The organism is Deltaproteobacteria bacterium, assembly GCA_021737785.1.
Classification (GTDB): domain Bacteria; phylum Desulfobacterota; class DSM-4660; order Desulfatiglandales; family Desulfatiglandaceae; genus AUK324.
Genome location: JAIPDI010000047.1, coordinates 1 through 42,712 on the forward strand (window position 1 = coordinate 1; position 42,712 = coordinate 42,712).

Annotated in this window: 35 protein-coding genes, 3 pseudogenes and 1 riboswitch; of the genes and pseudogenes, 27 read left to right on the forward strand and 11 right to left on the reverse strand. The window is 53.4% G+C overall.

Annotated elements, in window-relative coordinates; genetic code table 11:
• A partial coding sequence (locus tag K9N21_19055) for a hypothetical protein (protein MCF8146012.1) occupies positions 1–276 on the forward strand: 276 nt, incomplete at its 5' end.
• Between the two features lie 131 nt (positions 277–407).
• Positions 408–1,688: an iron-containing alcohol dehydrogenase gene (locus K9N21_19060; GenBank protein MCF8146013.1), complete on the forward strand. Its 1,281-nt coding sequence runs from the start codon at positions 408–410 to the stop codon at positions 1,686–1,688.
• 150 nt (positions 1,689–1,838) lie between these two features.
• Here K9N21_19060 and hisF read toward each other — a convergent pair whose 3' ends face one another.
• Complete coding sequence (gene hisF, locus K9N21_19065) at positions 1,839–2,603, reverse strand: imidazole glycerol phosphate synthase subunit HisF (GenBank protein ID MCF8146014.1); 765 nt, start codon at positions 2,601–2,603, stop codon at positions 1,839–1,841.
• A 351-nt stretch (positions 2,604–2,954) separates the two neighbouring features.
• On the opposite strand from hisF, the gene K9N21_19070 reads away from it, so the two are divergent.
• Both K9N21_19070 and K9N21_19075 read left to right on the forward strand, forming a co-directional pair.
• On the forward strand, positions 2,955–3,530 hold the full coding sequence (locus tag K9N21_19070) for a hypothetical protein (GenBank protein ID MCF8146015.1): 576 nt from the start codon (positions 2,955–2,957) through the stop codon (positions 3,528–3,530).
• Between the two features lie 185 nt (positions 3,531–3,715).
• Positions 3,716–4,174 carry a hypothetical protein gene (locus K9N21_19075; protein MCF8146016.1) on the forward strand — a complete coding sequence of 153 codons (459 nt, stop codon included), beginning with the start codon at positions 3,716–3,718 and terminating at the stop codon, positions 4,172–4,174.
• Positions 4,175–4,255: 81 nt separating this feature from the next.
• Here K9N21_19075 and K9N21_19080 read toward each other — a convergent pair whose 3' ends face one another.
• The 3 genes from K9N21_19080 to K9N21_19090 all read right to left on the reverse strand — a co-directional run bounded on the left by K9N21_19080 (position 4,256) and on the right by K9N21_19090 (position 8,424).
• The gene (locus tag K9N21_19080) at positions 4,256–5,494 is read right to left on the reverse strand and encodes a response regulator (protein MCF8146017.1); all 1,239 of its coding nucleotides are present in this window, start codon (positions 5,492–5,494) and stop codon (positions 4,256–4,258) included.
• A gap of 199 nt (positions 5,495–5,693) precedes the next feature.
• The gene (locus K9N21_19085) at positions 5,694–7,820 is read right to left on the reverse strand and encodes a SulP family inorganic anion transporter (protein MCF8146018.1); all 2,127 of its coding nucleotides are present in this window, start codon (positions 7,818–7,820) and stop codon (positions 5,694–5,696) included.
• Positions 7,810–8,424, reverse strand: a complete 615-nt coding sequence (locus tag K9N21_19090) for a TetR/AcrR family transcriptional regulator (GenBank protein ID MCF8146019.1) — start codon at positions 8,422–8,424, stop codon at positions 7,810–7,812. Before K9N21_19090 ends, K9N21_19085 begins: the two co-directional genes overlap by 11 nt.
• 386 nt (positions 8,425–8,810) lie before the next feature.
• On the opposite strand from K9N21_19090, the gene K9N21_19095 reads away from it, so the two are divergent.
• A complete protein-coding gene (locus K9N21_19095; protein MCF8146020.1) occupies positions 8,811–11,372 on the forward strand; it encodes a PAS domain S-box protein in 2,562 nt (853 codons plus the stop codon).
• Positions 11,373–11,490: 118 nt separating this feature from the next.
• Here the strand turns inward: K9N21_19095 and K9N21_19100 are convergent, their stop codons facing one another.
• Entirely contained in the window at positions 11,491–13,320 is a 1,830-nt protein-coding gene (locus tag K9N21_19100) for a methyl-accepting chemotaxis protein (protein MCF8146021.1), read from the reverse strand.
• 768 nt (positions 13,321–14,088) lie between these two features.
• Here K9N21_19100 and K9N21_19105 point away from each other — a divergent pair.
• The 3 genes from K9N21_19105 to K9N21_19115 all read left to right on the forward strand — a co-directional run bounded on the left by K9N21_19105 (position 14,089) and on the right by K9N21_19115 (position 17,969).
• Positions 14,089–15,369, forward strand: coding sequence for a lactate racemase domain-containing protein (locus K9N21_19105; protein MCF8146022.1), 1,281 nt, complete (start codon positions 14,089–14,091; stop codon positions 15,367–15,369).
• A 370-nt stretch (positions 15,370–15,739) separates the two neighbouring features.
• A complete protein-coding gene (locus K9N21_19110) occupies positions 15,740–16,864 on the forward strand; it encodes an FAD-binding protein (protein MCF8146023.1) in 1,125 nt (374 codons plus the stop codon).
• Position 16,865: 1 nt separating this feature from the next.
• Positions 16,866–17,969 carry a (Fe-S)-binding protein gene (locus K9N21_19115; protein MCF8146024.1) on the forward strand — a complete coding sequence of 368 codons (1,104 nt, stop codon included), beginning with the start codon at positions 16,866–16,868 and terminating at the stop codon, positions 17,967–17,969.
• Between the two features lie 78 nt (positions 17,970–18,047).
• Here the strand turns inward: K9N21_19115 and tadA are convergent, their stop codons facing one another.
• Both tadA and K9N21_19125 read right to left on the reverse strand, forming a co-directional pair.
• Positions 18,048–20,528: a Flp pilus assembly complex ATPase component TadA gene (gene tadA / locus K9N21_19120; protein MCF8146025.1), complete on the reverse strand. Its 2,481-nt coding sequence runs from the start codon at positions 20,526–20,528 to the stop codon at positions 18,048–18,050.
• Positions 20,525–22,000 carry a diguanylate cyclase gene (locus tag K9N21_19125; GenBank protein ID MCF8146026.1) on the reverse strand — a complete coding sequence of 492 codons (1,476 nt, stop codon included), beginning with the start codon at positions 21,998–22,000 and terminating at the stop codon, positions 20,525–20,527. Before K9N21_19125 ends, tadA begins: the two co-directional genes overlap by 4 nt.
• A gap of 544 nt (positions 22,001–22,544) precedes the next feature.
• Here K9N21_19125 and K9N21_19130 point away from each other — a divergent pair.
• The gene (locus tag K9N21_19130) at positions 22,545–23,795 is read left to right on the forward strand and encodes a hypothetical protein (protein MCF8146027.1); all 1,251 of its coding nucleotides are present in this window, start codon (positions 22,545–22,547) and stop codon (positions 23,793–23,795) included.
• A gap of 83 nt (positions 23,796–23,878) precedes the next feature.
• Here the strand turns inward: K9N21_19130 and cobO are convergent, their stop codons facing one another.
• From cobO to K9N21_19150, 4 genes and pseudogenes are all read right to left on the reverse strand, one after another.
• Complete coding sequence (gene cobO, locus K9N21_19135; protein ID MCF8146028.1) at positions 23,879–24,394, reverse strand: cob(I)yrinic acid a,c-diamide adenosyltransferase; 516 nt, start codon at positions 24,392–24,394, stop codon at positions 23,879–23,881.
• Between the two features lie 71 nt (positions 24,395–24,465).
• The gene (locus tag K9N21_19140) at positions 24,466–24,666 is read right to left on the reverse strand and encodes a hypothetical protein (GenBank protein ID MCF8146029.1); all 201 of its coding nucleotides are present in this window, start codon (positions 24,664–24,666) and stop codon (positions 24,466–24,468) included.
• Between the two features lie 28 nt (positions 24,667–24,694).
• Positions 24,695–26,731, reverse strand: a complete 2,037-nt coding sequence (locus tag K9N21_19145) for a TonB-dependent receptor (GenBank protein MCF8146030.1) — start codon at positions 26,729–26,731, stop codon at positions 24,695–24,697.
• Positions 26,732–26,882: 151 nt separating this feature from the next.
• A riboswitch (cobalamin riboswitch) is annotated at positions 26,883–27,112 on the reverse strand.
• Positions 27,113–27,171: 59 nt separating this feature from the next.
• Positions 27,172–28,321: pseudogene (locus K9N21_19150) on the reverse strand (AAA family ATPase).
• 106 nt (positions 28,322–28,427) lie between these two features.
• Here K9N21_19150 and K9N21_19155 point away from each other — a divergent pair.
• The 18 genes and pseudogenes from K9N21_19155 to K9N21_19240 all read left to right on the forward strand — a co-directional run bounded on the left by K9N21_19155 (position 28,428) and on the right by K9N21_19240 (position 42,278).
• Positions 28,428–28,598 (forward strand): hypothetical protein, encoded by a 171-nt coding sequence (locus K9N21_19155; protein MCF8146031.1) that lies wholly within the window; start codon positions 28,428–28,430, stop codon positions 28,596–28,598.
• Positions 28,599–28,692: 94 nt separating this feature from the next.
• Positions 28,693–28,971 (forward strand): type II toxin-antitoxin system RelE/ParE family toxin, encoded by a 279-nt coding sequence (locus tag K9N21_19160; protein ID MCF8146032.1) that lies wholly within the window; start codon positions 28,693–28,695, stop codon positions 28,969–28,971.
• A gap of 8 nt (positions 28,972–28,979) precedes the next feature.
• Positions 28,980–29,267 (forward strand): HigA family addiction module antidote protein, encoded by a 288-nt coding sequence (locus tag K9N21_19165; protein ID MCF8146033.1) that lies wholly within the window; start codon positions 28,980–28,982, stop codon positions 29,265–29,267.
• 65 nt (positions 29,268–29,332) lie between these two features.
• Entirely contained in the window at positions 29,333–29,638 is a 306-nt protein-coding gene (locus tag K9N21_19170; GenBank protein ID MCF8146034.1) for a hypothetical protein, read from the forward strand.
• Positions 29,622–30,179: a hypothetical protein gene (locus tag K9N21_19175; protein ID MCF8146035.1), complete on the forward strand. Its 558-nt coding sequence runs from the start codon at positions 29,622–29,624 to the stop codon at positions 30,177–30,179. Before K9N21_19170 ends, K9N21_19175 begins: the two co-directional genes overlap by 17 nt.
• Before the next feature lie 825 nt (positions 30,180–31,004).
• Positions 31,005–32,060, forward strand: coding sequence for a winged helix-turn-helix transcriptional regulator (locus K9N21_19180; GenBank protein MCF8146036.1), 1,056 nt, complete (start codon positions 31,005–31,007; stop codon positions 32,058–32,060).
• Positions 32,053–32,907, forward strand: a complete 855-nt coding sequence (locus K9N21_19185) for a hypothetical protein (GenBank protein MCF8146037.1) — start codon at positions 32,053–32,055, stop codon at positions 32,905–32,907. The genes K9N21_19180 and K9N21_19185 overlap by 8 nt, the downstream gene beginning before the upstream one ends.
• A gap of 399 nt (positions 32,908–33,306) precedes the next feature.
• A complete protein-coding gene (locus tag K9N21_19190; protein MCF8146038.1) occupies positions 33,307–34,611 on the forward strand; it encodes a hypothetical protein in 1,305 nt (434 codons plus the stop codon).
• 149 nt (positions 34,612–34,760) lie between these two features.
• On the forward strand, positions 34,761–35,423 hold the full coding sequence (locus K9N21_19195) for a hypothetical protein (GenBank protein ID MCF8146039.1): 663 nt from the start codon (positions 34,761–34,763) through the stop codon (positions 35,421–35,423).
• 1,163 nt (positions 35,424–36,586) lie between these two features.
• Positions 36,587–37,270, forward strand: coding sequence for a hypothetical protein (locus tag K9N21_19200; protein MCF8146040.1), 684 nt, complete (start codon positions 36,587–36,589; stop codon positions 37,268–37,270).
• A 20-nt stretch (positions 37,271–37,290) separates the two neighbouring features.
• The gene (locus K9N21_19205; GenBank protein MCF8146041.1) at positions 37,291–37,881 is read left to right on the forward strand and encodes a hypothetical protein; all 591 of its coding nucleotides are present in this window, start codon (positions 37,291–37,293) and stop codon (positions 37,879–37,881) included.
• Between the two features lie 572 nt (positions 37,882–38,453).
• A complete protein-coding gene (locus K9N21_19210; protein MCF8146042.1) occupies positions 38,454–38,774 on the forward strand; it encodes a hypothetical protein in 321 nt (106 codons plus the stop codon).
• A gap of 20 nt (positions 38,775–38,794) precedes the next feature.
• Positions 38,795–39,724 carry a metallophosphoesterase gene (locus K9N21_19215; GenBank protein MCF8146043.1) on the forward strand — a complete coding sequence of 310 codons (930 nt, stop codon included), beginning with the start codon at positions 38,795–38,797 and terminating at the stop codon, positions 39,722–39,724.
• Positions 39,725–40,260: 536 nt separating this feature from the next.
• A complete protein-coding gene (locus tag K9N21_19220; GenBank protein MCF8146044.1) occupies positions 40,261–40,554 on the forward strand; it encodes a type II toxin-antitoxin system RelE/ParE family toxin in 294 nt (97 codons plus the stop codon).
• Positions 40,520–40,876, forward strand: coding sequence for a HigA family addiction module antidote protein (locus tag K9N21_19225; protein MCF8146045.1), 357 nt, complete (start codon positions 40,520–40,522; stop codon positions 40,874–40,876). Before K9N21_19220 ends, K9N21_19225 begins: the two co-directional genes overlap by 35 nt.
• Positions 40,877–41,424: 548 nt before the next feature.
• A pseudogene (locus K9N21_19230) lies at positions 41,425–41,616 on the forward strand (hypothetical protein).
• A 20-nt stretch (positions 41,617–41,636) separates the two neighbouring features.
• Positions 41,637–41,873: pseudogene (locus tag K9N21_19235) on the forward strand (site-specific DNA-methyltransferase).
• A gap of 36 nt (positions 41,874–41,909) precedes the next feature.
• Positions 41,910–42,278: a nucleotidyltransferase family protein gene (locus K9N21_19240; protein ID MCF8146046.1), complete on the forward strand. Its 369-nt coding sequence runs from the start codon at positions 41,910–41,912 to the stop codon at positions 42,276–42,278.
• Positions 42,279–42,712: the final 434 nt, after the last annotated feature.

The window sequence follows — 42,712 nt, forward strand, 5'->3', positions numbered from 1 at the left end:
TATTTGACGTATGATGCAAAATGGTTTATGAATCGGCTGGAGCAAGAGTATCTGCATCTGGTCAGAGGCTATGTCTTCAGCTCCTCTGGACCATGGGGAAAAGTTGGTGCCTTATCCAGCGCTCGGAAAATTTCCGGGATTTGCACCAATACCTTTTCGGTTGCGGCGATGCCGCGGCAAGAAAGCGCTTCGTGTCTTCGGATGAAACTGTTTTTGGCTATGGATAATCTGGTCTGTATATTCTGCGGCGGCAGAGCGACCATCGTGGGCCGGTGAGTGAACGCCAGGGTGATTTGCATGGACTGCAATAGGGCCACCGGATGTGACGCGTATCAGGATCAGATCGATCAATGGAAGGAGAGCTGCTGCGACCTGGAGTTCAAACCGATCACCAAAGGAGGATAGCAATGGAATACGATTATGCATTTGAAATGGCCACATCCAATCTTCGCTTCGGCCTGGGCGCCAGCCGGGAGGTGGGCATGGACCTGGACGAACTGGGCGTCAAGCGGGCCATGGTCCTTACCGACCCCAGGCTCAGAAACACGTCCGCGGTGGACAAGGTTCTGACATCCCTGAAAGACCAGCACATTGGATTTTCGGTATTTGACCAGGTGAGCGTCGAGCCCACCGACACCTCCATGAAGCAGGCCATCGAGGCTGCACGATCCGAGGCCCCGGATGCGTTCGTGGCTGTGGGCGGCGGCTCCACCATCGATACGGCCAAGGTGGCCAATCTCTATATGAGTTATCCGCCCCAGGATTTTCTTGACTATGTCAACCCGCCCATCGGCAAGGGACTCCCCGTACCGGGACCGGTCAAGCCCCTCTTTGCCATCCCCACCACAGCCGGGACAGGGAGTGAGACCACCGGCGTGGCCATTTTCGATCTGGAGGAGATGCACGCCAAGACCGGGATCGCCCATCGCCGGCTCAAACCCACGCTGGGCATTATCGATCCTGAAAACACGGCCACCCTCCCCCCCCTGGTGGCCGCCTGCACCGGACTGGATGTCCTCACCCATGCGGTGGAGTCTTATACGGCCCTTCCCTTTAACAAGCGGCCGCGGCCCGAGCATCCGATCCTGCGGCCCGCCTATCAGGGATCCAATCCGGTCAGCGATCTCTGGGCCATTCAGGCCATGAGAATGGTGGCCACATATCTGGTCCGGGAGGTTGAACATCCGGAAGACGTGGAGGCCCGGAGCATGATGGCCCTTGCCGCCTCCTTTGCCGGCGTGGGATTCGGCAACGCCGGTGTCACCCTCCCCCACGGGATGTCCTACCCGGTTTCAGGCATGGTTAAAAAATATATCGCCGAGGGCTATCCCCAGGATCACCCTCTGGTCCCCCACGGCATGGCCGTGGTCCTGAACGCCCCGGCCGCCTTCCGCTTCACCGGCCCGGCCTGTCCCGAAAGGCATCTCCAGGCGGCCGAGGCCCTGGGCGCGGACATATCGGGGGCCCGATTGGAGGATGCCGGCATTGTGGTGGCCGATCAGATCATCGAATTCATGAAACGACTCCACATACCCAACGGCCTCGCCGCCATCGGTTACACCGTGGACGATATTCCCGCACTGGTGGAGGGAACCCTCCCTCAGCACCGGGTGATCAAGTTGGCGCCCCTGCCCGTCGGCGCTGAAGACCTGGAAAAGATCTTCAAGGACGCCATGCGCTATTGGTAGCGGGCGAGAGTTCCCGGGTAGAGGGTAAGAACGAGGGTAAGTTGAGTTTCCAGCTCTTGAGTTTTCCCCTTTCTTCGATGGGCCTGCCTGCCGCGCAGCAACCAGAGCCGATAAAAAAAACCAGGCCGTTTGGCCTGGTTTTTTTATCGGTTATAAGTTGACCGGCAATCCTTTGTCCCTCAGGTACGCTTTTACCTCCCCGATGGTAAAGGTGCGAAAGTGAAACACAGAGGCGGCCAGAAGGATCTGCGCACCCCCCGAGACCACCGCCTCATAAAAGTGCGCCAAGGTCCCGGCCCCCCCTGAGGCGACCACCGGCAAATCCACGGCATCGGAAACCGCCTTTGTAAATTCCAGATCATAGCCGGCCTGGGTGCCGTCACCGTCCATGCTGGTGGGGAGGATCACGCCGGCCCCCAGTTCCTGACATCGCCTTGCCCATTCAATGGCGTCTTGCCCCACGGGGAGGGTTCCCCCGGAGACCACCAGTTCAAATCCGGAAGGCATGCCGTTGTTTCTCCTGGCGTCCACCGCCACCGTAATCCGTTCCTTGCCGAACTTATCCGCCGCCTCGGCAATCAGCTCAGGACGCCTCACCGCAGCACTGTTCATGGATACCTTGGCGGCCCCGGCCAGTAGCACGTCCTCGATGTCGCCCAGACTCCCGATCCCGCCGCCTACGGTCAACGGGATCTGTATGACGGACGAAACGTTCTTGACCCACTCCAGCCGCGTTTTCCGGTTCTCGAGGGTCGCAGCAATATCCAGCATGGCCAGTTCATCCGCCCCCTCCTGCTGATAGAATTGCGCATTCTCCACCGGATCTCCCGCGTCCTTCAGGTCCACAAAATGAATCCCCTTCACCACCCGTCCCTCTTTCATATCCAGACAGGGCATGATCTTTATCGTCTCCATTCAACCGCTCCTCCTTGTCAATGTTTTTGAAGCCCCATTGATTACACCAAATCCACATCCTTTTCAACCCAAACCCTTGCCGGACAGAAATTTGCGTTTTCATGCCCTCCGCACAAACCATCCTTGCCTAATATTATCCAATAACTCATTTTTTAATCATTTTGACCAGAATTATTTTGCCAGTTTACTTTGTGCGTTTTCTATGCTAACTTTACCGAACACAGCAGAAGTGCTTCGAATTCAATATTCCGGATCTCAACACAAACCCCGGCTGAACGGCCACGGCGCATCTTTGGTTGGCTCCAATTTTTCTCAACAGGTTGAAAAGCAAGGGCAAAAGGAGATCGGGTGATGACAGAAGAAGAATTGAAGGAAAGCGGAGAAGGCGAGGCCCTGGAAGAGGTCTGGAATGACCATCCGGTATTGAACGAAGAGGTCGACAACATCCTGCCTGAATTGAATCAATGGGATGATATGATAAGAGATCTTCTCCCGAAAGCGGATTCACATCCCAAGGAGAAACCGGTTCGTCAGGATCCGGTAGTGGACCTTGAGGCCGTAAGACCCAAACCAAAACCGCCGGTCGTCGAGATAAGGCCCCCTGATACGGAAAAAGCACGAGCCGCTATGGTTTCTGACAAGCAGTTGCTCATGCTGATACAAAAGTACAAAGAAGCGGACAAGATCTGCGAAGCGGCGCAGATGTCCCTCCAGACGCTCCAGCAGAAAGTCGCCCATCTCAGCTATCGAATCAAAAGATATATCGATGTGGAAGGACTCTACCGGGATACCGGACCCGTTAAAATGGTCCGGGAGGGGATCCTCATCCCCAAAGGCCACCTGATCGATACCGGTTTCAATGAGGGGGATCTGTTCACTGTCAATTTCAAGGACCATTCGATCATCCTCGCCCGTTATCCGAAGTAGCCGAGGCCCCTATGTTGCTGGTTGCTGGCTGCTCGTTACGGGATGTCGGCTCCTCAAGCTTTCAGCGTATCGAAGCCTGCTGTTTCATTGGATGCTGATGCCGGACATTGGGTCTCTTCAGAAGTTTCTGTACAATCCGACCAGCGCTGAAAAGACGGTAGGGAAATTATAAGGAGGGAAACACAATGCCCAAAATTGGAAGGCCTGCCATCTCCGTTTGTGCCCTGAAAAATGGCTTAAAACGGATCATTGTACTTGCCGGTTTGGCCCTCGGCCTGTCTGCCTGCGCCGCCATCCAGAACCAGAATGCCATGGACATGGAACGCCTCCTCGCCGCCTCAGGGTTCCAGATGCGTCTCGCCGACACGCCTGACAAGCTCGATCACTTGAAGACCCTGACCCAGCGAAGGCTCGTCCCCCACCAGCACGAGGGTAAGATCTATTATGTCTACGCAGACGCCGCAGCCTGTCAATGCATCTATGTGGGGAATGAAGGGGCCTATCAGCGCTATCAGAAGCTCGCCCTGCAAAAGGAGATGGCTGATGAACAGCGCATGGCAGCGGAAATGAACGCGAATGCCTCCATGAACTGGGGTCTGTGGGGTCCATGGGGCCCATGGGGGCCGGCCGGCCCGTGGGAATAGACCCCTTTGCCTCAAACTTCTACGCAAGAAGCGAAGATGCTCTGTTGGAGCTGCCCTGAACCGGACCGCCATGGCGCCCCCTTAGAGGGCCGGCCCTCCAAGGGATCTACTCCTGCGCCTGATTTTTTCATTGGCGCTTTTGATGGTTGCGCTCAGTTTATCGATATCCACCGGTTTTTGAAGATATGCGAAGGCCCCCAGGCCCATGCAGGTTTCCTTGTCTGCCTCTGAGCCATGGCCCGTGAGGATGATCACCTCAATCTCGGGGTTCGTCTGCTTCACCCTTCTCAAGACCTCAATACCGTCGATCCCGGGCATCCTGAGGTCCAGGATGATCACCTCCGGCTCGTCCGTCTTGATTAATTCCAGGGCCGATTCCCCGTCATAGGCCACGGCCGAACCCATCTCCCGCATCACCAGGCGATCGGACAAGGTCTCTACGAACTCACGTTCATCATCCACGAGGAGGACCTTTGACGGTATCTCAAAATCATGTTTCCGGTATATATCCGCCTGATAGTACCCTTTCCCCACCTGGGTGGTCACCGCCTTCACCCCAGGGACCTGATCCGCGATCTTGATGAGTTCTTCTTCGAGCCGGCTTAACATGAGAACGTGCTTATTGATCGTCAGGGTGATGTCCCCATCTTTCGCTTCCACGCCCACATTGTGTCCTTCATTGGCCAGGCTCACCTCCACATTGGCGGCCAGGAGAAAATCCTCCATCGCCTTTCTTGATTGCGGGGTGTTTTTCATTACCTCTTTCTTCATGACCTCCCGGACACGGCCGACCATAGCATCCACATCCATCTTGTCCGTGGGCAGGAGCATGTCATAGAGCGCGGCATTCCAAGGGTCATTCTCCTCCAGCAGGGCATGGACCCAGGCGGCGGCGTCTTCGTCGTGTTTCCGGATAAGCCTCGTTGCATCATGTTCGCTCAGGCCGCGATCCTGAAGGGCCCTGTCTATCCTGAAGGGGATACCCGCAATAAGGCAGATTCGAAGCACATGACCCAGCTTTTGGGGGATCAGATGAGAGATGAATCCAACGATCACCAGGTCTTTATCCGAGAGCTTCTGCGCCAGGGCTAGCTTGAGATAGGCGATTGATCGCTCCCTCTCGTGAGTGAACTTATTGAATACCGAGGTCTTCCCCGAAAACGCCCTTCCTATTTTTTGTTGGGACAGGCCTGAAAGTCGGCTCGCTTCGAGAACAATATCCGTGTCCCTGACCAGATCATAACCTGTTTCGGAAACCAGTGCGGCGACCACAGGTTCTTCGCCGCAAAAGATGCCGCTGAATATGCTGATTGCTGTCATTTCAAACCCCTTTTCTTTTCATGGTATATAGAAGCGTTGTCATCATACCCCATTGTGCCCCCAACAGCCAGTCTCCCCGTTGCCCGATGTGGAACTCACCTCGTCTCGATTCAGAAGGTATGCTCCGAACCAGACAGGTTAGTTCCCTTAAGGCGGAAAGGTCGAGGATCCGGCGTTGCCTTAACTCCTTCGATCCGTCTTATGCAGGGCGGCATACCGGAAGAAGGGGACAGAGATCTTCCTCGCCCGGTGGATGCGTCTCCTTATGAACGGCCTCAATAGCCTTTTCCATGGTCGGGTACAGATGGTCCTTCCCTATTTTTGCGGTAAAATAGGTGCGGTCCATGACACTCATGACCGACTCATTCACGCCGCTCATGGAGATATCCAGCCCCGCACTTCTGACCCTGTCCACCAGTAAGGACAATGTCTCTTCCCCTGATGCATCCATATCGTTGATGCCGTTCGCCACGATGATAATATGTTTCAAGTCCTTTTTGTTGCGCATAAATTCCGTAATTTTATCCTCAAGATAGCTGGCATTGGCAAAGAACAGGGGCCCGTCGAACCGGACCATGGAGATGTACGGACATTCCTTCAGCCCATGTGTGGTCACGCAGCGAAGCGCCTCATCCTCGTGCCGCGACAGGGAGGCGACCTTGGGCCGCATGTTCTTGTAGAGGAACACCAGTATGGAGAGCACCACACCGATCTCGATCCCCTTGTCCAGATGGGGCGCAAACGCGAGGGTGGCCACAAAGGTAATAATGGAAATGGCGCCGTCATACCACTGGGCCTTCCAGGCGTGTACAAACCCGGATACATTGATGAGGCCGATGACCGCCATCATGATCACCGCAGCCAGGACCGACTGCGGGAGGTAGTAGAGGAGGGGCGTGAAAAAGAGGAGGACGATGACCACGGTAATGCTCGTAAATACGCTGGAAAGTCCTGAAACAGCGCCGGCCTGAAGATTGACCGCGGATCTCGAAAAAGAGCCGGATGTGGGATAACTCTTGCCGATGGCGCCGCAGATATTGGCCAGCCCCTGGCCGATGAGTTCCTGATTCGGGTCCAACCGCTGACCTGTCTTGGCGGCCATGGCCTTGGCAATGGAGATGGCTTCCATGAACCCTAAGAGGGATATGATGGCCGCATACGGGAAGAGATGCAGGAGGATACCGGAATTGACCTTTGGGATGCTGAAAGACGGCAATCCGCTGGGAATCTCGCCGACCACCGCGCCGCCGCCCATAAGGATCAACTGATCCTCATCCAGCGGCGTGTTCCCTACCTTGAGGCGCCAGACACGGCCATCATGCTCGGCCCCGGCCGGGAGACGGCCCTCCGGATAAAATTTCAGAGACCCGCCCGGTTCCTGAACGCCCCTCAATATCAGACGTCTGATCTGCTCACGGTAGACATGGGCATCTTCCTTGAGGCGTTCCATATGAAACGTAAGGGTGGTTACAGCGTGTTCGGCGTCCAGGACCTGCTGAATATCATGGGCCTTCTTGGATGCTTCAATGGCTTTATTCGCCGCTGCCCGTTCCTCCGCAAGTTCAGGCAGTTTCAAGGTCACCCTGTTGAACTCGCCGATCAACTCCCTTACCTCGGGGGATACGATGCGATCAATGGGAACGGAGATATTGTGCTGATATCCGGTGGCCCAGGAAATCACGGTCGTGACGGCCACTGCGACCAGCACATTGGGAATCTTGGGTGAAATCCATTTCAGCCCGTACATGATGGCGAATGCAAAAGCCCCCATCAAAAACGTCGGCCAATGGGTGTACTGAAAGGCGGCCTCGATAACCCGCATAATGGTCTCATAATGGTGTTCAGCCTTGTCCACATAGACGCCGAACATCTTGGAAAGCTGGGAGGAGGCGATGATGATGGCTGCCGCATTGGTAAAGCCGTTTACCACCGGATGCGATAGAAAATTGACCACGAGACCCAGCCTCAAGAGACCCAGAGTGAACTGGAATACGCCCACCATGAGGGCAAGCACAATGGCGTAGGCGATATAGCCCTCGCTGCCTGCAGTGGCCAGCGGTTCAAGGGAAGCAGCGGTCATCAGGGAAACGACCGCCACAGGACCGGTGGCCAGCTGTCGGCTGGAGCCGAACAGGGATGCGATCATGGGAGGGAGGAATGCGGCATAGAGCCCGAAATAGGCAGGAAGACCGGCCAATTGTGCATAGGCCATGGACTGGGGAATGAGAACCAGCGCCACCGTGAGACCGGAGATGGCGTCGATTCTGAAACTGCTCATGTTGTAATCCTTGAACCATGAAATAAACGGGAAAATTTTAGTCAGCATTCTCATCACCTGTTGTTGAAATTCCTTGATTTCCCACCATTCTTCGGCAGACTGCGATCAACTCCTGGTAAAGCGAGCCTGCATCGTAGAGTTCATAGGTGCTGAACCTTGCCAGACCATCCACCATGGAAAAGATGATCAATGCGGCCTTCCTGGGAGGCATGACTGCCATGGATCCATCTTCCATTCCCTTGCAAATGGCCGTTTCAAAAATGTTTACAAAGCCGTTGTACACGGCCTCCAGATGCCCTTTGCAGGCGGCGTTGTCCCTCGCAAGTTCATAGGCATCATGCCGATGCAAGAGGAGGAAACGCTCTTCCATGGTCTCTGCCAGGGACAGATAACAGGAAATGCATCCTTCCAGCATTTCCATCCCGTTTTGAAAGTTCATCTTGCCCAGATAACGGTCAAACTCCGTGATGACATCTTTCCGGAACTGCTCAAGAACCGCCAGGAAGAGGTCTTCCTTGTTCTTGAAATGGTAAAAAATCGTCCCCTCCGCCGCCCCCGTGATCCGGGAGATTTCCGACATGCGGGTATTCTCGAATCCTCTCTTGGAAAAGAGGAGGGTGGCGGCACGAATAATGGCATCTTTTTTAGACATAAGATATCAACTGATCAAAAATAAACCGACTGAGCACTCAGTCTAAAGGTCTTTAATGAATTCCGGCTTCTGCGTCAAGAAAAAAACATGCCTTGAAGGAAAAAATTTCTGTATGCTTTAGAACAGTGCCGCCCCCGAACGTGAACTAAGGTCGCACAATCTCCGTCCTCCCATCTCTCTTTGGCTTGAATGAGGCAGGATTCTTGCATGGTCAATCCAATGATGATATCGACAACTAAGGTTTTGACACTGCCGGTCCGATATGATAGCAGTCATAGCCCCAGTCTACTCCTCATTAATTCATATAGCGGAACATGCCGTTTGACATCCTTCGGCAACCTTCAAGGATTTGCCACCTGTAGTGACACCAACCAACAGGGAATGAGATGATTTCAGAATATAATGAAGACCATATTGAAAAAATTATAAACGCCCTTTCGCAGGCGGCAAAAGGGGAGTATTCGGCCAGGATCGACTTTGCATCAGAGGACAGCACGCTCGGGTCCGTGGCAAAGGCTGTAAATACATTGCTTGAAAAGACCGACGAAAAACTCTCCTCAATATCCCGATTGGTCGAGGATCTCTCAGCGAACGCCAGGCGTTACCAGGTGATTGCCGAAAGAATGATCGATGTGGCGTGGATGACAGACATGGATCTGCGGACCGTCTATGTCAGCCCGTCCATCCATACGGTGCTTGGATTCAGCCAGGAAGAACGGATGGTTCAAACCATCGATGAACAACTGACCCCTGATTCATTATCCATCGGGTTGGATGCCCTGGCAAGGGAGCTTGCCCTTGAAAAGGAGGGGGCGGATCCGCAGAGGAGTGCGACCCTGGTACTTGAATATTATCATAAGGACGGCTCGACCCGTTTTATGGAGACAGTGATGGGCGGGATTCGAGATGAGCAGGGCCTTTTGACCGGAATATGTGGTGTATCCCGGGACATTACCGACCGCAAGAGGGTCGAAGAGAAGCTCAGAAAAAGCGAAGAACGATACCGAATGATCGTCGAAAACATGAATGAGATCATCTGGATCATCGGCCTGGACCTGCAGTTTACCTATGTCAGTCCGTCGAGTACGTGGGTGACGGGCTATACACCCGAAGAAGCGAGCAACACCCCCCTGGATCAATTGCTCACCCCCGAATCTTTTGCCATGGCAACCCGGAGGCTAGCGGATGAGCTGGCGCTGGAGGAAAGCGCCGCGGCTCCCGTCCCCCACAGGGCGATCACCCTGGAGATCGAGGCCATTCATAAAGAAGGAAGACCCCTCTGGCTTGAGATCACGGGCACGTTTAACCGCGACACGGATGGGAAAATCACGGAAATTCTGGTCGTCGGCAGAAACATCTCGGAACGCAAAAGGGTGGAGACAGAACTCCAGGAGAGTGAAAAACGCTATCGGATGATCGTGGAAAACATGCATGAAATTATTTGGGTGATGGATCTGAATCTTAAATACAAATATCGCAGTCCCTCCAATATTCGAATAACCGGTTACAGCCCTGAAGAGATCACCAGCATTCCGGCAAAGGATCAGATTGTTCCCGAATCCTACGCCCTGGTGCAAACAGTACTGGCGGAGGAGCTGGAAAAGGAGTTTGGGCAGGAACCTGTCGACCCCCACCGATCGAGAACGATTGAAGTGGAGGTCTATCACAAAGACGGCGGAACGGTCTGGATTGAGGTAACAGGCCTGTTTATTCGCGATGACAGCGGGAAACCCGTTGAAATCCTGCTCAGTGCCAGAGAGATTACGGAGCGCAAGAGGGCGGAGGAAGAAAAGGCCAAACTCGAAAGTCAACTGATTCAAGTACAGAAGATGGAGACCGTAGGCCGCCTGGCCGGAGGCGTTGCTCACGATTTCAACAATATGCTCGGCGTTATTCTGGGGTATGCGGACCTGGCCAAGCGGAGCCTGGCCAAAGCGCATCCCGTCTTGAGGAATCTCGTTCAAATTGAGAAAGCCGCTACCCGCTCCCGGGACATCACAGCGCAACTGCTGGCTTTCTCCCGCAAACAGATCATCAATCCCCGTGTCATCGATCTTAATGAGCTGGTGGCCCATACTCAAAAATTGCTGATCCGTCTCATCGGTGAGCATATTGAATTGAGTGTTCTTCCCGGGGAAGATCTCTGGACAATCAAATTCGATCCTTCCCAGATTGAACAAATTCTCATCAATCTGGCGGTGAATTCGCGCGATGCAATGCCCGGCGGCGGCAAACTGGTGATCGAAACCAAAAACATCATCCTGGAGGACTCCTATTGCAAAACGCACATCGGCTGCACACCCGGCCCCCATGTCCGATTATCCGTCAGCGACAACGGAGAGGGGATGGATAAAGAAATGCTGCAGCATATCTTTGAACCCTTTTTCACGACCAAAGAGGTGGGTCAAGGCACCGGTCTGGGGCTGGCCACGGTTTACGGTATTATCAAACAAAATAATTGCTCTATTAATGTCTACAGCGAACCGGGATATGGAACCACCTTTAACATCTATGTGCCGCGTGCCTCAGGGGAAAGAGAAGTCCGGGAGGTGTCCGAAGAAGACCCGACGGTTACCAATGCAGGAAAAATTCTCCTGGTGGAGGACGATCCCATGCTTCTCGACATCACTCAGGAAATGCTTGAATCTATCGGATATACCGTGATCGTTGCCGGAGCCCCCCGTGAGGCCATATCGCTTTTCGAGCAGCACGATACATCTATTGATCTCGTCATTACCGATGTGATAATGCCGTTCATGAGCGGAAAAGAATTAATAGATAAACTTAAAGAAATACGTCCGGACATTAAGGTGCTCTTCATGTCCGGGTATACGGCTGACGCCATCGCCCATCATGGTGTGTTGGAGAAAGACATGCATTTTTTGCAGAAACCCTTCAGGGTACGAGATCTGGCTCGCAAAGTGGGTGAAATTATGGCGGCGGATTAGACCGGCCCCTTTCCCCGGCCCGTGCTTACTGATATACGAATTTCCTTTTTGAGGACAGGAGGATGAGGAACCGATCGGGAGATACCTTGAAAATAATCCGCTCTAAACAACAGTAATCTCAAGCGTCCGCGGGACGCCCATCTGCCACCACTGACAGTTCCTTGACGTAGGACTCCATCTGCCCGGCCTGCTCGCTCAGTTCATGGGCCGCGGCCGCCGATTCCTCCGCGCTCGCGGCGTTCTTCTGCACCACCCCGTCCATCTCCGAGATGGCCGAATGGATCTGGTCCACTCCCTGGGCCTGCTCCCCTGAAGCGCCCGCAACGTCCTTGATCAGGACTTCCGCCTGTTCAACACTCCCGGTCAGTTCCCGAAAGGCCTCCATCGCACTCTCGAGCAACGTGTCGCCCGTTTGAACCTTCTTCACCGTCTCTTCGATGCTCGATGAAGAATCGCGGGCCGCCTCCGCCGCCTGGGTGGCCAGATTGCGCACCTGCTCGGCCACCACTGCAAAGCCCGCGCCCGCCTCACCTGCGCGGGCCGCTTCCACCGCCGCATTCAGGGCCAGAAGATTCGTCTGGAACGAGATGTCGTCAATGGTCCGAATGATGCGCGAGACCTTCTCACTCGCCTGACGGATGTCCGTCATGGACCGGCTCAACTCCCCCATGGAATGATTCGCCCTCTGTCCTGCACGCGTCGTCGCGTTCATTAGATCCACCGTCGACTGGGAATTGGTTGCGTTCTCCTTCGCCAATGTTGCAATCTCCGTCAGCGAGGCCGAGGTCTCCTCCAACCCCGCAGCCTGTTCCGCCCCCCCCTGGGCCAGCGACTGACTCGCAGAGGCCACATGGGTCGACGCATCCAGCACCTGCATCGAACTCACATTCAGGGCCTCGATCACCCTGTTCAGAGGCTTCGTTATTGAGCGCACCACGAACACCAGCGGACCGACAATCCCCAGCAGCAGGAGTGCGCACAACCCCACGACACCGGCTCGAATCATCTTCAGCATCCGGAAAGGCCCCCGTGCATCGTAGACATAGGCCATCGCACCGACCTGTTCCCCGCTGTAGCTTTTGATGGGAACCGCCGTAAGGATATAGTCTCCCATCACCTGTTCGGCCTTTCCGTTGACCTGGCTCTCCTCCAGCAGGCTCGCGCGTATCAACGGGTCGGTCACTTCCCTGCGGGTCGAATTCACAAATACAAACGCATCCCCCAAGATCGGATGGGTCTTCTGATCCTTTAACCCGGTGGCGATGGTGAGGTGCTCCTTGTTCATGTAGACGGCCAGATACTCACGGTCATCCGACACGCTGTCTTTCACCACCGGGTCGAAATCCGAAAGGGCCTCCACCGACCCCACATATGACCCGTCAACGGAATGGATCGGCGCAATGCCGCGAATCGCGAAACCGCCCCGGCCGACCTCAATCCCCTTGATCGGATCATGTTTTCCCTTGCTGATGGCCAGGATCGCTTCCCGGAATCCGCTCAAATCGTCGCTCCGATCCTGCTTCTTCTTCCACAGCCGCAGCAGACTCCGCGCCGGCGGCACGTGAAAATGCAGGCGCAGGTCATTTCCATTAAACACATCCCGGTAGCCGGTTTCGATGGAATTGAAATAGCCCCGCAGCTGCTGTCGGGCTCTCTCCAGGGACGGGTCCGACGCCTCGCCGATGTTCCCCTGGTAGGCAGTGGCATAGGCCTCCAGAACCGGATCCGTCCGGCTGAAGAGGGCGGCCTGTCCCAGCGCCGCCCCGGCGACGCGATCCAGAGCGACATCGATCTCGGCCAACTTGGCCTTGATGAGATCGTTCAGGCTCATCCGAATCGTCCTCTCGATCAACATGTTGCCGGACAGGAACAACACGATCGAAAAGAGGACCGTGACCAGCACCACCGGCGCCAGGATTCGCGTACCGAGCTTTCTTTTGTTCAACATCTTCATCCCCTCATCTTCTCCCTTGTCTTCCACGGGTTATTTTCCATGACCCGATGGTTCCCCAAGGCTCATGCTTTTAGTACCTTATTTCCAATAACCCTGTAACAAAAAACAAGAAAACCTGTTTGTATCTCAGTACGCCTTATTTTATGGACTCACACGGAGCCACCAAAGAACACAGAGAAAAGGGCATGTTCCCGTTTCTTTAGAAAAAAATCCTTTGTGTGCTTTGTGTCTCTGTGTGAGTCCCGCCTTTTATTGTGCCATATGACACACATCGAATTTCTTGTACAAGATGTGGCAGATGGCACAAAAGAGATCGCGACATATGGCATCTTTTCATTGCCATATGGCGACATCTAGGCGGGATTGGTTGCGGGTATCCGCTTTAGTTGTTCGTTTCATTGCAAGGAGATCATGCCTTTTTGGACCACTTTATCAGCAAAATGCATGCCACAAGGGCAGCCCCATTCCGGTTCTGCGTCTCTGAACAGGGGCAGGAGGCTCCCCGGCAGGGGAGAAAGGGGTTTTTCCTCACGCCGGCCGGCGGGGGAATCAGCCAAATCGTCAATCAATTGACATGACTATCTTTTGCCTGCTTCAGGCGCCCGCATCAAGGTGCGAAACTCGGACCCCTGCGCATCTTCAAAGCGGTATTGATGAACCATCCGGCTAATGAAATCGTGTTGATAGATAAGGTGCAATTCATTCCTTTTCCATGTATAAGATACAGGGATTACGATTAGGGGGCCATAAGGAGGAAAGGATATGGGCGTCATGCCTGCCAGGAAGTTGCAGCTTCCAAAGATGCGGATGGTTCGGCAGCGGTTTCGGGTCCGGCCGGCGGTAGATGTGTTAGGTGAGATAGAGCGGGAGTGGGGTCTGCTCGCAGACCGGCTCGCTCTGCCGGTTGGGGGCAGGGTGGCCGTGGGTGTGGGAAGCCGGGGGATCGCCAATCTCCCGGTGGTGGTGCGAGATGTGGTTTCGAGGCTCAAGGCGGCCGGGTGCAGGCCTTTTGTGACCCCGGCCATGGGTTCCCACGGCGGGGCAACGGCTGAAGGCCAGAAGGAAGTGCTGAGGCTGAGGGGCATAACGGAGGAGGGGGTGGGCGCCCCTGTGGAGGCCACCATGGACGTGGTTCCCATGGGCGAGGCCGACGGTATTCCGCTGTTCGTGGACCGGCTGGCCCAGGAGGCCGCAGGCATTGTCCTCATCAACCGGATCAAGCCCCACACCAATTTCATCGGCCCTACGGAAAGCGGTCTTGTTAAGATGATGGCCATCGGCATGGGGAACCAGAAGGGGGCGGAACATTACCATCGGCTCTCCCTTGTCCGGGACCAGTTCACCATCATCAGCGGGGCTGGAAAGAAATTGCTGAAGCGCTGCCGGGTCCTTTTCGGGGTAGGTCTGTTGGAGAATCAGGACCATGATACCTGCCTGCTGAAAATGGCGCCGGCCCCGCAAATCGAGGCCATGGAGACAAAACTGCTGAAACAGGCGAGAGAAAGCCTCCCCCTCCTCCCCCTGGACGAAGTCGATCTGTTGATCATTGATGAAATGGGAAAGGATATCAGCGGCGAGGGGATTGACCCCAATGTGGTGGGGCGGGATGTCTGCGCCTACGGGGCCCCAAGACCCCTTCCAAGGGTCACCCGCATCCTTGTCCGGGACCTCACGGAAGGGACGGAAGGAAGCGCACTCGGCATTGGCCAGGCTGATTTCACCACCCGAAGGCTGGTGGCCAAGATGGACGTTGCGGCCACGGCCATCAACTGCCTGACTGCCTGCTGCCCAGAAGCAGGCAAAATTCCGCTCACCTATGAAAACGACCGGGATGCGATCGCGGCCGCCCTCATGACCTTGAGGCCTTATTCCCTGGATGATCTTCGCATGGTCCATATCCGGAACACCCTGGAACTGACCAGACTGCTCGTATCCCAAGGCTGCCTTTCCGAACTGGAGGGAAGAGAAGGTATTCTAATCGCAGACGATCCCATAGACCTCTCCTTCGATGCCTCGGGCAACCTGATCTCCCTGATGGCCTAAGTTGAAAAGCGGGGGTTCGGAGTGCCAGTCAACGAGACCATCGTCTGGATCTTTTAGTGGATATGATGATTATGGGATTCGAAGAACAGGGAAAACAGATCGAAAAGAATCTGAAAGGAAAACCAACCGATGGATGAAAAGATAAAAGACGCCATCAAGGCCATCGTGGGCAAAGAGAACTTTACGGACAGCCTCATCGACCGGATTGCCTTTGCCAAGGATGCCTCTGAGTTCAAACACCGGCCGGATGCCGCTGTCTGGCCCTTGACGAGGGAGCACGTGGCGGCCATTCTTGGTCTGGCCAATGAGGAGCGAATCCCGGTAATCGCCCGGGGGGCCGGCACCTCGCTCTCTAAGGGGGGGCCTGATCATGGATATGGGCCGGATGGACAAGATCCTCGAGATCAACATCGAGGACCGCCTCGTGGTGGTCCAGCCCGGCGTGGTCTATGCGGATCTGGACAGGAAGCTGGCTCCCCACGGGTTCTTCTTCCCCCCGGACCCGGCCAGCGGCAGCGTGTGTACCCTGGGCGGCAACGTGGCCACCAACGCAGGCGGGATCAAGGGGGCCAAGTACGGGACCACCAAGGACTATGTCCTGGCCCTGGAGGTGGCCCTGGCAGACGGAAGTTTCATGCGCACCGGGTCCCGATGCATGAAGACCTCTTCGGGCTACGACATGACCAAGCTCTTTGTGGGTTCTGAGGGGACCCTGGGGGTCATTACCGAGATCACCCTCAAAATAAATCCCAAACCGCCCATGCTCTCCACGGCCATGGCCATGTTCGACGATCTGGAGGATGCGGGCAGGGCCATCAGCCAGATCATGCACTCGGGCATCCTCCCCTGCGCCCTGGAGATCGTGGACCAGCAGACCCTCAAGGCCATCAACCAGAACACCACCCTCAATCTGCCTGAGGTGGAGGCCATCCTGGTGGCCGAGACAGACGGCTACACCCGGGAAGAGACGGAATATCAGATCAACAGGGTGGTGGAGATCTTTGAACGCAATCGGGCGTTTATGGTGAGGCGGGCCGACAACCGGGAGGAGGCCGAGGCCCTCTGGACCGCGCGCAAGACCGCCTACGGGGTCATGGCCCGGATCAACAACAACCTCTTTGTGGAAGACCTGGCCGTACCCATGTCCAAGGTGCCCGAGATGCTTCGGGCCATATCGGATCTCGCCAAGAAGCACCATCTCATCATCCCCACGGTGGGTCATGCGGGCGATGGGAACCTCCACCCGGTCATCAGTTTCGACGGGACCCAGCAGGAAGAGATACATCGCGTGGAAGCGGCGTCCGGCGAACTCTTTGAAAAGGTCATCCAGTTGGGCGGCACGCTCACCGGCGAGCATGGGATCGGGCTGGCCAAGGCCCGGTTCATGGGGATGGAGCACGACGCCCGGAGCATGGAATATATGAGGGGCATCAAACGCCTTTTCGACCCCAACAACATCCTCAACCCCGGCAAGATGGCCCTGGAGGCGGTATAGTATGGATACGATATACGAATTTGAAGAGAAGTTTCGGGACCAGGTGCTGAGGTGCTCCAGTTGCGGGTTTTGCAGGGCCGTCTGCCCGGTCTTCGGGCTAACGAAACGGCCCGCCTTCAATGCCAGGGGCAAGATGCTGGTGCTCAAAGAGGTCATGGACGGCAACATCCCCCTGAGCGACGAATTGATCGAGACCCTGTTTCAGTGCACCACCTGTGCAAGCTGCGCCAAGAACTGCCCATCGGGGGTCAACGTGCCCGAGATCATCAAGAGCGTCCGAAAGGATATGGTCAAAATGGGCTCCTGCCATCCGGCCTTTGTGGGGATGAACAAGGTGCTCCGGAACAGCCCCAATATCTACGGGGAAGAAGAGCCCCCGGATTTTGGACGGGAGCGCAACCGGAAGGCGCCCTGTGTGTTCTTTGTGGGATGCGTGGGGTCCTACCGGGAAGAGGAGGCGACGGAAGAGATCCTCGCCCTTTTGGATCACCTGCAGGTGGACTATACCCTCATTGATGAGGCCTGCTGCTCAGGCGTCCTGGAAGATCTGGGCCATGCCATTCAGGAGGGTCACGTGAAAACCAACATGGACCGCATTCTCGCCACGGGCTGCAAAACCGTCATCACGGGCTGTCCCTACTGCTTCCGGACCTTCAACGATAAGCCCCAGTACGCGGAACTGAAGGAGGAGGGGATTGAAGTGGTCCACATCTCCCAATTTCTCAGCCAGTATGACCCAGGGGTCACCACCGGCAAGAAGGTCACCTACCACGACCCCTGCGACCTGGGAAGACATGCGGGCATCTACGACGCGCCGCGAAAGACCATTCAGAGAATAGCGCCCAACTTTGTGGAACTCCCCAACAACCGGGTGAACGCCCTCTGCTGCGGGGCCGGAGGGGGGATACGGGGGGCCTACCCGGCCAATTCCATTGCCATGGCCCGGCGAAGGCTGGAGGAGGTGGATGCGGTGGGGGCCGAGATCCTCCTCACCGAATGCAACTCCTGCGTCCACAATCTCAGCAATGCCAAACTCAGGAGTCAAAAATTCAAGGTCTACACCACCCCCCAGTTCATCCACCGGCTCCTGCTGGGCAAGGAATGAATAAACCGGGTGAATGTCGGCCTTGATCATCGTTCCGGCCGGAAGCCGGTCCGGGGCACTTGACAAATCACCTGACACTTATGATCCCGGATCCCACCACTCCAGCCTTTCCACATGCCGCTTGTAGAGGCCTGATCGAACCCTGCGGGCAGGCTCCGCTTTCCTTTCAGCCGGGAGGTCGATTTCCTGGGAGGATGGAGAGAGGAGGAAGTCCAGAAGCCGGGCGCTCCTTTTTGCGGCGCGGGCCTGTGCAGGGGCAGTCAACCGGTCGGGGATCATCGTCTCCAGGAACAGCTCAGCCCTCCCATCTCTTGCAGACACGGCGAACTCTACAAAACGGGATTTAAAGGAACTCTCCACCCTTTTTACGGCAGATACAATGAACTCGGTGAAGCTCTCCATACCGTCGGATGTGTTCAGGGCCTGGCCCTGGCTATCCATCATCCGTCGATAGGCCCGGAATAATTGGGCGATCTTTTCCCGCTCCTGTTCGATGCCGGCCGTATCGAAGCGAATCCGGTACCCCTCCGCCTGAATCCCTGACCCGATGGAAAGATCCCCATCCGCCTCTTCTTGGCTCCCAGCAACACCGTCCCTGGCCCTCTCTTGAACGGCCAGGGAGATCTCATCTACGGCAGCCGCCTCCCCTTCGGCCAGGGCAACGATCTCTTCGGGCGTTCGCCGGAAATCCGCGTCCATCTGCTGAAAGGGGATCACCCGGTTCACCTCTTCGAACGAGGTGATCCCCTTCACGATTTTGTAGAAGGCATCCTCCCGCATGGTAACCAGATCTGCTTCTCTTCGGGCGATCCGGCGGATTTCTCCGGAAGTCTTGCGGCCCAAAATGGCATCCCGAACCGCATCGTTCACGCACAGGAGTTCATGAACCCCGGTGCGGCCCCGGTATCCGGTATTGCCACAATGGGGGCATCCCACCGCCCTGTAGAAGCAGTATGCATCCGCCTTTTCGACCCGCACGCCAAGGGCCTCCAGCTGGAACGAATCGGGCGAATAGGCCTCCTTGCACTTGGGGCAGAGAACCCGGAGGAGCCGCTGGGCCAGCACTGAGATCACGGTGGAGGAGATGAGAAAGGTGTCTATGCCCATGTCCATGAGCCGCAGCAGCGCGCCGGTCGTATCCTCCGTATGAAAGGTGGTGAGTACCTTGTGCCCGGTGAGGGCCGCCTGGATCACCCCTTCCGCAGCCGTGGGGTCACGGATTTCGCCCACCATGATCACGTCCGGGTCCTGGCGCATCATGGATTTGATGAAATCCACATAGGTATGTCCCAACTTGGGGTTGAGCTGCCCCTGGACAACGCCGTCAATCACATATTCGACCGGGTCTTCCACCGTGATGATGGAGGTCTGGCCATCGTTTAAATGATTGATGGACGCATACAGGGTAGTGGTCTTCCCACTCCCCGTCGGCCCGGTCACCAGAACCACCCCGGTGGGATACTCCAGCAACTGCATATACTTGATCTTGTTCTGGGGGGTGATCCCCAATCGGTCGATGTCAATCAGCTCGCTCTTGCGATACAGAATACGGATAACAATGTTTTCGCCGAAGGCCGACGCATAGACCGATACCCGGAGGTCCACCTCCTTGTCCATAATCTGGGCCCGGATTCGACCATCCTGATGCTTCCTTTTCTCGGCGATGTCCAGCTGACACAGAACCTTGATCCGGGAACTGAGTCCGAGCGCCAGGGATGGGGGCAAATCCGTCTTGCGCCGGAGAATCCCGTCTACGCGGTAGCGGACCCGGATGCTCTCTTCCTTGGGCTCGATGTGAATATCGCTGGCCCCTTCAAGGATGGCATTGGTGATGATGTAATCCACCACCCCTACAACGGTGTCCCCCTCCTCCAGGGAGAGGTCCCGATCCCCGATGATGAGGTCCTTTTTCCTTGCCTCCGGATGTTTCTCCCCCAGGGTAGCCCTTCGAAAATGCTGCTTGATGGCCTTCCGAATATCCGTGGAAGAAGCGATGGCAGGGCGGATGGTACAGCGAAAAAATCGGCTCATGTCCCGCACCAGGTGCTTGTCCAGGGGATTGCTCATGATTACCGTGAGAATGTCCCCCTCCTGAAACGCAGGAATGATCTCATTCCTGTTAAGGAACTGCTCGCTGATCCCCTTGAGCAGTTTCTTGTCAATAAGGTGGAAGTCCGGGACCATATTGAGGATGCCCAATTGGAGGGAGAGGGAATCCACCAGGACCGACTCCTTGAGAAATCCCTTCTTGACCAGAATTTCCCCCAGCTTTCCGCCGATCTTTTTCTGTTGACCCAGGGCTTCTGTCAATTGATCTTGGGTAATTACCCCCTGGTTGATAAGGAGTTCCCCTAAGGGGATGCGCTTCTGATGTTTGTTGAGGAGCCGGTTGAGATGATTCCGGGTGATGAATTTTTGTTCCACCAGGATCTCGCCGATGGGACGATAGAGCTTCTGTGCCCCCTGGAAAGTGAGGGCCCGCTCCAACTGCGCCGCGGTGATGGCCCCTTCCAGGACCAGGAGATCACCGATTCGGATGGGGGTTTCAGACGGGCTCATCCGATCTCTCCTGCAGGATTTCGCTCGCTCAAGGAGGGATCCCCGTTAAGTGCGGGGGATTTTCCCGGCATGCCCTCATTGAGGAACGCCTCCGGGGTCGGGTGCCGGTCCGGATCGAATTCACTGACCCCCATGGAAATGACCAGCGGTCCAAGGCCCGGGCAGACTTCCGCCACATCCTCAACGATCTTGGCCTTGACCCTGGCAGCCGGGATAGCGGCATTTTCCCGGGAGGTGTAGGTCAGGAGAAAGACAAAATCGGCCTGGCTGAGGCGGGCGATGATATCGGACTTTCTCATGGATTGAAGGATGGCGCCATGGATGCTTTCCAGAAGTCCCGGCCGGTCTTCGGGGCTCAGCCCGGCAATCAGGTCCCCAAAATTGGATATAAAGAGGGTGAACAGGGTGACGGGAAAGTGATTTCTTCGCGCATTGGCCAGTTCTCTGCCCAGGACCTCCTTGAAAAACATCATGGAGTAGCCCCTGGTGGTCTCATCGATAACAGACAGTTCCTGGGTCGTGATCGAAAGAATCTTTTTTTCCATCACGCTGTGCGCTGTTTCCAATGCAAGATGAAGCACATCCTGTTCTTCCCTTGGCAGGGTCTCCGGGTTCAGATTTTCAAAGGCCAGGACCGAACGCACCGGTCCCCGGGTCCGGGTGTGCAAAAAGACATCTCCGGAATTGGATCCAAGAGCCTCCCCCGGGGCAGGATCGATAAACACCGTGGTGACATTGTCCGGTTTGAGAAAACACCCGTGCCGGTCTCGCAGATGGTCTCTAATGAGGGATTGGATCCTTTCAGGCAGACTCGATCCATGGTCCCCCCCCGGGCGCATGTACAGTTCGGTATGCTTTTCAAACATCAGCAGTGCTGCGCCATAGGAAAAGGGAAACAGGGAGTGGATGATGGCCAACAAGGAAGCAATCAGCTCCTTGGAAGAGCCGGACCGATCCTCTATTCGATTTATCTCGTTCAGGACGCTCGACATGAGCAGGTCATGCTCCAGAAGGTGGGTCGCCAGGCTGATGATGTCCCGGTCTTCCAATCCCGAGACGAGGCTTACCCGAGGGAGGAGCCTGCGACGGGGGGTTCCCCGGTGCAACGCCCCCTCAATGGCGGTCTCCAGTTCACTCTCCTCCGCAGGCAGGCGCAGGTATCCATCAGCCTGACAGACCCTGCTCCAGTAACGGTCCAGGGGAGTTGCGGAGGTCCCCAGGTGGAGAATGGGGATGTCACGGGTCAGGGCGTCATGCTTGAGTACGCGGGAGCATTGGTAGCCGTTCATGCAGGGAAGATCTGCGTCCAGAATGATCAGGTCCGGTCCTTTGGAGAAACAGATACGGATTGCCTCCAGGCCGTCGCTGCAGGGAAAAAGGATGGCGTTCCGTTTTTCCAGAATCCTCTTCACCGATCCATCCGAGGTCTCCGGATTCTCCCCCAACACCACCTTGATTCTTTGATCATTCATTTCTTTCCTTCAACTGTCCCCGGCGGGCATGTCCTTTTCAATGATTTCACGGCCGCTGAAGAGAGGTACGATGTTCCCTGCCCATCCGGTGGAAGAGGGAGTTCGGTCTCCAGCGATACGAAATGACCCCATGTTGTTTATCGGGTGCTTTCGCACAATTCCTTAATTTTTTGTGACACTTTAGCCTTGTGATAAACCATGTGCTATGTATCGGGTTCGGCAGGAGGCCTTTCGTCATCCCTTTTAGAAGGCCAAGAGTGCTGATTCTTTTTATTCGTTTTCTCTTTAACAGGAAAATGTCTGATTTTCAAGTAAGATGGTATGCGTTTCAGGTTATTCGGGTTTTCCACTTCAGATCCATGAATCCCGGTCCCAAGCCGGCCGGGCGGGAGATGGTGAATTTTCTTTGACCCGCAACTCCCATCTCTTCTATACTCCCCCATGAAAAAACCACGTCTGCGCTCATGCAAGGGCAGACAACCACATCGGATGTAACATCCCGTGCTGAACCCGGTTGAGGAGACAGACGCGGAAGGGAGGGATCATGTATCGATGGGTGGTGTGCGTCATGGTGTTGTGTCTGGGATTCGGGATCCAGTGCCGGTCGGCTGTCTCTTCTGAAATGGATCGTTTCCCGCTGAAACATCCTCCGGCTGAGACCCCGCTCATCCTGAAGACCGCGGCCGGGGCGGTCCGGGCCCAACTCCAGGCCCTGGATCAGGATTTGGCCGAGGCGGCCCGAAGGCTTTCTACAATGAACCTGAAGGGTGATGCGGCACGGGACGTCATCAGACGACTCCAGGCCCGGAGCGCCGATATCGTGATCGACGCCTGTACCGTCAGCCCTCAGGGCATAATGCTCCTCGTGGAACCCGCGCCTTTCCGCTCTTTTGAGGGGACGGATATCAGCGGCCAGGAACAGGTTCGAAAGCTTCTCAGCACAAGAAAACCGGTGATGAGTCATATATTTCGCACAGTGGAGGGGGTGGCGGCGGTGGATATGGAGCATCCGGTTTTCGGATCGGATGGAAAATTCCTCGGTTCGGTGAGCGCCATCTTCCAGCCGTGGGTCCTGATCGGGAAGTCTGTGCAGGATCTCCTGGCAGGCATTCCGGTGGAAATCTGGGCCATGCAGCCCGACGGGAGGATCCTCTATGATGCCGACCGCCATGAGGTGGGCCGGATGCTCTTCTCCCATCCGGACTATGAATCCTTTCCACAACTCCTGCAGCTGGGGAGGCGGATCGCAGCCCAACCAAAGGGACGGGGATCCTATTCCTATTTCCAGGCCGGAACCCGCCACGAGGTCCGCAAAGACACCTGGTGGGTCAGCGTCACGCGCCACGGCATGGCCTGGCGTTTGGTGAGCGTCCACCCGTCAGATACCGCCGGCATAGCGTCATCTGCCGGCGCCGCGACCTTTTCCCGGGATACGCTTCGTGCCCTCGCCCGCGAACCCGCACTGATCCAGGCCCTTGCCCGAGGAAATCAGGAAAGCGCCTTGCTATGGTTTCAACAGGCGGCGACAACCCGCACGGGCGTCTACAACCTCTCCTTTATAGATGCAAATGCCGTCAGCCGCTTTGGGTATCCCAGGGATAACAGCCTCTCGGATGTTGACCTCCGTGAACAGGCGGATGCCGTGTCCGCGGCGATCGTCAAGGCCATTGAGAATGAAACTGAACTTGTGTATTCAGGTCCCCTGATCGAAGGGGGTCAGGCCCGTTTTTTTCTGACGCCGGTCCTGGACAGCCGGAAATATCTGGGCGCTCTCCTCTGGATTCAGAAGGAGTAGCGGTCTTATCCTGGATTGGAACAGGACGCGGATCGTCCCCCAGATGCATTCAGGTTATGTTAATGAGGCGAATCCGGCGTGTCTCATTTCTCGATGCCGACCCTTGCCTCAACGCCCTGCCGGTAGTAATGTTTTACTTCCACCATCTCCGTTACCAAGTCGGCCGCCGCTATGACCCGGGGATCGGCCTCCCTGCCGGTCAACACGAGTTCCACATGGTCGGGCTTTGCCTCTATGAAGTCCAGCAACTCTTCCACGGAAAAGAGCTGGTAATAGGTGGCGATATTGGCCTCGTCCAGGATGATGATATCGTACCGGCCGCTTAACATGATCTCCCGGATCTCTTTCAACCCTTCCCGTGCCGCTCGCATATCCGCGTCATCGGGTTTTCTGTTGAGAAAATCTCCCCGTCCGTACTGCCTCAGCGTGACGGCATCCCCCAATTTCTCCACGGCCTTGATTTCGCTGTACTTCGAGTGTTTCACAAACTGACCGATGAAGACCCTGAGTCCCGCCCCTACCGCGCGCAGGACCAGCCCGAAGGCCGCCGTGGTCTTTCCCTTGCCGTTGCCTGTATAGACTTGAACGTATCCTTTCATTCACTCCCTCATCGTGCAACCCGCGGGAAAACCGCGTTCAAAAGGGTTAAGATCCGAACGCCCTTCCCCCTTTAATTCAGGGAGGTGAACTTCTCCAGGTTTTTCAAGACATGGGAACGCCTTCCTGTGCTTCCGCTTTCCCTGCTGAGGGCCAGCCCCGCCGCGTTCTTCCTGAGCCACCAATGATACTGCCTTTGAAGGCCTGGGTCATGAAAAAGAACGATCTCTCCCAAGTATCTCAATTCTTCTATGATGCGCCAATAAAACTGCATGATGTTTCCCCCCGGATTTGAATTCTGATCAAAACTCGTACACAACCTGAAAAAACACGGACCGCCCGGCCCCTGGAAAGGCCGCCGTACTGGTTTGTCCGCTCATCTGGTCGGTAAAGGATCCGAAATAGGTATCATATGAGGTGTTGAACAGGTTGTTTCCCTGTAAAGACAGAAGCCAGTGGTCATAAATGCGCTGCTCAAGTCTCAGGTCCATGGTAACATAGGAATCAAGGACATTGGAAGGATCGGTCCGGGTCTCGTCCGAACCATAATATACCCGGTCCCCCACGTACCGGACGATCGCCGTGGCGGTCAGCCCGAAAGGCGCCCAATAGGTGAGATCCCCACGGAACAGGTCCTTCGGGGTGTAGGTGGCGCGACGGGTCACATATGGGTTTTCCTCTTCAGCGTCCGTATAGGTATAATCCAGTGCAAGGGTCAGGTCGTAGAAGGGACCCATCCTTACGCCCACTTCCCACCCCTGGGCCTTGGCCTTATCCAGGTTCTGCGGTTTCCAGACCCAATTGCTGTCGGGCCCCCAGAGGATCTTGTCTTTGAGGTCCCAGTTGAAATAGGTCAGGGACAGAAATACCTTGTTCTCAAAGAGCGCCTGTTCAATCCCCGCATCCAGATGCCAGCCTATTTCGGGCTTAAGATCGGGATTCCCGCTGGTATAAGGATCCGCCGGCCAGTAAAGATCGTTGGGCGTGGGCGCCAGAAAGTGCTTCCCGTAATTGAATTTGAGGGCCGTGTTCTGGAGCGGGTTCACGATCAGGCCGAAACGGGGAAGGTCTTCTGTTCCAAAGACCGAGTGATCCTCATGCCGTATGCTTGCCAACCCCTTGACATATTGACTGGGCCGGTATTGCCCTTCCATATAGGTCCCTGTCGTGTGCAGGGTGGCGTCGGTATTTGCCGTGGAGCCCGGCGTATCGGCGCCGAAAGCATCCAGGCCGGTGTTCTTGTTCTCCCAGTCATAGTGCTTGTATTCCACCCCCATAAGGAGATTGGCGCCTGAAAAGGGCCTCAGGTTCACATCACCCTCAAGCCCCAAGACCTTGTTGGTCACCCAGGTCCTGGCGCCTCCCGCCGTGCCCCAGGAGATATACCGGGTATAGTCATAGGATCCCATATAGGTGTAATCTCCCCGGAACTTGAGATCCACCCAGTCCGCCGGGCGGCTGTGGATATTGAGTACCGCATGGGCATCGTTGTCCCTCCCCCTGTCCAACAGGCTTGCAGACTCGCTGTTGTACAGCTCCGTCCCGTTAAGAAAAAAACTCGATGTCCCGGCGGGCGGCTGAACGCCCGGCCGGCCGAAATCCCGATATATATAGTCGCCGTAGAGACTGACATCCAGGAGGTCCCCTTTGTCCAATACCAGATTGATGGATGCATCGTTGTGGCTTATTTCGCTGTTGGAACGAAATCCATCGGTCTTATACCGGTTGGCCGTCACGTAGTATCCGAAATCGCCCAGCGCAAACATCCCCTGCTCCGCGGCAATCCCATAGCTGCCCTGGGAACCGTAGCCGGCGCTGGCCTTGAGGTCTGTTTCTTCCCGCTTGGGTCGTTTGGTGATGATGTTAATGGTCCCGGCCATGGCGCCTGAGCCATACAGAACCGATCCCGAACCCTTGACCACCTCGATCCGTTCAATGCTGTTCAGCGGGATCTTGCTTACATCCGCAGGGCCGAGAGAAGGGGAATTGACGGTGACGCCGTTGACGCGGACCTGCGTAGCGTTGCCCGCCATGCCCCTTATGTGAATTTGTCCGGCAGCTCCCCCATAATCTCCATAGGTCCGCCAGTCAATGCCCGGCTCGTTGGCCAGGAGTTCGCCAAGGGTCTTTGCCGGAGACTCCTCGATCTGCAATTCGTCTATGATGATCACCGCGTTCGGAACATCTTTCCGCTTCTCCGGGGTCTTTGTGGCTGAAACCACAACTTCTTCAAGCGTTTCCATCGGTACATCGCTTTTTTGACCGTTCTCGGCCATGCAGAATGCAGGGAACACCGTCAAGGTCATCAGACTTGAAATCACTAAAAACGCTCTTTTCATGTCAAATCCTCCTTTTTCCTCCCATACGGTTGGGTGTTTCACGCCAACGGCCCGGTGCAAAAAAAAATCCCCGGACCGAAATTGATCGATCCGGGGATGTCCCTGTTTTATCCGCAAGATCCAGCCGTCACCCACAGTCCGCGAAGGTTACAGCTCCCGCTACAATCCAGGCAGGTCTTCTGACTCCCCTCCCCTTACAGCGGCCTTCCCATCAGTCACTCACCTGGCACCTGAGTTCTGACAGTGGCACAATATGCTGAAAGGGTTCCCTCCTCTTCAGGTCCAAAGAAAGAGGGAGAGGGTCACAGCGGCGGGCCCGTCCCGTTTTTTACGGCGTTCCCTATTAAGCTCTAAACGAGCACCTAGACTTGCACATGAGAATAGAGAAATAGATAAACGGATGTCAAGAAAAATTCTGCGGGCGTCCTCCTTATCTTGATTCAAAAGATTTCACCGTCCCACAGCATTTCCATAAACTCTCTTGCGGGAACAATTTCTATATCATCGTCAGTCATTCTCGGTCTATCCTCGCAACAAACGATGAGCCTTCGCTTAATGGCGGGGTGATCAAGCTTCAGGCTTCGGAGGCCTTTGAGGTGATCCGCCGAGACTTTTCGGACGGCCTTTGATTCCACGGCGAACTCCATGTCGTTGATGATAAAATCGACTTCCGTACCGCCCGCAAGTCGCCAATAATAAAATTCTGCAAATGCCTCGTTATATGCATTATAGGCGCTCAGTTCATGGAAGCACCAGTTTTCAAATGCTTTGCCGAACAATTCTGACCCCTGTTCGATGTGCCCCCGCTTGGCCAGAAAATTGACAACCCCCACATCGGAAAAATAGAATTTCGATGATGCAGCCACTCGTCTCTTGGGACGTTTTCGATAACTGGGCAGCCATTTGCCCAACAGGGTATCTTCCAGGATCTCAAAATATCCTTTGATGGTCTGGCTGGAAACGCCGCAGTCGCGGGCAATGGTGGAAAAGTTGACCGTCTCCGTGTCGGAAAGTGCCGCCATATTCAGAAAACTCGAAAACACAGGCAGATTCCGCACCAGTCCCTCGGCTGCGACTTCCTCTTTCAGATAATCGGCAACATAGGCATTCAGTAATCGATCCGGCCGGTCGGCAAGATATATGGGGGGGAGGTATCCGTTATTCAGAAGCCTGTTCAGATCAAAGTCAGGGCCCAGTTCTGCAGCGCTGAAGCCGAACAACTCATATTGGATGGCCCTGCCGCCCAGGAGATTGGCGTGGCCGCGTCTGACCTTTCTGGCGCTTGATCCGCAAAGGGCAAAATGCATATGGCGGTTTTCGTGCAGCCAGTGGACCTCATCAAGAAGGGGCGGCAGTTTCTGGACTTCGTCGATCACGACAAACGGCATGGTTCCCACACGGGGCGTTTCCTGGCGGAGGAATTCAGGATGGTTGAGATAGCGGCGAAACACTTCAGCCTTTAGCAGGTCGATCCACACCGCGTCAGGATAGACGGCCTTCAGGAGCGTTGATTTGCCTGTCTGGCGCGGCCCCCACAAAAAAAAATGTCTCCTTGCCTGGAGGCGGCAGGTTCAGTTTTCTCTGGATCATTTGCGGTACCTCGAAAACCAGGTGTTACTTGAAAATATCATGAAAATTTCAATTGTCAATGTATTTTTGAAATTGAAACCTTTTCGATTCATCCTCATCACCCTCCTTGGCGGGATCACGCGCTGCGACTGCGGCGGCAGACCAGGGCGATCATCTCCTCCCCATCGAGATCAAGCCGGGCAAGACGGTTTCCGAGAATTTCTTTAAGGGGCTCAGGTTCTGGTCCCGGATCTCGAGGGCCGAGGCCAAGGAGAGGGTACTGGCGTATGGGGGATGATATGAATCAGGGACTCGGAATAATGCGTGACTTTTTTGTGCATGGCCACACTTCCTGTTGACACCTGATACGTTCCTGGTTACACTGAAGTCGCATGATTCAGAAATTCAAACATCGAGGGCTCAAACGATTATTCGAATCCGGCATCACCAGTGGTGTTGATCCTCAACAGGTAGCGCGAATCAGGAAGATTCTCGCGCTCCTTGAAACGGCTGAGACGCTTGAAGATATGGATTTGCCAGGCCTGGGTCTCCACCCGCTCAAGGGAAATGGTAAAGGCGCTTGGGCGGTCAAGGTCAGTGGGAACCGGCGAATTACATTCAAGATTCAAAGCGGTGATGCATTTGATGTAAATTATGAAGATTATCATTAGGAGGAAAAATGGCTATGCATAATCCGCCTCACCCTGGCGAAATTATTAGAGACTTTTGCGTTGAGCCACTACGTATCAATGTCACCGAAGCGGCAAGGGCGCTTGGCGTTACAAGAAAGACATTTTCGGCACTGTTAAATGGGAGAGCGGGAATTAGCCCTGAAATGGCATTGAGATTGTCAAGGGTCTTTGGCCGGTCACCTGAAGGTTGGCTCAAGCTTCAGCTCCAATACGATCTCTGGAAAACAGAGCAGTCCATTGATATTGGCAATTTAAAGCGTATTGCAACCGCTTGAGTCCATTTTTCCGGCCCTATCCGTTTGATGTATGACCCCGTATAATCACTTGTACTGAGACAGAAATGATCAGATACAAACAGATCCAGAAGACAATAGAGGAACCCGATGCGGTGATCTGCGACGTCTGCAAGCGCGAGTATGCAGCCGACGACCTCGAAACCCAGGAATTCCATCATGTTAAATTCATCGGCGGCTACGCGTCGGTTTTCGGCGACGGAACCCAGGCGGAATGTGACATCTGCCAGCACTGCCTGAAGAAACTCATCGGAGAGCATTGTCGGCAAACGGACGCAGCCAATCATCTGCATTCCAGAGGAACTAATGGGGAAAGGCTGAGCAGAGTGGGTTCATATGTATGCCGTGATTGAGAAAAATCGGTTGAAGATATCCGTTGCCGAGTTCTACACCATGGATTGGTATAGGAATGACCAGTTTCTTTCACGGAGTGAAAAACATGAGATTGATTACGGCTATCTTGAAATCGACATTCATAAAAATGGCAAGAAATACCTGACAGGGTTTGTCATCGATCCTCGGGAATTCATTGTGGATTATATCTCGCATCAATACAAGAAGGATTTTCAAGCCCCCAAAAGCATACGCTCCGTATCTCTGGATGCCGGCAGGCATATTCAAATGTTCACGGTGGACTTCCTGAAAGCGCACTCTTTTGTCATTGATGGGATGGAGAAGGATCTCATTTTCCCGCAATTCTGCAGACATAAAGGGGACCTCAAAATCCAGGGTTTTGATGTGCTGGATCTGTTTTCTATGATCCGGTATCTTTCGGACCGATTCAACTATAAGGAGACAACGTTCATCCGGCAGGGGGACATGGCCTACGATCTCAAAACACGTCGAAAAAGAAAGATCATGCTTGGGCAGAAGAGGAAAAAGAAGGTATCCTAATCCTCGGACAGGATAAAATAGGCGTGGCGGCCTGCTGGCGCGGGTGTGGAATCACAATATCTCATTTCGGAAGGTGGCGCCTGGCAAAGTGAATTACACAGACGAAATAGAGAAGCGGGCCGGTTGGCTCACGCCGGCCATCTGGTTGTTCGCTCACCTCTTTTACCGTCACAGGCAGCGGCGCTGGAAGGTGCTGATCGAGGAAATCAGCTGTGCCACTAATGTCGGCAGAGGCCTGAACATGCCAAAATAAGTCAGGCAATTGAGATAAGGGCTGTCCTAAACCTACAATTAGACGCATCAATCCTTACAATCAGCCGAAATGAAATCCAATGATTTATATCCGAGATACCTTCCCCCGAAGGTAATTGAGGTCCTTGACCCGTGTGATTCTGAAAGGATACACGGTAAAAACAGGTTCGATGAGAATGCGGCCCGGGTCCACACCGGATACCCCTAAATCCCTTCGCTATTTCAACTGATTTTCCTTGACTTTCTACAGGTTAGCAGTATGATTTTCCATAATTACCGAATTCCCGGCATCCTTACATCTTGAACCTTCGGCTTTTGGGTTTGACCTTTGACCTTTGAGCTTTCAGCTTATGTGCTATCCCCTTAAATATCCCATACGCAACTCCTGACGGGTGCCTTTCCGGCCAATTGGGAGCGCAATCTTCATCATGAATCCGCGGGATCAGCCCCCCGCCTCAATTGTTGGTTACCATTCTGTTCACCAACTACCCGGAGAAAACTCTCCAAAACGCGATAGACTTGACAAAGTTGATCAGCTTGACAAAAAAAACAAATCGTGATATTTAGTCAAGCATGCAAAATGTTATTGAAATACTGACTCTCACTGAACTTCCTCGCATGCTGGCTCGACTTCTGGAGTTGCCACAGGAACAGGTCAGCATCCCGGTGAGCGAAAAGAGGCCTGGTCCTGACGTTCTGGTAAGGGCCGGTGACTATATGTTTCTTGCGGCATCCAAGGGTTCGAGTGCGCGAGCGCCCCTGCTGTTGGCTGTGAACAGGCTTAAAGAAAAGAGAGGTGAAAAGGAAAAAGATGCGATTCCTCTCTTGGTTGTCCCATATATGGGTGAAACGGGGCGGCGTTTTTGTGAGGAACAAGGGATAGCATGGATTGATCTCTCGGGAAATGCTCATATCAAGGCTCCGGGTTTGTTCATCGATGTTCAAGGAAAGCCGAATCGATTCAAGAGCGCCGGCCGACCTTCGAGTATTTTCGCCCCCAAGAGTTCTCGGATTGTGCGTCACCTGTTGAGCAAGTCGAATAGGCGCTTCACTCAAAGGGAGTTGGCTCTAACTACCGGTCTGGACGAAGGATATACGAGTCGGATTGTTCGAAGGCTCGAAGAAAACGGTTTGGTAGAGAGGGATGAAGACGGCCGGTTGAGACCCAGAGATCCGGACCAGTTGCTTGATGCATGGCACGAAGTTTATGCTTTTAGCAAACATCACATCATCAAGGGACACGTGGCCGCCCGCTCTGGCGAGGAACTTCTCTATCGAATAGCCGACGTGCTGGGAAAGCAAGGCACAGACTATGCGGCCACCGGCTTGGGCGCTGCCTGGCTTTACACCCACTTCGCCAACTTCAGACTTGTTACCTTCTATCTTTCCCATCCTCCGGTAAATGAATTCGCCAGCGCGCTCGGTTTCCGTGAGGACCATCAAGGCGCCAACACCTGGCTGGTCGTTCCTAACGACAAAGGGGTTTTTCATGGTTCAGAGGCCCGGGACGGTATTGTGTGCGTACATCCGGTACAGATTTATGTCGATCTGAAGGCCCAACCTGAAAGATCTGCTGAAGCGGCAATGAGACTGCGTCAAGAATATTTGAACTGGAAACAGGATGCCTGAAAAACCTTCATTCGCTTTTGACTATTCCAAGGAACAGGCGGAGCTTGTGCGAGGAACCTGTCTTTACGTCGCGACAAAACTCGGAGATCTCCTGGATGAACTCGTCGTTGTTGGGGGCCTTGTCCCCTCACTCCTAATCCCAGTGGAATCCCTTCAGAAAGGCGAAAACAGCCACGTAGGGACCATGGATCTCGACCTAGGGCTTTCTTTGGGAATGCTGAACGCGGATCGGTATGAGGAACTTACCGGAAGACTCCGTCGGGCAGGCTTTGAACCGGATGTGAATGAAGCTGGGAACCCGACCTTTCAACGGTGGAAGATCGGTGCGTCAGGTCGCTTAAAGGCGACGATCGATTTTCTTATCCCCCCGAGTCATGAACAAGAAGAAGGAGGTAAGATTCGACATCTCGAGAAGGACTTCGCAGCGGTGATAACCCCGGGCCTTCACCTCGCATTCCAGGACAGACAGGAGATTTTACTGGAGGGCAGTACGATCCTGAGGGAAAAGGCAAGCCGTGATATATGGGTGTGTGGACCCGGAGCCTTTATCGTGCTCAAGGTCCTTGCCTTCGGTACCAGGGGGGAAAACAAGGATGCATATGACCTCTATTACGTCCTTCGCAACTATGGCTCTGAGATCCAAGACGTCGTAAGCCACATCAAGCCGATCCTGTGTGACCAGAAGGTTCGCGAGGCGCTTCAGTTGCTCCGCCGCGACTTCTCTGACCCCGGCGGAGTGGGACCTCGCCGGGTAGCCCAATTCCTCCATACCGGGCACAACGTTGAATTGCAGGCGGATGTTGCAGGTTTTGTGCGCGAACTTCTGCGCCAATGCAAGCTCCCCTGATAACCGTGGAAACCAAAGTGGGGTCATGATGAATACCTGCCTGACAGGGCCTTTTGGGCCTGTTGGGAAGGAAATCTTCATCGGAAATCTGCAACCGTATCGATCCGTTATCGGCCTTCGAAAATGGATAACGGCCAGCTTCAGGGGTTTCACCTTTTGGACGAGAATGGCAGCGAGGGGAGGTGCCTGGTTCGGAAGAAGCGATACTCACGTGATATTATCCGGTTTTCCGGTTAACCTTCGGCTCGTGAGGTTATGCGGCTAGATTTTTAAGGATTAGCAGAAAACGAACACTTTTCTTTTGCTTTTTTTGAGATATGCAGAAACTTCACAATCACTTGCTGGGGGGCAGTACCAACCATTTCTTAAATGCTCCATGGCTACAAGAAGGAGGAGTCGTTGCGACCAGGCTTTAGTATTCCTATCGACATCCAATCGATGCACTTAAGTAAGGGGGCAAAAGAGCAGGTTTCTGCTGCCGATCCTGAACAAGTTGGTTCGTGCGTATGGTTCGTGACGCCAATCTCCCCCAAAAGCTTTGAGCCCAGCACCTGTCAAGTAGCAACACGCCTAGGTGATGCAAGAATCCGCTTCCTTATCGTGAAAAACGAACAGGAAGATCTGATCTTTCAGGCTTCAAAGAATTTTGTATTTGTCACGGACGAGAATGGAAAACCATTCGTACCCACACGTTACCTAACAGACAACCGCGGGCTTTACCCCTGCGTGGCTGTAGAAGCCTGCTTCCCAAAGCGCTTGGACGGAGACACTATACGGGCGCCAGATACTCCATTTACCGAAGAGGATCGGGAACGCATGGAACTCCTCGGCATTGATCCGATGCCCGAGAAGCTCGCCGCACTTTCTGCGACAAATCGTGCTATCAAAGAGCTCGGATTGAACGACGGGAAGGCGATCTCAGCTGAGGAGGTCACGGCACTAATCACTACTCATGGCCTCAAGGCAACCCAGCGGCTTCTTACCCAAACCACCAGCCTAGTTACAACCAGAAGCGCCTACAAGGATGCAGCAGAGGAGTATTACTTAGGCAATGTGCGCGAAAGTGTATCCGTAGCTCTGGCATCCCTAAAGGCCCTACACCCTTCGGCACCATCTAGCGAAGTTGAACTGCATTCCCTAGTATTGTCGGCCGTCGATAAGGTTCTGGTTCATCATATAGAAACAAGGCGATTGATTGAGCCCTTTTGGGATGGTTCGCGCAAGATTAAATTGAACAACCAGGAAATCGAAATCCCAAAAAAACCAAAAAATGAAACGGAAATTCAGCCGATCCTGCATGTGTTTTTACAGATGGCACTTGAACCATTTGGCGTACATGTTATTCGGGAGAGCGACGAAGGGTCTGGGGCACTGGATTTTCGTTTCTCCACAACGAACGCGAATTCTGAACTTATTTCCGTTGCTGCTGAATTTAAACTCGCGCACCATAAAGAAGTGAAGGTCGGGATTACTCGCCAACTGCCGCGTTACATGGATTCGATACCATGCTCACACGGCGCTTTTATCCTTATGTGGTTTAAGGACGAGGGTGGCAAATATTTCAGGGAGCCTAAGTCACATCATCTGGAAGAGGCACGAGAGTTTGTCAGCAATTTGGCCACCCGGCCTGACAATGCGGCCCACGTGATCGCTGCTCGAGTTATAGATTGTTCAGTGAGGCCCTCCGCATCAGGACTAAGATGAGTATCTCGCGCCGACTGCTGCAGACGCCCCAACGATGGCCTGAACCGGACGCGAAACCACGCAGGACACATTGTTCGGTGCTTTCCGAAGCTTCACTGGCCGCGTGGTTTCACGCCGGTTAGGCCCGGTGTTATACATTGAGGAAACTGATGAACTTAACGCAAAGAAATCGATTTCTTAAAATTAACAATGAGCTGATAGAAGAAGGTAAATCAGTTGTTGCCTCTAAATTTAATACAAATGTTATTGGTGCTCCGACGTTTGTCGATCTGCAAAAATTGCATAGGTGGTGGGGTAAAGTAAAATCATTTGGTCACCAGTTAGGCCTTGCTGCAAAACCTTGGCAAGAGGTGTTTTCTGCTAATCCAGAAAGAAATACATTGGTTTTTGCTCTTACTGTTATCGGGACATTGGAAGCAATAGCTCATGAGTTTGAAAATGACCATCTTGAAACTTTCTCTGGTATAATTAGGGCCGAAACACTGGCAGATTTGATTGAGCAAGGAGAGCACTTGTTGGAAAGTGGTTATCATCTTGCAGCGGGCGTAATAGGGCGCGCAGTTTTGGAAGAACATTTGCGTAGCACATGTGCAAATTTAAATTGTACCCCTACAAAGAAACGACCTACCATTAACGATTTCAATATGGCCCTTTATGGCCTTCAACATTATACCAAGGTTAAGATGAAACAAATTGATGTTCTTGCTACCATTGGAAATAATGCAGCACATAATAGTCCGGATTTAGATCCATCAGATGTGAAAAAGCTATTAGCCGATTTGCCCGAATTAATTGAATCAACCCGTGTATAATCGGGTAGCCGGGGGTTTTTCTCCCCCAGCCCCACACCACCCCTCATGCGGGTCCGCAAGGGGCGGTTCACAGAGATAATCCCGCAAAGCGGGAGTAATGAATTGGTATCGTTCAAAAGGTTTGGCATGGCCTAAAAAAGCTGTTTGTGTGAAGACAGCAAATTCGTATTCAAATCAGCTTGGAAATGGCCCATGAATTCCCTTAGCGGTGCCTTTGGTCACAAGAGAAGATAGACTTCTCAAGACCTATAATATTTAGGAAATACAGTAAGTTACATTTCGTAGAACAGCTTTTGAAATCTTCATCCCTATAAGAATGTTTAACTGCAAGACCGGCGCGTATCCAGCCTGTCGTTCCGTGCATATGAGAACTCGGGCTTTCTGTCAAAAAATACAAATGCCAAACCTTTTGAACGATACCAATGAATTTTGGATCGGGCGATTCCATGACGTGCCTCATGGCCACTCCTCCATTCGGATTCTTTGTGTCATGAGAACTCATAGAAGCTCCTTTCCTGCTCTGTGTTCGGCCCTTCGCCATGTCCCCCGGGCATTGGGCTACTATGGCCTCGGCTGACTTCTGCCCCATCATTTTACAGGTTACCCGGTAAGGCGCCATGAGGGCTCACGATGGGAGGCTATCGATTATTCGTTATTCCTGAGCACCGTCAGGACTCATCATCGGCGACAGCCACCGATGATACCAGGACCTTGGTTCCCCGGTTGGGTCCGAGCCGGGAGCTACCATGTGAGAGGCTCACAGCAAGTGAGACAGATCTCCCCGGATAAGAACGTGAACTTTCGCTACACAGCCGAGGCATTTACCCTATCTCCTGAATCCGGGGCTTCGTTATGTTGTGCTAACTTACCCTCAGACTGGGCCTTGTATGTCCCGCTTATCAGCGGGATTCGTCGGCTCATAGTCTTGCACTCGGGCTTCCTCCGGACGGTCCCTCGCGGTTCCGCCCTTGCCGTCGGCTAATACTTTTGCTAATATGTTCAAAATCTTAACAGGATTCACGTATAGGGGACTTTCACCCCATAAGTTCACGCCCATGCCGGGCGTACACCAAAGGGTCAACACGGACTCGCTGAAGCTCGCCGGTTACCCTCAACGTTAGGCATAATAAAATATCAATGACAGAATTGGGAGTACGATTATCATGATTGAATCTCTTGGCCCATTAGTTTCACTGTTTAAACTTTTCACACAAGGTGTTGCCGAATCTTGGAAGGCGATTAAATCCAGTAGAGATAAGGCGATACAAAGAAAATTCATTGAAATACAGCTTTCTCTAGAGGACACCATTGAGAATGCGGAACGGCTTTTTGTTATAATTGAGAGGTCGCGTGATAAAGATGAAAAGGACAACGGGTATTTACTTGAAGAATTTAAGAGTGGTCTCTATGCGCAGATTCAACGACTTAACATTTTTATAGATCAAATCACAGATCGCACTTCGGGAGAAATTCTGAAGCTTTTCGCTCCGGATCTTAGAAGAAAGATTTCTCTTCTCATACAGTCAAAAATGAGTGCGATGTTTATAGTCTTACGAGGTATGTACGACATCGAAGAAAAAGCAACAATTACAAAAGAGGGCATTACTGCAACGATTCAAACAGCATTGCTAAATTGGAATCACGTGAAATTCGTTGCTGGAGGCGAATCATATCTCCGCGAACTGGGACAGCATAGCAAAAATACCAGCCTCGTGTTGTCCGACCATCTGCAGGAGCAGAAAAAAGTAATTGAAGATTTGATCGAGTGCTCAAATGATTTCTCTAAATTTCTCAAGGAGCACGTCAGGTTGCCAGACGCTGTTAGCGTACTAAGAAAGGGAAATTAATACGTACTTTTTGTTTAACCATGGATGACATGATGGGAGTGCGGAAAAAGTATCGGATTCAGGCAAGCACGACGACCAATACGTACGTCTACTGCCGGGTCGCCGCTCGTGACGCGTTGAAGAAGGCGCAGGAGCAGCAGCAGGGGTGGTTCTACTTCGCGATGATGGCGGGAGTATTCGCTGCGTTCACCGTCGAAGGATACTTGAACCATCTTGGACAGAAGCGAGTACGCGACTGGAGCGAACTCGAGAGAAAGCTCGGCCCTCGAGAGAAGTTGCTGTTGCTCCGCGACAAGCTCCATCTGTCGGTGGATATGGCTAGGCGCCCTTTTCAGACGCTGCGCGACATGTTGCGTCTGCGCGGCGCTTTAGCGCATGGGAAGACTCGTACGGTGCCAAGCGACCGTGTGGTCGGCGATCCAGACGACGAAACGGCTCGATACCCTCAGCCGGACTGGAAGAAGTTGTGCAGCCTTGGCTCAGTTGAGCGTATGGTCGAAGACGCGGAGAAGATGGTCCGACATCTGTGTGCCGAGTCGGGATCGAAGCGTAATCCCTTCGCGAGCCTGGGCGAAGGAAGCAGCGGAGTTGAGGAAATTAAGGCTGAGTAGGAGACGGGCGTCGCATAATCGGGTAGCCGGGGGTTTCTCTCCCCCAGCCCCCACACCATCCCTCATGCGGGTCCGCAAGGGGCGGTTCACAGAGATAATCCCGCAAAGCGGGAGTAATGAATCAGCCAGAGGCTGATAAATGTTCATCCCAGTTGAATGGGGTTCCCTTCGGAAAATTCAACGGGGTGAACCCACAGCTCTTTGACAGATAGAAGCCCTTGATCCAGGAGTCACGCCTTTGGCGTGATCATACCGGTCTGGGTGGCAAGAGTCTGGGCGAGATGCCAGGGACCTTGTCGGCTGATGGCAATGCGTACTGTGACAGCTTAGCCGGCAAGGCACCATGAGGGCTCACCAGGGGAGACTGTCGATTATTCGTGGTTCCCAAAAGGACTCATCACCGACGACAGAGACCGAGGATGCCTGAACTTTGTTTCTACGGTTAGGTCAGGACCCTGAGTTACCTGGTGAGAGACCCACAGCAAATGATATAGATCTATCCCCCATAAGGACGTGAATCAACACAATCTCGTTTAAGAGCGGGGCTCATAGTTTCGAGCAAAGGACAAAATATGAAGCACTTAATATTGTTTCTTATCGTCTTATTGGCAGCGGCAGCGTGCACGCCCTTTTCCGGTCCTGAGACATTGGGCGAATTCAAGAATAATATTCATTGTCTTGAATATAAACAGGGTATGCCCTGGAATGAGATCAAGAACTCTTTGGGCACTCCAGAGGTTACACCAATACCTCAGATAGACTCAGGCCTGAGCCAAAATGCTAGAATATACAAAGGCAAAACAGTTATCTTTTATACAAAGCCACAAAAAATCGAAAAGAATGGCAAGATGCGATTCGAGGAGGTAGTCTACAAAATTGAGGTGTGTAAATAGAGGTAAGAAAGGAACTTAACATGTTCGGCATAGATGACCTCATTAGAAAGGCTGAGGGAAGATTTCAGGTCTATAAGGATTACAGGCTTGTGGCAGAAAATGACTTCACAAGCAAGCCCACAATCTGCATACCTGATATGCATCTCCTTGAAAAGGGACCGAATGATGATTTTAGAGATAACAATCCTCATTATGAAGAAAGATTCATAAGTTTTCTTGATTTCTTGATAAATCTCAAAAAAGAGGTGGAAATCGATATCGTTCAGCTCGGTGACATGTTTGATCTGTGGCAGGCGAAGGGCAATACCAACTTGATTGTAGAGGCTTATCCAACCATCACTGGGTTAATTCAAGAATTGAGGTGCACTTGTGTGGTCGGCAACCATGATATTGATTTGGTTGAATGGTACAAAAATGAGAAAGAATCGTTCGGAAGAATCTGGAGGTTCTATTCAACAGTTAGTAATAAAAAAACAGTAATTTACGAACATGGTTTTCAGGCAGATTTTGCCAACAACCAAAAAAGCTGGACTGGTGTAATTGGCCGAGAGATCACAAAAGTTGTCAGCATGATGGAATACATCTATCCTGATATCGATGTCATCTTGGGTTCGGCCTGGGATTCGATTCTTAGGATTTTCAAAAAGTACAATGTGTTCACTCCTGTAAAAGATCCTTATGGGTTCCAGGCGGACCAATTCCTTAAGTATTATCTGAGCCTCATGAAGAAGTATAACTCAGGAAAGACCCTTGATGCCGAAACACCGGACGAAATTGACCTAAGATTGGCTGTGTTTGGCCATACTCATTTGGCGAAACTTGTGCGGGTGCCGGATGCAGGAAGAGTCTACTATCTGATGGACTGCGGGTCCTGGGTAAATGGCGGCCACGAGGTAGGTTTGATAGCTGCCAATGAAATAGCGGTATGCAGATGGACAGGAGCTGAATGAATAGGCTTCTGATCTCTCAACCGTTTGAAGGAACGTTCATTTAAAATTCAGTTCTTATGCCTTGGGGTTTCGCCAAGACAAGCTATTGAAATGAATCAATGAAGTGAAGATATTGCGGGGTGAACATGCGTCCATACCGTTCAACCCCGATATTGCCAATGCCTTCTTCCGTGCAGGAGAAATTGAGTCGTGGGGATGCCCGCTGCCCTGAACCCCGATTGCACTATGAGCCGAACGAATTTCTGTTGGAATTCCCATTTGCGGAGGACTACCTGCGTGGGTTGAATCTGGATCAGAGCAATGAAGGGGATATGAAAGTTTCGGCAGAAACTTCGGTAGAAACGCCGGAAATGTCGGCAAGAACGTCGGTAGAAATGACCGAAACGTCGGTAAAAACGTCGCACGCTTTCCTCAAATATGACGGCTGGCTACGAGCCTCACCCAGCAGGTTTCCAACGGCGGGGCTTTTGGGATACCGGTCTGAGTAGCTGGCATTTGGATTGACAGCTATAATGGGTACCGTTATAATATAATCCATGATAAAATCGTTTCACGGCCAAGGTACCGAAGACATATTTGATGGCAGAAACTCGGGGCCGGCGAGGAGTTGTTGCCCGCGCTTTTTGTGGACGATTGCCCAACGTAAGCTGGATCAAATAAATCGTGTCCGAGAAATCGGAGAGCTTTCCATCCCACCGGGTAATCGTCTGGAACGTCTTCGCGGTGACAGAGAAGATCAATACAGCATCCGGATAAACCAGCAGTTCCGGATCTGTTTCAAATGGGAGGATGGAGATGCCTACGAAGTCGAAATCGTCGATTATCACTGATCATGATGTGAACCGGCGCTTGCCAAAGGAGCGTCCGCCGACACACCCCGGCGAGATGTTGCTGGAAGAGTTCGTGAAGCCCTTGGGAATATCTCAGAGTCGGTTAGCTATTCACCTCGGCGTGTCATATCCGCGACTGAACGAAATCGTACGCGGCCGCCGTTCCGTGACGCCGGATACCGCATTGCGCCTGGCTAAAGTACTGGGCATGCCGGCTGATTTTTGGCTTGGTCTTCAGCAGGATTGGGATCTTTGGCATGCCATGAACGGGCCGGGAGCAGAAGAAATCTCACGCCTTGAACCGATTCCCCGTTCAGCTTAACCTACAGACTTTGAGTTGATCTCTTCAGTGGCACAAAAAGGGAACATGGAAGATCATATTGCCAGTATCAAAAGGATAATGCATTCCATATCGTGCCCATATCACGTGGTGGGGCTGACAGCGAAGAGAACCTCATTTGCACTTCCATGCTAAGGAATTCTGCAAAGGCAAACTGGACTCTCGAGGAGTTGGGCTGGCAACTTCATCCTCCCGGGCGTTTTGAAGAGTGGGATGGTCTGACAGGCCTGTTTATCCGTTTTGTCAAACGGAAACCAGATATGTTATCCACGCGTTATCTGAGGTCCTGGCATAAGGCCGCTATTTTGGTCCTCAATGCGCCGTAACCATAACCGATGTCTTGGACCCCAGGTAGGTTTGGGGGTTGAATGGACAGGCCTCACCACATCTTTTTCAGGGGGTCAAAATCAATCGGACGAGGATGGGTTTTAAGGTTATCAAAGGCAATTATGGCAAAAACGAACCCAAAATGGATGAAGGTTGACGTGGCTGTTGAATTCTGGAGAAATAAGCTGGACTGGAGATGACGATTGATGACACGAAAGAAAAAGGGCGAAAACAAGCGGCCGATTGAGTCGTATGAGCATACGGACAAGCAGCGGGCCAACAATCCGCCGGTAGGGTTGGTGACGCCGGAGACGGACCCGGATGCGGGCGCGAAAATGGGGTATGCGTACGATCCGCATCTGGACCCACAACCCGTAGGGGCAGGGAAGGCCGAAGAACCGAATAGAGGACACTTATGCCGCGATTGACGGAGCAGGAACAGCAGGAGATTATCCGGTTTATTGAGGCGGATAAGCCGTTGCCGGAGAAGTATCGGTTTCTGCTATTTGAGGAAAAGTGGGTGGTGGGGCTGGACTGGAGCGGAAAGACCGGGGAGGCCTGCGATATCGTTCTCCCCTTTTAGACCATTGAGCAGGTAGACGAGCCGAGGGTTGAAAAGCCGACGGAAACGGCCGTGCAGATGGGGCTTTTTGCTGAACGGCTTGATATTCTTGGATTTGAGCTATAGATGGATTGCAGTCAAGATGCTGATTATTTTCGGGCAGGATACCATGACCATTGTGGAGGTTTCGCTATAAACGGGAAATCCCTCTCGGCGGATGATGTGATCCGTGAACTCCAACGTATCAAAGATCAGTTGCGGACCAAATACGGTGTAACGAGGATCGGCGTTTTCGGATCGTTTGCCCGGGGGGAAAGAGGCATTGACAGCGACGTGGATATCGTTGTCGAGATGGAGCCGAACCTGTTCCTGAGGGCCGTGCTCAAGGCGGAATTGACGGCGCGTTTTGGCAAGCCTGTGGATGTCATCCGATACCGCCGAGGAATGAACGAGCGCCTCAAGAGACGCATCGATCAGGAGGCCTGCTATGCGTGATTATTGTTCCGGGGAGATACCCGATGCCCCTGCATCCTGATTTCCCACCTCGCCCAATGCGATTCTCGATCCGGAGTTGAGATGGTTTCCCGCGGACGAGGCCCTGCGGGAGACCACCATGGACAAGCTCATGCCGCCCTTGCCGTCCTGAATTCGCAAAGATGGCGCGCGCGGCTGAGACAGTGGTGCGAGGATATCAACCGGGTTCAGTCCGATTTTGTTTGCGATTTTGTCTACGTGGATGAAGAGGGCTTCCGGAAGTATCAGCCCAAGACCTTCGAGCAATTGATGAGCGGGTTTAGACCCTTAGTTTGTAACTTCTCTGCAACATGCGGAGATCTTTTTGTAATCTAACCTTGCTGACATATTAAGGTTTTCTGGTAGTAGTCGTTATATGCGATGATGATGGACGATAGAATAGCATGGCCTTTTTG

Bases quoted from the DNA above. Each gene is read 5' to 3' on its own strand.
- cobO (MCF8146028.1), bottom strand. From the start codon at position 24,394: ATGAAAGGATACGTTCAAGTCTATACAGGCAACGGCAAGGGAAAGACC.
- K9N21_19125 (MCF8146026.1), bottom strand. From the start codon at position 22,000: ATGAATGATCAAAGAATCAAGGTGGTGTTGGGGGAGAATCCGGAGACC.
- K9N21_19225 (MCF8146045.1), top strand. From the start codon at position 40,520: ATGCCTACGAAGTCGAAATCGTCGATTATCACTGATCATGATGTGAAC.
- K9N21_19115 (MCF8146024.1), top strand. From the start codon at position 16,866: ATGGATACGATATACGAATTTGAAGAGAAGTTTCGGGACCAGGTGCTG.
- K9N21_19075 (MCF8146016.1), top strand. From the start codon at position 3,716: ATGCCCAAAATTGGAAGGCCTGCCATCTCCGTTTGTGCCCTGAAAAAT.
- K9N21_19080 (MCF8146017.1), bottom strand. From the start codon at position 5,494: ATGACAGCAATCAGCATATTCAGCGGCATCTTTTGCGGCGAAGAACCT.
- K9N21_19215 (MCF8146043.1), top strand. From the start codon at position 38,795: ATGTTCGGCATAGATGACCTCATTAGAAAGGCTGAGGGAAGATTTCAG.
- K9N21_19100 (MCF8146021.1), bottom strand. From the start codon at position 13,320: ATGTTGAACAAAAGAAAGCTCGGTACGCGAATCCTGGCGCCGGTGGTG.
- K9N21_19095 (MCF8146020.1), top strand. From the start codon at position 8,811: ATGATTTCAGAATATAATGAAGACCATATTGAAAAAATTATAAACGCC.
- K9N21_19170 (MCF8146034.1), top strand. From the start codon at position 29,333: ATGATCAGATACAAACAGATCCAGAAGACAATAGAGGAACCCGATGCG.
- K9N21_19205 (MCF8146041.1), top strand. From the start codon at position 37,291: ATGGATGACATGATGGGAGTGCGGAAAAAGTATCGGATTCAGGCAAGC.
- K9N21_19060 (MCF8146013.1), top strand. From the start codon at position 408: ATGGAATACGATTATGCATTTGAAATGGCCACATCCAATCTTCGCTTC.
- K9N21_19070 (MCF8146015.1), top strand. From the start codon at position 2,955: ATGACAGAAGAAGAATTGAAGGAAAGCGGAGAAGGCGAGGCCCTGGAA.
- K9N21_19160 (MCF8146032.1), top strand. From the start codon at position 28,693: ATGATTCAGAAATTCAAACATCGAGGGCTCAAACGATTATTCGAATCC.
- K9N21_19175 (MCF8146035.1), top strand. From the start codon at position 29,622: ATGTATGCCGTGATTGAGAAAAATCGGTTGAAGATATCCGTTGCCGAG.
- K9N21_19220 (MCF8146044.1), top strand. From the start codon at position 40,261: ATGATAAAATCGTTTCACGGCCAAGGTACCGAAGACATATTTGATGGC.
- K9N21_19185 (MCF8146037.1), top strand. From the start codon at position 32,053: ATGCCTGAAAAACCTTCATTCGCTTTTGACTATTCCAAGGAACAGGCG.
- K9N21_19195 (MCF8146039.1), top strand. From the start codon at position 34,761: ATGAACTTAACGCAAAGAAATCGATTTCTTAAAATTAACAATGAGCTG.
- K9N21_19140 (MCF8146029.1), bottom strand. From the start codon at position 24,666: ATGCAGTTTTATTGGCGCATCATAGAAGAATTGAGATACTTGGGAGAG.
- K9N21_19180 (MCF8146036.1), top strand. From the start codon at position 31,005: ATGCAAAATGTTATTGAAATACTGACTCTCACTGAACTTCCTCGCATG.
- tadA (MCF8146025.1), bottom strand. From the start codon at position 20,528: ATGAGCCCGTCTGAAACCCCCATCCGAATCGGTGATCTCCTGGTCCTG.
- K9N21_19105 (MCF8146022.1), top strand. From the start codon at position 14,089: ATGGGCGTCATGCCTGCCAGGAAGTTGCAGCTTCCAAAGATGCGGATG.
- K9N21_19130 (MCF8146027.1), top strand. From the start codon at position 22,545: ATGTATCGATGGGTGGTGTGCGTCATGGTGTTGTGTCTGGGATTCGGG.
- K9N21_19110 (MCF8146023.1), top strand. From the start codon at position 15,740: ATGGATATGGGCCGGATGGACAAGATCCTCGAGATCAACATCGAGGAC.
- K9N21_19090 (MCF8146019.1), bottom strand. From the start codon at position 8,424: ATGTCTAAAAAAGATGCCATTATTCGTGCCGCCACCCTCCTCTTTTCC.
- K9N21_19145 (MCF8146030.1), bottom strand. From the start codon at position 26,731: ATGAAAAGAGCGTTTTTAGTGATTTCAAGTCTGATGACCTTGACGGTG.
- K9N21_19200 (MCF8146040.1), top strand. From the start codon at position 36,587: ATGATTGAATCTCTTGGCCCATTAGTTTCACTGTTTAAACTTTTCACA.
- K9N21_19240 (MCF8146046.1), top strand. From the start codon at position 41,910: ATGGATTGCAGTCAAGATGCTGATTATTTTCGGGCAGGATACCATGAC.
- K9N21_19085 (MCF8146018.1), bottom strand. From the start codon at position 7,820: ATGCTGACTAAAATTTTCCCGTTTATTTCATGGTTCAAGGATTACAAC.
- K9N21_19165 (MCF8146033.1), top strand. From the start codon at position 28,980: ATGGCTATGCATAATCCGCCTCACCCTGGCGAAATTATTAGAGACTTT.
- hisF (MCF8146014.1), bottom strand. From the start codon at position 2,603: ATGGAGACGATAAAGATCATGCCCTGTCTGGATATGAAAGAGGGACGG.
- K9N21_19210 (MCF8146042.1), top strand. From the start codon at position 38,454: ATGAAGCACTTAATATTGTTTCTTATCGTCTTATTGGCAGCGGCAGCG.